Below are 57,671 nucleotides of genomic sequence, written 5' to 3'. Positions count from 1 at the left end.
GCGGCCGCCGCGGCCGTCCTGTTGGTTACTGCGCTGGTCATCGCGCTGGTGATCGCCAACGGCACGGCCCGCAAGCAAACCGCGGTCTCGCCCCTGCCCGAGATGCCGACTTCACAAAACCCGACAGTGACGGCCTCGACTTCGCCGTCGACGGGGCCCTCGTCGTCCGCCACGACGTCGGCGCCGTCGAGCACCGAATCCAGTCCGCCGACCAACGCGGGCGCGATGCAGACCGTGGTTTACAACGTCACCGGCGAAGGCCGTGCGATCAGCATCACCTACGTGGACAACGACGGGATGATGCAGACCGAATTCAACGTCGCACTGCCCTGGAACAAGCAAGTCAGCCTGCCCAAGTCCGGCAAGCAGAAGGCGAACGTCACGATCGTCAATATCGGCCACGACGTCACCTGCTCGGTAACCGTGGACGGCGTCCAGATCACCCAGCGCAGCGGCGCGGGCCTGACCGTCTGTAGCGGGGCGAGCTGACCACCGCTCAACGCACTTCCGTGGCGAGGCGTCGCTGCGGGGCGCGCACCAGCAGCATGCCCAGCAGCCCTGCACCCATGACCAAACACAGGCCGCCCATGCCTGCGCGATCGGCGTGGAACACATCGATGAAAACCGAAAACAGCCACGGCGCCAAGAAGGACACGGCCCGTCCCGTCATCGTGTAGAGGCCGAAGGCCATACCTTCCTTGCCGTGTCTCGACATTCTCAGCAGCAGGGTCCGCGCCGACGCTTGGGCCGGCCCGACGAACAAGCACAACAGCAGCCCGCAAATCCAGAACGCGCGCGGCCCGGACAACGCCATCAGCGTGAGCCCCAGCGTGATGATCGCCGTCAGTGATCCGACGATGACCGGTTTTGATCCGACACGGTCGTCGAACAGTCCGCCGACCACAGCTCCCAAGGCTGCCACCACGCTCGCGGCCACCCCGAATATCAGCACGTTTCCGCGAGGGATTCCGTACACCCTTACGCCGAGCACCGCGCCGAAGGTGAACACGCCCGCCAGCCCATCCCGAAACACCGCGCTGGCCAACAGGAAATACACCAAGTTACGATCCCGGCGCCATTCAGCGGCCAGATCCGACCACAGCTTGCGGTAACCGCCCAGCAATGCCCTGGGCTGCGCGGCCACCTCGGTGACGACCGGCAGCCGGTGCGCGGTGAGCAACAGCGGCAGTGCGAACATCGCGAACCACGCGGCTGCCAGCAGCATCGCCGCCCGGACGTTGAGTCCGTCGTCGGTGGGCAGGTGCAGCAATCCGCGAGTTCCGCCCGTACCAGAAAAGAAACCGAAATAGACCACGAGAAGCAGCAGAACGCTACCGACGTATCCCGATGCCCACCCGAACCCGGAGATCCGGCCAGAATTCTGCGGCGTCGAAAGCTGGCGCAGCATCGCGTTGTACGGAACGCTGGCCAGATCCGCGCACGCGGCTTCCGCGGCAAGCAACGCCAACCCCGGCCACAGATACTCCGGGCGGTCGCGGATCAGGCTCATCGCGCTCGTCAGCGCCACCGCGAGGCCGGTAAGGATGGTCAGTGCCATCCGTCGCCGGCGCGGATCCTCCACCCATACCCCGATCACCGGCGCCAGCAGGGCGATGATCAATCCGGCGACCCCCACTGCACGGCCCAGCCAGCTTGCCGGCGAGGCGCCTCCGGGCGTGCCCTCGCCGACGGTGCCGGTCAGATAGACCGAGAACACGAACGTCACCACGATCGCGGCCAGACCGGTAACGCCGCAGTCCCACAGCGCCCAAGCGAGCACCCCGGATCGCTGGGATATCCGCCAACCCGGCCCCGGGCTGCTCATCCTGGGGACTCTATAGGCTTGCCGCATGCCCGTACCCGCTCCCAGCCCGGAAGCCCGCGCCGTCGTCACCGGGGCCTCACAAAACATCGGCGAGGCACTGGCCACCGAACTGGCCGCCCGCGGCCACAGCCTGATTGTCACGGCGCGACGCGAGGACGTGCTCAACGACCTAGCCGCACGCCTGGCCGACAAGTACCGCGTTGCCGTCGAAGTGCGCCCGGCCGATCTCGCCGACGTCGCCGACCGGGAGAAGCTCACCGGCGAACTGGCCACCCGCAACATCTCCATCTTGTGCGCCAACGCGGGCACCGCGACGTTCGGTCCGGTATCGGGACTCGACCCGGCGGCCGAGCGGGCCCAGGTACAGCTCAATGCCATTGCGGTACACGACCTTACGCTGGCGGTACTGCCGGGCATGGTCGCGCGCAAGGCGGGCGGCATTTTGATTTCCGGTTCGGCGGCAGGCAACTCGCCGATCCCCTACAACGCGACATATGCCGCCACCAAAGCGTTCGTGAACACGTTCAGCGAATCGCTGCGCGGCGAATTGCGCGGCTCCGGTGTGCACGTCACATTGCTGGCGCCCGGCCCGGTGCGCACGGAGCTGCCGGATCCGGCCGACGCATCGCTGGTCGAGAAACTGGTGCCCGATTTCCTGTGGATCTCCACCGAGCACACGGCACAGGTCTCACTGGATGCGTTGGCGCGCAACAAGATGCGCGTTGTGCCGGGGTTGACGTCGAAGGCGATGTCGGTGGCGAGCCAGTATGCTCCACGCGCTATCGTCGCGCCGATCGTCGGCAGCTTCTACAAAAAGCTCGGCGGCGAGTAAGGGCTAGCGCCGGCGGCGGCCGCTACCCAGCATGCTGCGGATGAGCTCTCTGCCAAGGGCGTTGAGAAATGTCTGGAAGCCCCGGCTGTTCACGAACCGCTTGAACCAGCCCGGCTTCTTCGCAGGTGCGGGCGCAGACTTGGACGACGCCGCCGGCTGTTCGGCCGGGGCTTGTGCTGCCTTGGCTTCCAGTTTCTCGGACGCGGATTCGCGGTCTACGGTCTTACCGTATTTGGCCTGCAGCGGGCTGGCCTGGGCCGCAGCACTTATCGCGTCGTTGCCGATCGCGGCCATCAGCGACCGGGGTGAGCGCAGCCGGGTCCACGCGACCGGGGTCGGGGCGCCACGCTCCGAGAGCACGGTGACCACGGCTTCACCGATACCCAACGAGGTCAGCGCCGAAGCCAGGTCGTAGACATCGGTTTTCGGGTAGGTGCGAACGGTTTTCGTCAGCGCCTTCTGGTCATCGGGAGTGAACGCGCGCAAGGCGTGCTGGATGCGCGCACCCAGTTGGGACAGCACGTCGTTGGGGATGTCGGTGGGCAGTTGGGTGCAGAAGAACACCCCGACACCCCTGGAGCGGATCAGCTTGACGGTCTGCTCGACCTGTTCCAGAAACGCCTTCGACGCATCGGTGAACAACAGATGGGCCTCGTCAAAGAAGAACACCAGCTTGGGTTTGTCCACGTCGCCGACCTCGGGCATGAACTTGAACAGATCGGACAGCACCCACATCAAGAACGTCGAGAACAACACCGGACGCGCGGCCTGGTCCCCGAGTTCCAGCAGCGAGATCACCCCGCGGCCTTTCTCGTCGACGCGAACCAGGTCATCGGGTTTCAATTCCGGCTCGCCGAAAAACGTATCGGCGCCTTCGGCCTCCAAATTGACCAGAGCCCGCAGAATGACGCCGGCAGTTGTCGCGGAAACACCGCCCAGCGACTTCAGCTCGGGCTTGCCCGCGTCGCTGGTCAGGTAGCTGATCACGGCCCGCAGGTCTTTCAGATTGAGCAGCTCGTAGTTCTGCTGCTCAGCCCAATGGAAGATCAGACCCAGGGTCGACTCCTGAGTAGCGTTGAGGCCCAACACCTTTGACAACAGGATGGGACCGAAGCTGGCGATGGTGGCCCGCACCGGAACACCGATGCCCTTGGTGCCCAGCGATAGGAACTCCACCGGAAACGCGCTCGCCTCCCAGTTGTCACCGGTTTCCTTGGCGCGCGCGGTCAGCTTGTCGCTGGCCTGGCCCGGCCGGGCCAAACCGGACAGATCGCCCTTGACGTCGGCCATCAGCACCGGAACGCCCGCCGCCGACAGCTGTTCGGCGATCAGCTGCAGCGTTTTCGTCTTGCCGGTGCCGGTGGCCCCGGCGACCAGGCCGTGGCGGTTGACCGTGGCCAGCGGGATACGAATTTGCGCGGCCGCGTCGGTCGCGTTGTCGACGACGACGGTACCCAGTTCCAGGGCCTGGCCCTGCACTTCATAGCCGGCCGCGATCTGCTTTGCGGGGGTAGCTCTTGACTCAGTGCTCATAAGGCGCGTGTCCTTTCCCCAACTAGTCCCGACTCGACGACACTACTGGTAGCTAGGCCCGCCGGGCAGGTCATGGCTTAACGTGTGCCTACTGTGAACTCTATGCGCGACGAACTGGTGTGGATCGATTGCGAGATGACCGGCCTTGACCTGCGCTCGGACAAGTTGATCGAGATCGCCGTGCTGGTCACCGACGCCGACCTGAACATTCTCGGCGACGGCATCGATGTGGTGATTCACGCCGACGACGCCGCGTTGTCATCGATGATCGACGTGGTCGCCGAGATGCACACCCGCTCAGGGCTGATCGACGAAGTCCGCGCGTCCACCGTGGATTTGGCGGCCGCGGAGACGATGGTGCTCGACTACATCCGCGAACACGTCAAACAGGCGAAAACGGCACCGCTGGCTGGCAACTCGATCGCCACCGACCGTGGCTTCATCGCACGCGATATGCCCGTCTTGGACTCTTTTCTGCACTACCGGATGATCGATGTGAGCTCGATCAAGGAACTGTGCCGGCGCTGGTATCCGCGCATCTACTACGGCCAGCCCACCAAGGGCCTCGCCCATCGAGCGCTGGCCGACATTCACGAGTCCATCCGCGAACTGCAGTTCTACCGGCGCACCGCATTTGTGCCGCCGCCAGGCCCCGCTACCGGCGACATTGCGGCGGTGGCCATCGAGCTTGGAGGTGAACCGCCCACGCCGGAGGAAATCGATTCGGCCGCCGAGCGCCCGAGCGGCTAGTATCGACGTCGCCGCCGCTGGGCTGGCGGCGATGGTGGCTGTAGTTCAGCTGGTAGAGCACCAGGTTGTGATCCTGGGTGTCGCGGGTTCGAGTCCCGTCAGCCACCCCGAAGCCGTAACGCTGCTACCTGGGTTGAGGCCGATCTGAGGCCGCGACTGTCGGGTTCACCCATTAGCTTTCGCATCGCCGAGCACGACGACGGTTCCCGACGGGTGCAGGTTGCTCGCGGCGCCGGGCAGTCCGTGGTACGGCGCGCCGTGGCGTTCGGCATGACGACGGATCTCGTCGTCGACCCAGCAGCCGAATGCCACCGCCAGGACCGCCAAGACGAGCAGGATGGCCATCACGTTCAGGCCGGGTGGTGTCGTGTGAGATTCTTTGGTGGAAGCCATTATTCGTTCGTCCTTTGCTTGGCGCTACCCGCCAGCCAGGTGGTAGCTGACGTCGGCGGTGAGCGCGACGACGCCGCGTCTGCACCGCGGCGTCGGCCGGGTTGGCGCTGCGCGTGTTCTTGGCGTAACCGCTATTGGTGATGAAGAGCATCTGATCCGGCCGATCCATGACACACCGAGAATGTTTCGAAATTCTGATACGTCCTTGTATCGGACACTAAACTATCCGAAACAGTCCGAAATGTCCAGAACGGCTCGCGTATCGGATACGCTTTAACACGTGACCCGCGCCACAGCCGACACCGCCCGGCCGCTGGTCGCTATAGTCGGCGCGAACGTGCGCCGCATCCGCTCAGAGGTCCTCGGGGTGACCCATGACCAGCTGGCGAGGGAAGTCACGGCGCTGGGCTTCCCGTGGAGTTACCTGCGCGCCGCAGCCTTCGAGCGAGGTGACGTAACCCCTTCTCTGGCGACATATCTCATCGTCTGCGCTGCACTCGACCGCCTTGCACAGCCCGACTTCCGCGTCAGGCTGGCCGATCTGGTCATCTCCGACACTCCGATCGAGCTCGCCGAGGGCATCGTGATCGACGGCGATGGCGTGCGTGACGCTTTGGCAGGCGCACCGCCCGCCAGCCTGTTCGCCGACGCGCCAGTCACTCCCCCCCGCTTCGCTCTCGCTGGACGCAGCGCTGCAGAAGTCGCCACAGCAGCGGGGTATGCCCGCGCCGACGTACAGACCGCAACCGCACTTGGGCTCGACCGCGAGTCGATGGTCAAAGCATGTGCGTCCCTCTGGGGCCGGTCACTGACCGCCGAACGCGATGCGCGTGCCGGAGCCGCGCCATCGCGGCGGCAGCTTGGCATCATCACGTCGGAGTTGCGTGAAGAGCTATCCGCATATCTCGACACCCGGGGCAAGCCGTCGGAGTTGCGACATGAGTGAGGTCAGCACGGTCATCATGCCTTGGCATTGCCGGCGTGCCACTGCTCCCACGGGATGTTCCAGTCGCCGAGTCCTTCGGTTCCCGACAATGTGGGGCCCACGGTGTTGATGACTTGGACGATGTCGCCGCGCTTGGTGTGCTCGTAGAACCATTGCGCATTGCTGGGGCTGACGTTGAGGCAGCCGTGGCTGGTGTTGGTGTGGCCTTGGGCGCCCACCGACCACGGCGCGGAGTGTACGAACACACCGCTGTAGGACATCTGCGTGGCGAAATCCACCTCGGTGCGATAGCCGTTGGGCGAGTTGACCGGTACGCCGTAGGTCGACGAATCCATGATCATGTGCGAGAACCGCTCACCGATGATGTAGATGCCACTGGCCGTCGGCGTGCTGTCCTTGCCCATCGACGTCGGCATGGTCTTGACGACCTCGCCGTTGATCCGCACGGTCAGCATCTTGGTGGTGTCGTCGGCCGTCGCGATGAGCTCGTCACCGATGGTGAAGTGTGTTTTCAAGTTGTCTTCACCGAAGAGCCCGTCGCCCAGATCGACGCCGTAGGTGTTGACCGCGACGTTGACGTTGGTGCCGGGCTTCCAGAAATGCTCAGGGCGCCAACGCACTTCACGGTTGTTCAGCCAGTAGAACGCGCCCACGACGGGCGGATCCGTGGTGATCGCGATGGCCTTCTCCGCCGCCGCCCGGTTGGCGATGTCTTCGTCGAACCGGATCGCCACCGGTTCCCCGACACCCACCACCTCACCGTCGTGCGGCATGACATAGGGCATCGTCAGGTTCTGCGGCGACTGCGTTTCGAACGTCATCTGGCGGGTGGCCACGCCACCGAGTCCCCGCGCTTTGGCGGTCAGCGTGTAAGTCCTGTTGTAGCCCAAGGGCTCGGTGGTCGACCAGCGCACGCCGTCGGGGCTGAGTTGGCCGCCGACGGATTTCCCGTTTTCGTTGACCGCGGTGACCGACGCCAGCACACCGGCGTCGGCGCTCACCGTCACCGGACGGTCCACCGCGACGCCGACCGCGCCGTCGGTGACCGAGGCCGTGATCTTGGGCACGAGCAGGTCGCCGAACGGTGTGCCCTTGTCCATGATCGTCTTCGCCGGCGGCGTCCCGCCGCCGCCGCTGCAGGCCCCCGCGCCGAAGACGGCAAGCGGGATCAGCAGCGCTGCTAGCCACAGTCGGCACACGCGGCGACCCGACTTCCAGCGACCTGCCACTTACGTTGTTCCCCTCGCGACCCACAACCCAGTTACTGAGGAGTAGTCTAAAGCGTCCGCGACTGACCGCAGCGCTAGGCGGTTGGGCGTCGCAGCCAGCGATTTTCGCCCGACGGCGCAATGCCTGTTATTGTCGCAAACGCAGTCCATATGGATCCAGGCGCCGTTAGCTCAGTTGGTAGAGCAGCTGACTCTTAATCAGCGGGTCCGGGGTTCGAAACCCTGACGGCGCACCAGGTCAAAGCGATTTCACAGCTCGCGTGCACCCTTGGGTGCACCCCATCGGTCGATGTTGCCGGCCCCATCTCGCAGGGCGCGGTTGCGACGGCGGGACGCATAACCGACACTGACCTACGGAGAGTGGGACCGGCGTACATGACCGAGCCGAATGCCAACGCGCCGACCGTGTTCGTGGCCACGCCGATGTACGGCGGCATGGCCACCGGGCCCTACGTCTGGTCGCTGGCGCAAACGCCCGTTGCGCTGATGAAAAACGGGATCGGGGTGCTCTACGCCTACACGATGAACGACAGCCTGGTGGCACACGCGCGGAACGGGCTGGTCCATCAATTCCTGGGCTCTTCGGCCACGCACCTGATGTTCATCGACGCGGATATCGGCTTCAGCCCCATGGACATCGTGAGCATGGTGCGAGCTGATAAAGACATCGTTTGCGGCATGTACCCCAAGAAGGAAATCAACTGGCAGCGTGTGAGCGAGGCGGCCAAACAGGGTGTTCCGCCCGAAGAGCTCCATAAGTACGTGGCCTCATTCGCCCTCGACCCACTAGACAGATCGGCGCCTGTTCACCCCGACCAGCTGCTGGAGGTAGCCGGCGCTGGCGCCGGGTTCATGTTGGTCAAGCGCGGGGTGTTCGAGAAGTTGTCCGAGCAGGTGCCGGCTTACACCGAGGACGAGAGGACAATCAGCGAGTTCTACGCCACCGGCATCGACCCCGAATCGGGCCGGCTGCTAGCGGAGGACTACCACTTTTGCCGACTCGCGCGCAGCCACGGATTCCGCGTTTATGCGGCACCCTGGGCGCGCTTGAGCCATACCGGGACATACATGTTCGGCGGCGCGATCAATTGACGTATGAACGGGCTTCGTCACCGATTGCGGATTCTGCGGACCGCCACCACGACGACAACGGCGCCGAGCCCGGCCAGCGAGATTGCCACCACGGGCTTCTTGACGAAGGTGATCACCCGGACCCTGAGGTCCTCGGCGATTCGGCGGGGATTGGCCCGCTCAGCCAGTGAATCGACCGTCGACGCGAGCTGGTCGCGGGCCTGGTCGATCTCCTGCTTGATGGTGTCAGGATCCCGCTCCGCCACTCTCGCCCTCCCTGGGTTGATGCCTGCCGCACTACCCTAGATCAGCCAACACCGGTCCCGACGCGCCGGTGAACAGAAAGGGGCCTTCTTTGACCGCTACCGCACGTCTTACGCCTGGCGACAAAGCGCCCGCGTTCAGCCTTCCCGACGCCGACGGCAACACGGTGAAGCTGTCCGATTTCAAGGGCCGCAAGGTGATCGTCTACTTCTACCCCGCTGCGATGACCCCGGGCTGCACCAAAGAGGCCTGCGACTTTCGAGACAACCTGGCTGAACTCAACGACGCCGGTCTCGACGTCGTGGCCATCTCCCCCGACAAGCCGGAGAAGCTGGCGAAGTTCCGCGACAAGGAGAGCCTCACGTTCCCGCTGCTGTCCGATCCCGACCGCAAAGTGTTGACCGCCTGGGGCGCCTACGGCGAAAAGCAGATGTACGGAAAAACCGTCACCGGCGTCATCCGCTCGACGTTCGTCGTCGATGAGAAGGGCAAGGTCGCCGTCGCGCAGTACAACGTCAAGGCCACCGGACACGTCGCCAAACTGCGCCGCGACCTGTCGGTCTAGGCAAGGTTGGCCAGCAGCAGCGCCTCGGTGATCGCCGCTCGTTCCAGCACGCCGAGATCCACGCTCTCGTTGACGCTATGCGCCTGTGTTGCCGGATCTTCGACGCCGGTGACCAGGATCGCGGCCTGCGGGAACGCTGCGGCGAACTCGGCGATGAAGGGGATCGAGCCGCCCATCCCCATCTCGACGGCCTCGGTCCCCCAGGCTTGCCGGAAGGCCGCGCGTGCGGCGTCGTAGGCCGGCCCGCAGGCATCTATTGCGTAGGGCTGGCCGAGGTCGCCGGGTATGACGGTCACCTGGGCGCCCCACGGCGCGTGCTGTTCCAAGTGGGTGCGCAGCGCGTCGAAGTGCGCGGCGGCGTCGCCGCCCGGGGCGATTCGCATGCTGACCTTGGCGCGGGCCCGCGGGACCAGTGTGTTCGACGCCGCCGCAATGGATGTGGTGTCGATGCCGATCACGGTGATCGCCGGCTTGGCCCACAGGCGTTGCGGCACAGAGCCGGAACCGATTTCGCTCACGCCGTCCAGCAGACCGGATTCCGCGCGCACCCGCTCGGCGGGGTAGTCCACGGCGGCGGCCGTGCTTTCGTGCAAGCCGGCCACTGCGACGTTGCCGTCATCGTCGTGCAGGCTGGCCAGCAGCCGCACCAATACGGACAGCGCGTCGGGGACCACGCCTCCCCACAGCCCGGAGTGCAAGCCGTGGTCAAGGGTGGCGACTTCGACCACGCAGTCGGCCAGCCCGCGCAGCGATACCGTCAGCGCGGGAACCTCGGTGCTCCAGTTATCCGAGTCGGCGATGACGATCACGTCGGCGGCCAACACTTCGCGGTGCCCGGCCAGCAGACGGCCGAGCGACGGCGACCCGGATTCCTCCTCGCCTTCGACGAACACGGTGACACCCACCGGCGGTTGGCCGGCGTGTGCCCTGAACGCCGCCAAATGCGTTGCGATACCGGCCTTGTCGTCTGCGCTGCCGCGTCCGTAGAGTCGGCCGTCGCGTTCGGTGGGCTCGAACGGCGGCGACGTCCACTGCGCTCGGTCGCCCTCGGGTTGCACATCGTGGTGGGCATACAGCAGGACCGTGGGGGCGCCGGGCGGTGCCGGATGCCGAGCGATGACGGCCGGTGCGCCGCCTTCGCTGACGATCTGGACATCGTGAAAACCCGCCTGCGACAACAGCTCCGCAGTTGCTTGTGCACTGCGATGTACTTGGTTGCGGCGGCTCGGATCGGCCCACACCGATTCGATGCGCACCAGGTTCTCCAGATCGCGACGCACCGCGGGCAGCACCTCGCGGACACGTTCCACCAGATCGCTCATCGTGTCGAGGTTAGCGGGTCGCCACCCCTGCGCGAGCGTGCGCTAGGGGGTTTCCAGGATGGCCACTGCGGCCGCGGTGTTGCCCTCATGGGTCAACGACACATGGATCGTCACGTCGGCCAGATGCTTGGCGATGTCGCCGGTCAGCCGTACGCGGGGTCGTCCCCACATGTCGGTGACTACCTCTATATCGCGGTGAATACCCTCCGGCAGCACCGGCCGCTGGGCGAAACGTGACCCGGACCAGGCCTTGATAACCGCCTCCTTGGCCGCCCAGCGCGCAGCCAGGTGGCGGGCCGCCGATGAGCTCTTGTCCGACGCGTCGCGCCGCTCACCGGGAGTGAAGGTCTCGGCGAAGACCGTTCCGGGCTGATCCACCTGCTCGGCGAAATCAGGAATGAAGACCACGTCGATGCCCACCCCGACGATGCCCATGGCGCCGCTCCTCCTCATCGCTCCGCTCTGCATCGTCGCCGACGCGGCCCATGAGCCGTAACGCTATCGAACGCTCACCGGAGGTACACGCCGCCGTCGCCCAGCCGGGCCTCGGTGTCGAGCAGCATCGCCGCTTCCTGCCGCTTCTCGGACACCTCGTGGTCGAAACGACGGTCCGCGGGCCGCTCGTACATCGGCCGCCCGCCGGCGATGGCCGAGGCCAGCCGGCGCTGACCGGCCAGCAGGCGAGCGTCGGCGCGCCGCCGGTAGTCCGCCCGCTGTTCGGCATTCAGCGCGGCCAGGAACGCCTGCGGGTGCACCAGCGCGATCAATCCCGACACGTGGCCGAAGCCGAGGCTGGTCACCAGCCCCGCCTTGAGCGGGAACTTCCCGCGGAGCCGCAGGGTTTCGCGGACCCACACGAAGTGCGCGGAAGAAGCCAGTTCCTCGTCGACGCAGTCCAGGCTGCGGTTGGGCGGAATGACCCCGTCCCGCAGGATCTGGCACAGACCCATCATCTGGAAGACCGCCGCGCCGCCCTTGGCGTGCCCGGTGAGGCTCTTCTGCGACACGATGAACAGCGGCGCACCGGGCGAGCGGCCGAGCGAATCGGCCAGCCGCTCATGCAGTTCGGTCTCGTTGGGGTCGTTCGCGAGCGTCGAGGTGTCGTGCTTGGAGATCACCGCGATGTCGTCGGCGCCGACGCCGAGCTTGGCCAGCGAGCGCGCCAGCGGGGAGTCCTTGCCGCCGCGGCCGGCGCCCAGCGCGCCGAGCCCGGGTGCCGGGATCGAGGTGTGCACGCCGTCGCCGAACGACTGCGCGTAGGCCACCACGGCCAGCACCGGCAGACCCATCTTGACGGCGAGATCCCCACGCGCCAGCAGGATGGTGCCGCCGCCCTGGGCTTCCACGAAGCCCAGTCGACGACGGTCGTTGGGCCGGGAAAACTTCGAGTCGCTGATGCCGCGGCCGCGCATCATCTCGGTGTCGGCGGTGGCCGCCATGTCACCGAAGCCGATGATGCCTTCCAGGGTCAGGTCGTCGATGCCGCCGGCGACCACCAGCTCGGCCTTGCCCAGCCGGATCTTGTCGACGCCCTCCTCGACCGACACCGCCGCCGTCGCGCACGCGGCGACAGGGTGGATCATGGCGCCGTAGCTTCCTATGTAGGACTGAACCACATGGGCGGCAACGATATTGGGCAGCACCTCCTGGAAGATGTCGTTGGGCTTGTTGCGGCCCAGCAGGTTGCCGTGATACATGGTCTGCATCGACGTGCCACCGCCCATGCCGGTGCCCATGGTGTTGGCCACCAAGGTCGGGTGCACGTAGCGCATCACCTCGGCCGGGCTGAACCCGGCGGACAAGAATGCGTCGACGGTCGCGACGATGTTCCACACCGCCAGCCGGTCGATGGAGGTCGCCATGTCGGCGCTGATCCCCCACACCGTCGGGTCGAAGCCGGTCGGGATCTGTCCACCGACCGTGCGTGACAGCTTGCTCTTGCGCGGCACCCGAATCTCGGTGCCCGCCTTGCGGATGACTTCCCAGTCGGTCGAGTCGGGCACCGGCCGGATGACCGTGTGCTCGGGGTCGAACTGGACGAACGCGCGCGCATCGGCCTCGCTGGACACGGCGAAGCTGAAGTCCTTGTCCAGGAACACGCTCACCAGTAGCGGTGAGGCGTGATCGGGGTCGATCGAGCCGTCGTCGACCCACTCGCGGATGCCCACGCGTTCCACGACGGCGTCGTGGTAGCGCTCGACCAGCTCGGACTCGTCGACGAGTTCACCGGATTCGGTGTCGTACCAACCCGGTTGGGGATCGTCTTCCCAGCGGATCAGCCCGGTGGTCCAGGCCAGCTCCAGCACGCCGGCAGCCGACAGTTCGTTTTCGACCTCCATCTCGAAGCGGGTGCGCGACGAGCCGTACGGGCCGAGCTCCGCGCCGCCGACGATGACCACCAGATCGGCGGGGTCGACGTCGAGGTCGTCCCATTCCGGCGGCGGCGCCGGGGTGTAGCCGCGCGGCGGGGACGGCAGCGCGGCGATCGTGCCCTCCGGTGCCTGGTCAGGAGCTGCCTCACCCGTCGCCTGCTCGCGCGCCTTGGCGGCCAGCTCGGTCATGTCCAGGTCGGCATCACCGAGCCCGCCGGTGAGGTCCACCTTGATCGGCGAGTGCGCGGCGGCCACCTTGGACTCCACATCGCAGAGGTCCAGCAGCATCGCGGCCATCTCGTCGGTGGAATACGTTGTCACACCGGCCTCTTCGACGGCGCTGACGATGGTGTCGTTGTGGCCCATCAACCCGGTGCCGCGGGTCCAGCCGATCAGCGCGTGCGCCAGGCTGACCCGCTGCGCCCACGACGACTCGGCGTGCCAGCGGGTCACGACGGCGTCGAGCGCCGACTTGGCTTCGCCGTAGGCGCCGTCGCCGCCGAACATACCGCGGTTGGGTGAGCCGGGCAGCACCACATGCAGCCGCGACGCGATGTCGCGTTCGGCGCCGATCCGCGACAGTCCGCCGATCAGCCTCTGCACCGCCCACAGCAGCACCTTCATCTCCATCTCCGCGCGTGAACCGGCCTCGGACAGGTCTCCGGCCACCCGTGGCGCTGCGAAGGGGAACAGCAGCGTCGGGGTCTGCGCGTCTTTGATGTGAATGGATTGCGGCCCAAGGCTTTCGGTCTGCTCGTTGCCGACCCATTCGACGAGGGCATCGATGTCGGAGTAGGACGCCATATTCGCGGCGACCACCCACAGGGCCGCGCCGTAGCGGGCGTGCTCGCGGTACAGGGCGCGGTAGAAGGCCAGCCGCTCGTCGTCGAGCTTGGAGGTGGTGGCGATGACGGTGGCTCCGCCGTCGAGCAGTCGCCCGAGCACCGATGCCGCGATCGAACCCTTAGATGCACCGGTCACCACGGCGACCTCGTCGCTGTAACGGCCCTTGTCGGGGTTTTCCGCGCCCGCGGCGATCCGGCCGTACAGTGAGGCGTGGATCTGCCGCCCGGCCGCCAGCGCCTGACCTTGCCACCAGGTGGCCTGGGTGGCCACGACATGGCCGGCGCCCTCGAACCGCTCGGAGAGCCGCATCCAGTCGGCGTTGACCTCGTCGTCGTCGGCCAGCCACAGCTTGACCAGGTCTTCGCGGGCGCTGGCCCAGCGGTCGTCGAACACCACGGCCTTCTTGGCGTCGAATACCGGCGCCACCAATCGCGGCCAGTCCGAACCCAATTCGGCCGTGACCAGATCGATCAGTTCGGCGTCGCTGGCGGTCGGCGGCGCCGTCACCGGGTCGTCCAACCCGAGCTGGCCCAGCACCAGCCTGGCCGCTGAGGCCAGCACACCCTCGCGGCCGGTGATCTGCTCGGTGAACTCGGAGAGCGCGGCCACGTCGACAGTTGCGCCCCCACCGCCCGTCGACGGCAGCGCAACGGCAACACCGCGGCGCGCGGCCACCGCCGCAACCGCGGCGTCGATCACCTTGTCGACGGCCGCGGCGTCGGGCAGCGCGCCCTCGTGCAGATGACCGAGCGCGCCACCGCGCACGCTGGTGCCCTCGCGCGTTCCAAGCGCGATCTCGACGGTGACGTGCTTGACCCAACCGTCGCCGAGCTCCCAGGTCTTCTTGACCCGCTCGGCAATCGCACCCGGCCGCTTGCCGGACGGGCCAAGGGCGGTACGCAGATGGTCGTTGATCGCGTCGGAAAGCACTGGGCCGTAAGGCTTGTACGTGCGCGCCAGCTTGGTGACCTGGGAGCGCAGCCCGGCCAGGTCTGCCTCGGCGGCACCGTCGATGGCACCCAGGTTCAGCTCTGAACCCAAGTCGACCAGCAATTGGTTACGACGCGACGACGCACCGTCGGTGATCGATTCGATGGAGTCCAGCTCCTCGATCTGGTCGATGCGCATCTTGGCCGCCAGCGCGATCAGCGCGCACGTGGCGTCGGCGGCGTCGAACGGAATGTCATCGGGGCGTGGACCGGTGGACACTGGCGCCGCAGCGGGGGCCGCGTCAGCTTGCGGCGCAGCGGATTCGGCAATCGGCGCTTCCTCGCCGACGGGCTCGGCCTCGAGATCGGATTCCGGTTCGGGGTCGGTGTCGGTGGCGAACAGCACCGCCGCGTCGCGCTCGGCGTTGAGCACTTCCACTGTGCTGTGGGCATATTCGGGCAGCTTGAGGGTGTTGGTGGCCAGTCCCGCGACGGTAGGTGACGACTTCACTCCGATCTCGACGAAGCGCTCCACCCCCAGGCCGCCGGCCGCCTCCTCGGTGAACAGCAGATCCTGGGTCTCGATCCAGCGCACCGGGCTGGCGAACTGCCAGGCCAACAGCTCGATGAAAACCGTGCGCGCCATCTCGCGGGGGCGTTCGCGGCGCCAGGTGTCGTAGTCGGCGAGGATCGGGTCGAGCGGCTCGGCCGGCACCAGGTCGCGGATCTCCTGGATGAAGTCGCGGTCGAGGGTGAACGGCCGCGGCACAAGGTTGGGGATGTAGCGCCCGACGATCAGGTCGGGATCCTTGTCACGCGGCATGACCCGGTCCAACGAGCGACGGAATTCGGCCACGCCCACTCGCAGCACACGCGAGTGGAACGGCACGTCGATGCCGGGCACCAAGATGAATGAGCGTTTGCCACCGGTGATTTCGCGGCGCCGCTCGACCTCGGCCTCCAGCTCCTCCAGACCGCGCACGGTGCCGGCGATCGCGTACTGCGAGCCGCGCAGGTTGAAGTTGACGATCTCCAGGAATTCACCGGTGCGTTCGGAGATCTCGGCGACGAACGCGGGCACGTCGGCGTCGTCGAGATCGATCTGGGACGGGCGGATCGCCGCCAGCCGGTAGTTCGAGCGCCCCAGCTCGTCGCGCGGCACGATGTCGTGCATCTTTGAGCCGCGGTGGAAGACCATCTCCAGCAAGGCTTCCAGCTCGTAGATGCTGGTTACGCAGGCCAGCGCCGTGTACTCGCCGACGGAGTGGCCGCAGGCGATCGCACCTTCGACGAACGCGCCCTGCTCACGCATCTCGGCGACCTGAGCAGCGGCCACCGTCGCCATGGCGACCTGAGTGAACTGGGTCAGGTAGAGCACCCCGTCGGGGTGGTGGTAGTGCACGCCGCTGGCGATGATGCTGGTCGGGTTGTCGCGCACCACGTGCAGCACCGAGAAGCCCAGCGTGTCACGGGTGAACTTGTCTGCGGTGTCCCACACCTTGCGGGCCGCCTTGGACCGGGCCCGTACCTCCATGCCCATGCCCTTGTGCTGAATGCCCTGGCCCGGGAAGGCGTAGACGGTCTTCGGCGCCGCCAAGCGCGCGGTCGCCGACATCACCAGATCCGAGCCGACCCGCGCGGCAATCTCCAAAACCTCTGCACCCTGGTCGATTCCGACCCGGTCGACCCGGAAATCAACCTCGTCGCCGGGGCGGACCATGCCCAGGAAGCGCGCCGTCCAGCCGACCAGCCGAGCAGGCGGACGCGCCTGGCCGTCGGTGGCGGTGACCACGTGCTGTGCCGCTGCCGACAACCACATGCCGTGCACGATGGGTGCGTCCAGGCCGGCCAGCAGCGCCGCGGCCCGGTCGGTGTGAATCGGGTTGTAATCGCCGGAGACCGCCGCGAACGGGCGCATGTCCACCGGCGCACTCAGTGTGACGTCACGCCGGCGCCGCCGCGGGGTGTCGGTGGCGTTCTCGGATACCGCGCCGCCGGCTCGCACCGGGTCGGTGAGTTCGGCGGCGCCGGTGCGGCCGCGGATTGCGAATCGTTCCTCGAGCGTGGCCAGCACCGCGCCGTCGGCGCCGGCAACGGTCACCGACACCGGAACGACGCGGCCGACCTCCGTGTCGGTGGCGGTGGAAGCCGTTGCGGTGACGGTCAATTCAGCTGGCACGGTCGGCAGCGAACCGACCAGGTGAGCAGCGTGGTCCAGGTGCACCAGGCTGAGCAAGCCTTCCACGACCGGCACGCCGGAGCCGGTGACCGCGGAGCCGATCGCCGCGAACACGGCGGGCCAGCACCGACCGACCAGCGCGTCGGGCACGGTGGTGAGACCGGGCGCCAACGGCTCACCGAAGATCGCGGTGACCCCGGTGTGGTCGGCCACCCGCTCCGGATCCCACGGCATGCTCACTGTCGCCGTATGGTTGTGCACCCGGGGCAGAGCATCCGGACCCTCGACACCGGCGGCGATCGCGAGCACCGAGCGCATGGCCTCGATGGCGTCTTTGGTGCGGATAACGGGCATCCCGCCGTCGAGCGTGCAGACGGGCAGCGTGAACCGGATGTCGATCCAGGTGCCCGACACCGGCACACTCAGGACGACGTCATCACCGTCGGTCCGAAGCCGCGCACCGGTGGATGAGTGGGTGGCTCGGGGCTCTTCAGGGCCGTCGTGCACCTGCCACTCGGTCGGATCGGCGATGCGATGCACCGGGTTGGTGGCGGCGCGACCGGCCCACAGCACGTCCGGGGCGTCGAGCACGATGGCCAGCGGCCCGTGCACGTCGGTGCGGCCCTGCCGGCGTGCGGTCACCGGCTGCGGCCGCGTGCCGGATCTCAGCACCTCGTCGATCGCGGCTTGCTCGAAGCGGTCCAGCAGCTCGCCGACTGGTTCGTTCATCCGGGTGATCCCGGCGACCGAGGCGGTGCCGGGGATGATGCACACCTGGTCGGCGTCGTAGCGCGCGTCGTGCGCCTGCCACAGCGAGTCGCTGCGCCACCAGCGCCGGACGTCCTTGTCGATGACCGGGACGAAGTTGACCGGCTTGCCCAACGTCTTGCACAGCGTGACGAAGAACGGCACGTCGGCCGGGTGCAGTTGAACGGTCTTGGCGTCGGGGTAGTGCGTCAGCAACGTGGCGATGGCCTCGTGCGGGTTCTCCAACAACGCAGCGTCGGCGAACAGGGTGTCGATCGGGCCGAAATCCTTTGGGTGCAAACGCGCTTCGGCGCGTTTCAGCATCTCCTCAAAGCGGTCGCGCCAGGTGTCTGCCAGCCACGGGCTGCCCGGCGCGGCGGTGTCGGCGGTGCTGTTGCCGTCGCCGATGGTCAGCTCGACGTAGCGCTGCAGCCACTGCAGATATGTCATGTCGCCGACGTCACCGAAGTACGGCTTGGCGGTCTGGTTCAGCGCCGCGATGATCTCGTCGCGGCGCGCCGCCACCGCCTCGGCGTCGCCGGCGACCTCGTCGAGCAGCCGCCCGCAGCGCGAGGCGGTGTTGTCGATCTCATGGATGTCGGCACCGAGCTGGCTGCGGCTGGATGCCATGCCGCCCTGGGCTTTTCCGGCGCTGATCCACCGGTCGGTGCCCTGCGTTTCGACCAGCATTCGCTTGACCGAGGGCGAAGTGGTGGACTCCTTGGTTGCCATCGCCGCGGTGCCCACCAGGATGCCGTCGACCGGCATCAACGGGAAGCCGTAAGACTCGGCCCAGCGCCCGGACAGGTATTCGGCCGCCCGCTCCGGTGTGCCGATGCCGCCGCCGACGCAGACGGTGATGTTGGGTCGCGATCGCAATTCCGAGTAGGTGGCCAACAGCAGATCGTCGAGGTCTTCCCAGGAGTGGTGCCCCCCGGCGCGTCCACCCTCGATGTGCATGATGACGGGCTTTGTCGGCACCTCGGTGGCGATGCGGATGACCGAGCGGATCTGCTCGACAGTGCCCGGTTTGAACACCACGTGGCTGATGCCGATGTCGTTGAGCTCGTCGATCAGCTCGACAGCCTCTTCCAGCTCGGGAATGCCCGCGCTGACGACCAGACCGTCGATCGGCGCGCCGGACTGACGGGCCTTCTGCACCAACCGCTTTCCGCCGACCTGCAGCTTCCACAGGTACGGGTCGAGGAACAGCGCGTTGAACTGGTACGTGCGACCAGGCTCGAGCAACCCGGAGAGTTCCTCGATGCGGTCGTTGAAAATCGGTTCGGTGACCTGCCCGCCGCCGGCCAGCTCGGCCCAGTGTCCAGCGTTGGCCGCGGCAGCGACGATCTTGGCGTCGACGGTGGTGGGCGTCATACCGGCCAGCAGGATCGGTGACCGGCCGGTCAGCCGGGTGAATTTCGTCGCGAGTTTGACTCTGCCGTCGGGCAGCGTGACAACCGAGGGCGCGTAACTCGACCAGGCCCGGGCCACCTCGGGCACCGCGCCGATGGTGAACAGGTTGCGCTGACCGCCGCGGGTGGCCGCCGGCACGATCCCGATGCCGAGTCCACGGATCACCGGGGCGGTCAGCCGGGTCAGGATGTCGCCGGGCCCCAGGTCCAGAATCCAGCGGGCGCCTGCCTCGTGGACCCCGATGATCTCGTCCACCCAGTCGACCTGTTGTACCAGGATCGCGTCGGTCATCTTCCGGGCGAATCCGACGTCCAGGCCAACCTTTTCGGCCCAGCCGCCGACTATGTCGATACCGTCGGCAAGCCTCGGCGTGTGGAAGCCCACCTCGACCTGTACGGGTTCGAAGACCGGCGCGAAGACGTCCCCGCCGCGGATCTTGTTCTTGCGGTCGGCTTCTTCCTTCTCCGAGATCTGCTTGCAGTACAGCTCGAAGCGCGACAGCTGCTCGGGCGTTCCGGTGATGACGACCGAACGTCGGCCGTTGCGGATCGACAGCACCGGCGGCAGCACGGTTCGCACGTCTTGAGAGAAATCGTCGAGCAGCCGATAGATGCGCTCGGGGTCGGCATTGCTGACCGACACCATCGGCGAGCGATCGCCCAGCACTGAGATTCCACGCCGGCGCGCCACCAGCGTGCCGGCCGCACCGATCAGCTGGGCCAGGGCGAGCAACTCAATGTCGCGGGCACCCCCGGCCTTCAGTGCTTCGACGCCCAGCACGCCTTGCGAGTGTCCGACCACAGCGACCGGCGGGGTCGCCGTCAGGTCCATACCTTGCCGCGCCAGGGCACGCACAGCGGCGATTTGGGTCAGCAGCACGCCGGGCACCGACACCGCGGCAGAGGTCAGCTGCTTGGCCGACGGAACCGGGTCCTCCGCGGCCAGGGCGCGCACCCACCGCAGTGGCTCAAAGCCGATGGGACGGACCACCACCAGCTCCTTGGCCACCGGCTCGAGCAGCAGGTTCACCTCGCCGACCAGCGTGGTCAATTCGGACTCGATGCCGGCCGCCGACACCAACTCCTCGAGCGTCTCCAGCCATGCACTGCCCTGTCCGCCGAACGCAACGGCGTACAGCTCGCCGGCAGTGAGACGATCGACGAGAGCATGGGTGCCCTGCGTGGCCTCTGGAGCATCTGGGGTCATCCCGTCGTCGGACACCCGGTCGTGCTCGTAGATCGTCACGTTGTCGTATCTCCCTGAATGCTCGTATCGCTCGCGTGTCAGAGCCGCGCTGCCCTGGTGTCGACAAATTTCCGACCGATTCCCGACCGTCCCGGGTCTTGCGGCGGGTGGGCCCGAGGAGTGGAGCGTCGGGTCATCGGCTGCAATAAGAGTGTCATAAGAGGCTTGGTGTTTTCTTGGCGAGATCGGTTACTGGCGAGTTCTACGCATCGGTAATGGTCACGTGGGTAACACGCCGTTCGGCTGCGCTCGGAGGCGCGCGAACCAAACCTGCTGCGTGCAGGTGGTTACGGTCGAGTAGGCACAACAGCCCTGATCAAGGCAGTATTGTTATCAAATCGTTATGTAAAAATTTTGGCGTCCCACGCGCGTGACGGCGCGCGCCGGCCGTCGCGTCCGGCCGGCGATCATCAAATTCAGACCGCCAGCAAACGAATTGAAAAGTTTGCTGGAAACTTACCCGCGAGTCAGCTCACCGCGCCGCGGAGCGGCAGTCGGCTCAGTCCCACTGCCCGAATTGCGGCTTGATGATGTGGTTGACGTCAACCCCGACGCCTCCGACGCTGCGCTTGTCGATCTCGACCTGGTGCAAGTTGGCGGCGGGATGGGTGAATCCCTGCGGTGAGCCCCAGTTGTGCTGCCAGAAGTAGGAGCCCAGGCCGTCCTGCACCGCCCAGTCGATCGTTTTCGAATTGGCGTAGACCCCGACCCGCTGATGGCCGAGCACCGACTCCCAGCCCCGCAGATACGGAGCCACCTGCTGCTTGTACTGCTCATAGGACGGGTCGTCGTCGATGGACGCATAGATGGGCGCACCGGTTGGGCCGCCGGCGGCGGTGTGCAACTGCCAGCCCCGCTTGGCATGCGCGACGCCCGCGCTTTGACCGCCCAGCCAGTCGGCGGAGCTCTGCTTGCCGTACTGGTAGCACGAAACGATTTTCAGCCCATTGCTGTACAGGTCACGCGCCTCGCCGAGTTGGATCGGCTTGCCGAGCATCCAGGCGCCGCCCGGCCGGCGATCCGACACGTACCGGATGGCGCCCGCGGCGCCGGCCGCCTTGATATCGCTCGCGGGAATCACGCCGGCCGCGTAATCCAGCAACACCCCCAGAGGAGCAGCGGAGACCGGCGCTGCGCATAGCGACTCCGTCGCGACACCAAGGCCGATCAGGGCGGGCGTCGCGGCGGCGAATTTGAGCACGTCGCGCCGGGACAGCAACACATGTCACAGAGTACGACAAATACACCAATTACCACATGGACGCCACTGGCAACATCCCTCTCAAATGTGTGGGGGCGGTTAGGCGGGACCTGCGCCGTCAGCGCTGGTAGCGGTCACGCAAGCGGCTCAGCGTGGCTTCGATGCCGTCGGCATTGCGCCGGACGAACCCCATCCGCTGGTAGTAGTGCAGCCGATTCTTCAGGCGTCCGGCGTCACGAAAGTCGAAGGTCTCGGTGACCCGCGTGACGGTTGGCGTCACAGCGGCGAACTCCCAGCGCCACCGGTGGCCCACCGGATGCCGCCATTCGATAAGCCGTCGGGCTCCAGCGCGGTCACGGTGCTGGTGATGCGATAGGGCACCCCGAACATCCTCATCTTGGTGCAGAACCGCGCACCCGCCGTCAGCTGTGCGGGCGCGCGGATATTGTCGCGGACGGTGCCCGAGCCGTCGAGCTCGTGGTGGCGGCGCGGGTCGGCAACGATCGCGAACAGCTCGGCCGCCGGAGCATGCACTTCAACTGACCGGCTCACCTGGTTGGGTCCGCCGTCGACGTTGGTGACTGTCATGGTTCTGCCCTCCGGGTGCTACCGCTTATACGAACGTTCGGGCCGGGCGGTTCACGACGAGCAGATACACCGCCGCGGCCAGTACGCGCGGCCCGCCAGCACCGCAACCGTGGCGTCGCGGGCTGGTCTGTACGATCCTCCCCATGCCGCTGGTCAGTGGTGCGACGGCCGCCGGGTTCAGCATCGTTCGCCTGCTCGGCAGTGGGCAAATCGGTGAGCTCTATCTGGCCGAGCACCCGAGGTTGCCCCGCCGTCACGCGCTCGAGATCCTGCCGACCGATGTGTCGGCCGACCCGGAGTATCGCGAACGGTTCAATCGGGAGTCCGACCTGGCAGCGGCGCTGTGGCACCCGCACATCGTGGGCCTGTATGACCGGGGTGAGTTCGAGGGCCGGCTGTGGCTCTCGATGGACTACGTCGACGGAACCGACGCGGCCCAGCTGCTAAGCGATAACTATCCCGACGGCATGCCGGCCGACGAGGTGGTCGAGATCGTCTCCGCAATCGCCGACGCCCTCGACTACGCGCACGATCACGGGCTGCTGCACCGCTACGTGAAGCCGAGCAACATTCTGATCAGTCAACCCGAGTCCGACCAACGACGAATTTTGTTGACCGGCTTAGGTATCGCCCGGCGCCTCGACGACATCAACGGTTTGACACCGACGAACTTGACTGTTGGCACCGTGAGCTATGCCGCGCCCGAACAACTGTTGGGCGATTCGATCGACGGCCGAACTGACCAATATGCCTTGGCAGGCACAGCTTTTCACCTCTTAACCGGGTCGCCGCCGTTTGTGCACAGCAACCCCGCCGTCGTGATCAGCAAGCACCTCAACGAACCACCGCCACGACCGGGTCAGGTCAGACCGGAACTGGCCGACTTCGACAAGCCCGTTGTCCGCGCACTCGCCAAATCGCCCGGCGACAGGTTCCCGCGATGTCAAGACTTCGCCAAAGCGCTTGAGGCGAATTACCGTCTGTCCAACCTCAGGGATGCTGAAACCACCGCCGTGGTCATCGCGCCAGCAGTGGCAATCCCGCGAGACGCTGAGACCGACGTCGAGTCGCCGACCGAACCGGCCGCCGCGACGCCGTTCGAGGCCGAACCCGTCGGTGCCGTCGACCCGCCAGATGTCCTGCCAGACATGGGAATTGACGACGACCTCGTGTTCGGCGAAGCTGCTGTATCCGGCGCCACGGCTGACGACACACCGGTAACCTCGCGTCGTCGCCGGCTGCTGCAAACGGCAGGATTCGCCCTCACCATCATCACGGTGGTGCTGGTCGGGCTCGTAATTGTCCTGGCTCTGCGCTCAGCCTCCGGATTCCGTGATACGCCAACTAGTGACGAAACCCCCTCCTCATTGAGCACCATCCAGCCCACACCGCCGGCACCGGCGACGGCCATACCGCCGCCCCCTGTCATTGCTCCAGCACCCGAAGAAACCACGCGGCCAACCAGCACACCGCCGTCGGCAGCGACGACGACCATCTCACCAACGCACACGCCGTCGCCACCGGAGGCGGTCACGCCATCGATAACCAAACCACCCTCGCCGCCGCCGACGACCTCAGTTGCCGTAGACAACCGGCCCGCAGTCGGTATGCCCTGCGGCCCCCAACAAGCGGGCACGACGACCGTCTCAAACGTGGGAGCACCCGTCAGCTGCGTGAGCACGCCCGGCGGATTCGCGTGGGAACCACCTGGTGGCTGATTGACGGCACTCCGCCCGGCAGCGGCGCTTGCTTGTGAATATTAAGATTATAAAGTTAGCGTCGGGGTGACATACTGACGGCGGAGGGCTGATGGACCGCGATCAACTCATCGACTTGACCCGGCGCGCCGTGAAGCTGGCGCGCGACAAGACGACCGACCTCGCGCCTGCCGAGCAGCGGGTGCACGCCCGCGAGTACACATCAATCGAGCGACACGAGCGTGACGTCGCGATGCTGACGGCCAGCCCGCAACTCGTCGGATACGTATCCGAGTTGCCCGCACCGGGGACCTACTGCACCAAGACAGTGATGGGGCGATCCGTACTGCTGACCAGAACGTCCACCGGCGCGGTCAAGGCGTTCAACAACATCTGCTTGCATCGGCAGTCACAAGTGGTGACCGGATGCGGCAGCGCGAAACGGTTCACCTGCCCCTACCACGCCTGGACTTACGACAACACCGGGCGGCTGATCGGGGTGCCCGGCCGGGAGGGCTTCCCCGACGTCGACGTGAAGTCCGACGGCCTGACCGAGCTGCCGGCCACCGAGTTCGCCGGATTTCTTTGGGTGGCACTCGATCCCAGTGCCACGCTGGATATCTCCACACACCTGGGACCGCTGGCCGAGGAGCTCGACTCCTGGGGCATCGGGCGGTGGTCTCCGCTTGGTGAGAAGGTTCTCGATGCGCCGATCAACTGGAAATTAGCGGTCGACACCTTTTCGGAGAACTACCACTTCGCCACCGTGCACCGGCAGACGTTCGCAAAGATCGCGCGCAGCAACTGCACGGTGTTCGATTCTTTCGGAGCACACCACCGGTTGATCTTTCCGCTCAACTCGATCATGGAGCTGGAGGACGTTCCCGAAGACCAGTGGGACCCGTTCCAGAACATGGTGGTGATCTACGCGCTATTTCCCAACATCGTTTTGTCGGTGACCATCGCCAACGGTGAGCTGTTCCGGATCTACCCGGGTGCAGTGCCGGGCAGATCCATCACTGTGCACCAGAATTCGACGCCGCTGGATCTGTCCGACGAATCCGTGGCCGCCGGCGCTCAAGCGGTCTTCGACTATGCCCACGCCACAGTCCGCGACGAGGATTACAGACTCGTCGAGGGGTTACAGGCCAACCTCGAGTCGGGGGCCCGCGATTATCTGTTGTTCGGCCGCAACGAGCCCGGACTCCAGCATCGCCACGCCTCATGGGCCAACGCACTCCAAGGTGCGGAACAGCCGCGCCGAAATTGACGTTTTGCAGGGAAAGTGCGAGAGGCGGCCTGCAAAACGTCCGTTTCGGCGCACATGCACACACACCGTCAACCCTGGACCGATAGCGCCTCGGTCAGGGCGTCGACAATTTCCCGGCAATGCTCTACTGCCGTGTTCGTCAACAGTTCCCGCGCTTTTTCGCGCCGACCGGAGACCACCAACGCGCGGAGGCGGTCGACGAGGCCGACCAATTGCGCCTCGGCCGGTTGCAGGTTCTCGACGGCGGTAGCCAACACGTCGATGAGTTCCCAATCCCGGTAGAGCGCCAGCGAGCGTTCGTAGAACCCGAAGCCGCTCACCGGCTTTCCTCGCAGCGTCCCGTGATAGCGATACGGCCCTTCCATGTATTCGATCGGCAGGGTGTGCGCGGGGGCGGCCACCATAGGCTCTCCGATGAGATTCAATTGCAGCGTGGCACAGGTGAGCCGGTGCCGGTCGGGCATGAACCGGGCCTGCGCCAGTGGCGGCAGCAGGGGCCGCACCGAATCCGGCCATCGGACATAGCTGCTGATTGTGACTTCGACGTCCTCGGCGCACTCCGGCGCAACCGCGGGGTCGGGATAGCTGACCGTAACGCCCGAGAACGGTTGCAACGCATTATCTTCGGTGCGGTCGAACTGTCGCCAGATGCTCAAATCGACACCATTGTCCAAGTTGATGGTGCGCCATTCGTGCGACCGGGCGCGCGGGTCTCCGCCGCTTCCCCCGCCTCCGGCGTATTTGGGAAACCACTGCCGATCGACGTGGCCCGCGCTGCCGCTGACCTGTTCGCGCACTTCGCCCCAGCGCAGCGTCCCGGTCATCGCCAGCCCGGTCTGAAAATACGAATAGGTGTCGTGCTGGCCGAAACAGATGATCTTGCCGTTGTGCGTCGACGCGCCCACCGGCACAGGCGCGCGGGTTGGCGTGACGGCCAAGTCCAACTGCATCGTCTGGCCGGCCGCGTCGATGCCGACCAGGTTGACGCGGTAGGTGTAGGGCTGCAGCTCTCCGTCGGCGTCGCGGCATGTCGTCCACAAAACCGGGCCGGCGCTGCTGTCGTATCGGATGTCGAGGTGTCCGGCGGCCGTAGACAGCTTCGGCCTGGCCTCGGGCCGCATACTCGCCGGCGGCATGTCATAGTCGGTGAAGGTGCCGTATGCACCGCTATCGCAATCGAATAGCGACATGGTGTAGAAGTCTGCGACCACCGTGCCACCCGGCCGGTTCTTGTTGAAGATGGTCAGGAACGCGAAGGATCGGCCTGTCGCACCGGTCAGCTCACCGGCGATGAACCAGGTATCCGACTCCTGGTCGGCGTGCTCTCCTTCGGCGGCGGGGAATTCGAGTCTGCTGTCTTCGGGAACCAGTCGAAACGGGTAGCGCCGCCACTCGGTGTTCACATCGGCCTTCACTTGTCGACCCTTGGGTCCCCGGCTTTTTTGCTATGTTAGCATCAATAGCGAAGTTACCGTCGCCCTCATGAGGTGGTGCCCCGATGGCGGAACACCGTGACCACCGTTGCTACGACGAGCTTTTCATCGGAGGACACTGGCGTAAGCCGTCCAGCGGGCAGCGACTAACGGTCATCTCGCCGCACTCCGAAGAGCCGATCGGCGACGTCTGCGCAGCTGCCCCGCAGGACGTCGATACCGCGGTCGCCGCGGCCCGACACGCTTTCGACCACGGCCCGTGGCCACGGCTGGACCCCCGTGAGCGCATGCGCAAGGTCGAAGAACTCGCCGCGATCTACGCCGGCCACGTCGACGAGATGGCCGATTTGATCACCGACGAGATGGGTTCTCCGCGGAGTTTCAGCCGACTGGGCCAAGCGACCGCTGCGGCGTCGTTGATGCATCTCGCACTGGCCGTCGCACGCGACTTCCCCTGGGAAGAACGCCGCCACGGCGTGCTCGGCGAAGTGCACCTGCGACGGGCTCCCGTCGGCGTTGTCGGGGCCATTGTGCCGTGGAACGTGCCGCAGTTCTTGATCATGCCGAAGTTGATTCCGGCCCTGATCGCGGGTTGCACGGTCATTGTCAAGCCCGCACCCGAAACACCGCTCGACGCTTTGTGGTTGGCGGAAATGATCGAGCAGCTGCACCTGCCCGACGGGGTGGTGTCCGTGCTCCCCGGGGGCGCCGACGTCGGTGAGGCGCTGGTGCGCCATCCGGGCGTCGACAAGATCGCGTTCACCGGGTCGAGCGCCGTCGGACGCCGGATCGCCGCGCTGTGCGGAGAACAGCTCAAGCGGGTGAGCCTGGAACTCGGCGGCAAATCCGCGGCGATCATTCTCGACGACGCCGACATCGACAAGACGGTCAAGGGACTGAAGACCGCCAGCCTGATGAACAACGGGCAGGCCTGTGTGGCGCAGACGCGGATTCTCGTCAGTGAACGGCGCCGCGACGAGGTTGTCGACGCGCTGGCCGACATGATGGCGGGTCTGCAGGTCGGCGACCCAACCGACGAGGCCACCGACGTCGGACCGCTGGTGGCCCAACGGCAGCAGCATCGGGTGCAGGACTACATCCGGTCCGGGCTGAAAGAGGGTGCCCGCCTTGTGCTTGGCGGCGAGGATCGCCCGATCGAGCGCGGCTGGTATGTGCGGCCAACCCTGTTCGCCGACGCTTCCAACGACATGCGCATAGCGCGGGAGGAGATATTCGGCCCCGTGTTGAGCGTGCTGACCTACCGTGACGAAGATGACGCGATCCGCATGGCCAACGACAGCGACTACGGTCTGGCCGGATCGGTGTGGACCGCCGACGTCGCGCATGGCCTCGAGATCGCCGCGGGTGTTCGCGCCGGCACCTACGGCATCAACATGTACACCCTCGACATCGGAAGCCCGTTCGGCGGTTTCAAGCAATCGGGCATAGGTCGCGAGTTCGGCCCGGAGGGTCTCAGCGAGTACGTCGAGCTGCAGTCGGTGGTGAGCAAAGGCGCGATGCCACCGCTGCCCGGATCCTAGGCCGGCTTCCAGGAAGGATTACGACCCAGCTGCGCAAGCAGTATCGACTGTATGTCGCTGCGGTCATCAACAGCAACGGGCGCCTCGAACATCCCCGTTGCGGCCAAGGCGCCGGGGTCCGCCGGCAGGTCGGCGTAATAGCGTTCGCACCACCGGGGGTCGAGGCGGTCGTCGGCTCCCACCGCCCGGGCGAGGTCCCAGGTGTGCACCAACACATCGCGGGTCAGGCTAGGCACCAGCGCGCGTGCATCCGCGACCCCGTCAAGGCCGGCGTCAAACGCCTTCGCCAGCTGATCGTAGGTCAGCTGCCACCGAAGCTGCGGATCATCGCGTGGTCGTTCGGGTTTCAAACCGAGCGGTCGCAGAAGCAGCACGTCGTGAAAACCGATGACGTGCTCGAGCACACCTCGGGCATCCCATGCATCGCAGGGCGATCGGCGATCCCACCTTCCGTCCGCCGCGCGAACCGCGTCGCCGAACCTTCGGCAGACCGCCAGATGCAGTTGGCCAATGCTCTCGATCATCATGTCGGCTCAGGTAGCTGCACGGTGAGCTCGACCGGGCAACACAGCTCACCGCGCTGATTGCTCACCCCGATCTGCAGATCGACCAGATAACGCGGAGGGTCGACCGTGGTGTCGCAGCGCTTGGCGACCACGCGTCCTCGGCCCACCATGGTGTCACCGGCGTATATCGAGCCGGCAAGCGCCATTTTCCGGCGCACCACCCGGCTTTGCGGCCCTGCCCAGTCGGTTGCGATACGATCGGCGAAGCCGGCAAGGTGCATGGTGTTGACGAAAATCGTCGGGTGCCCTTGGCTTTTGGCGTACTCGGGATCGAAATGGCCGGGAAAGTAGTCCCAGGTTGCGCCGGAGTTCATCACCACGCGTTGGTAGTCGATCTCGTCGGTTACCTCCGGCAGCTCGACGGGAACGCTGAGCCGCTCCCAATCCACAGTCATGACGCCCTGTCGGGGGTGAAGCGGAACAACGTGTTTCGATTCGTGGCGACCACGGCGTCGTCTTGGCGGCGGTAGGTGTCTAGCGTTTCGACGAAGTGACCGACACCGAGCCTGGTCCGCTTTTCCGGTGACACCGACACGACTTCCTGCACGACGGTGAGCCGGTCCCCCTCGACGATGGGCAACGGGTATTCGGCCTCGTTGGACGCGTTGATGAACGTGGTGCCGGGCAACGGCACCCGGATGGCGATGGACGAGACGGGCGGGCGGCCGGTCGGCTCCCACGGCGGAGGTGTCAGCCACCCCATCAGCAGCGCCGGCGGTGCCAGCAGACCGCCCCAGGTGCGTGCGGCGAACTCGGCGTCCCAATAGGACGGATTACCGTCGCGCACCATTGCGGCGAACATTTGGATTCGAGCCGCACTGACCACGGTTCCCGCGGTTCTCGGCTCGGTGGCCAGACCGACCATCTGCAGCGCGTCTTGGTAAGTCCCGAAGGCCAGCCGATAACTGATATCCATCGCCTACGGTCTCATGCTCGTCACATCGTGAGCGGATGTCCGTTGGACACCGAATCCCATTGGAGTTCACGGGAAGCGAAGTACCACCCGCCACGCTCGTAGACGAGTTGATCGTGGTACGTCCCGGTGGTGTGCAACGTGACCGGGCCTCCCCCGGCAACGTCGAAAAGCAATGCGACACAGCGCTGGGTGGCGTTGACCCCGTCGACGGTGATCTCGTGATCGACGGTGACCAGCCGTTTGCCGCCGCCGTCGAAAGCGGCCCGCAGATCGGAGAACACCTCGCCACCACGGGTGAAGCTGGCCCCGGAATGACGGAACGTGGCGATCCACCCATCGCGGTCGCCGTCGGAATAGCAGCGGTTATGGCGCGCAGTCAGATTCAGGATGGCACCGCGTCCCGCCGCGCCGTCGAGTACATACTGCTGCTGGTAGGTCATGGTCATCTGCGCTTTTCTCCCATATCACCGACTGACGATGTATCCGTGGCTTTCTCGGTCCCAGGCGCCGGGCCCGAGACCTCGGGCCCGCAGAATATCCTTACGCACCCGGCCGATAATGGTTTTAGGAATTTCGTTCACGATCTCGACATAACGCGGTACGCAAAAGTACGGCATGCGTGCACCGCAGAAGTCCAGCAAGTCGGTGTAATCCAACGCGGCGCCCGGACGTAGCGTCACGACAAGCAGAATGTCGTCCTCACCCAGTTCGCTCGGCACACCGACCGCCGCGGCTTCGAGCACCGCCGGATGACGCATCACGACGGTCTCCACTTCGACCGACGAGATATTCTCGCCGCGGCGGCGCAACGAATCTTTGACCCGGTCCACGTAGGTCAGGTTCTGGTCGCCGTCGAGGACACCGAGGTCCCCGGTGCGGAACCACGTCGGGTGTGGCTGCACCCGCAGGCCCGATCCGTCAGTGACATAGCCTTCGCTCATCACGTGCGGATGTCTGGGCCGGCACGCGATCTCCCCGACCGTTCCAGCGGGCACCGGGTTGCCGTCGTCGTCAACGATGCGCACGTCGAAGTTGGGGTTGGGCCGGCCCGATGTCCCCGGGACCCCTTCGTCGGCAACGGCTTTGACGGCGATCGGAAAGGCCTCGGTCATCCCGTACATGGTGACGAGGCGGCAGCCGTAACGCTTTTCGATGTCGCGATATGCCCCCGCATCGATGGGCGCTGCGGAGATGAACCGTAGCGGCAACTGCGAATCGCGCGGATCGGGTGGCTGGTTCAGAAGCATCGACACCATGGCGCCGGCTCCGGCGAAGCCGGCAGCACCGCACGCGCGCACCTCGTCCCAGACGGACGCGGGATGAAACGCCGGCGCCAGCACGGTCGTCCCGCCGACGAGCATCGGCGCCAGCACCGAAGGCGCCGCGCTGAGATGAAACAACGGCATCGCGGTCCACAGCACTTCGCCCGCATCGAACTGCCAGGCCGATGCGACAGTCGCAGCGGTGGTGAACAGGTAATGCCATGTGGTGGCAACTGCTTTCGATGCGCCGGTCGTGCCCGAGGTGAAGAACAGGGCCCCGATCTCGCCGGCGTCAACCGCGTCATCCGGCGTCACACCAGCCTCGTCGAGCGAATCTCCTTGCACCAGCACGCTGCTCAGCATCGGCAACTGGTCGGCCACCTCATCGACGCGCTGGAGGCGTTCCGTGTCGGTGAGGACGGCCTTCGCGCGGGCTAGCCGCAGCGCGTGCAGCAGGAATTCGCCTTTGTTCGCAGCATTCACGGCTGCAGTCACCGCGCTGATGCGCGCCGCGCCCAGCCAGAAGTAGATCCACTCCGGACAGGTCGAGGTGAACAGCGCGACGCAATCGCCGCGGCCAATACCTTTATCCCGCAATACCTTCGCAGCCGCGCAGGATTTCTGCCGCATCTGCTCGAAGGTCACCGGGGTGCCGGCAATCGACATCATCACCCGGTCACCGAACTGCTCGGCGCGACGATCTAGCACTGCCGGGACGCTGAATTCCTCTACGCCGAAATCAGCGGGCCCGATGGGCATCAGGCCGCTCAAGCCTCTGCGGCCGCCGGATCCGGCTGGCCGTCGGGGGTGTATCCGAAGTCCTCGGGGGTGGGCTGCTCGCCCGGGTAGAACCGATGTGCCCAGCGGCGCAGCGCCGCGTAGTCGTGCGCCTCTTCCGGTGCAAGGTTCGGCTTCTCCAGGTACTTCATGTTCTCCCAGGTGAAAAAGTCCTGCTTCACCACTTCCTGTTGCAGCGCAAGGAATCGGGCGGCCCGGCCGGTGGGAACATCACCGCTGTCGCCGGGCTCGCGGACAGAGGCCTGCGTATAGAAGTAGTCCGTGTAGTCCTCGTCGACGGGGGTCTGGCCGGTGACCTGGATGGTGGCGACCAGCTCACTCGGGAAACGAACAATCCCCAACCCGAGCGAGTAGTTGTCGTAGATGATCTTGGCATCGACCGGCCCGTTCGGGGTGAGCCAAGTCTGCGCCCGGCCGCCGCCGAAATGGGCATTGACCGTGGCGTGCAGGTGATAACCGGACACCTCGAAGGATGCGGTGGTCGCGGGGTTGGCCGCCTTGTGCACGTATTGCACGTGATACGGGTCGGCCGCGTTTTCGATGATCATCTGCGCGTGCACCTTGACGCGGTTGACCATCCGGGTGTGCGGATGCAGCGGGTAATACTCGTCGGTCTCCAATTCGGCCAGCACCGGCGGTTGCCAGTACGGCAGGCGGCCATGGCGCTCATGCCAGACCAGGATGAAGCCGTACCACTCCGCGCTTGGATAGGTGCGGATGCGCACGTTCTGCTTGCACCCGATCTTGCTGTACGGGATCAGCGCATTGGTTCCGTCGCCACGCCAACGCCAACCATGCCAGGGGCAAACGATGTTCTCCCCCTCCACCGTCCCGCCGACACCCATGTTCGCGCCCAGGTGCTGGCAGTAGGCGTCCAGCACGTTCAGCTGGCCGGAGTCGGTGCGAAACAGCACCAACTCCTGCCCGAAGTAGTGCACTCGCTTGACCTCGCCGCGCGCCAGGTCCGAGGCGAAGCCGACGACGAACCACCCCGTCGGGAACCGGTACGGCGATAGTCCGATGCCGCTGGGCCCGAACTCGCGTTCCGAGGGGTCTATGGTCATCGAATTCTCCGTTTCACGCGCCGAGCGTCGGCTTGTTGGGGCTGAAGCGCCACGAATCGCCCAACCACTCGACGTTGGCCTGTGCACCTATTGTTACTATTTTAGTGATTGCACGTCAACCATTCGCCGGAGAACGAGGTTGCGCATGACCGCTGCGGCAGTCGACCTGTCTGATTTCGGCTTGTGGCGCAACGGTTTTCCCGACGATCTGTTCACCGAGCTGCGGCGCACCAGACCACTGTTTCGCCACCGGCTGACGCCGGGTGTTGCCAAGACCGTGCAGCGGGATTTCTGGATGACGACCAAACACCGGCATGCCGTGCGCCTGCACCGGGACGTCGACTCGTTCACCGCCGTCGACGGCCCATTGATCCAGCCAGTCGACATGTTCTCGTCGTATCCGACCATCATCAACATGGACCCGCCGGGGCTCAACAAACGGCGCAAGCTCATCTCCAGCGCGTTCACGCCACGGGCAATCGCCAAACTCGAGGACGGTATCCGGGCACGGGCGGCGCGCATGATCGACCATCTCCTCGCCGAGGGCGGCGGTGACTGGATCGAGGACGTGGCCGACGCGCTGCCGATGACGGTCATCGGCGACATCATCGGCATCCCGGACGAGGACCGGCCCCGGATCTTCGACATCCTCGACCGCATCCTCAAGGCCCGCTCCCCCGAGGCGCGGCTTAGCCGGCAGCAGGAAATCGACCTCTACGCCGCGATCTTCGGATACGCGATGGAGCTTACCGCCGAAAAGCGGCGCAATCCGGCCGACGACATCTGGAGCACTCTCGCGTCCGCGGTCATCACCGGCGATGACGACGAGGAGTTCCGGCTGCCCACCAACGAATTGGAGTTCTTCTTTTTCGTTCTGGCGTTCGCCGGCAGCGACACCACCAAAAACGCGTTGGCCATGGGGCTGCAGGCGTTCGTGGCGAACCACGAGCAGATCGAGCGTTATCGCGAAGATGAAGCGCTGCGGCCCGGCGCCGTGGAGGAGGTGTTGCGCTGGGCGTCGCCAGTGGCGTACTGGACGCGCACCGCCAAGGTCGACGTCGAAATGGACGGCCTGCACATCCCTCGAGGTGACCGCGTGGTGTCGATGCTGCGCTCGGCCAACCGCGACGAGGAGGTCTTCTCCTCGCCGTTCACCTTCGACATCGCTCGCCAACCCAACCCGCATGTGGCATTCGGCGGCGGCGGGCCGCACCACTGCCTGGGCGCCATGCTGGCGCGCGCCGAGATCCGCGCCGTGTTCGACGAACTGCTGCTGCGTTGTGATGGCATCAGCCTCGGTCCGGCCCAGGTGGCCTACCCGAATCTGACTACCAACATGTCGATCTATGACGCGATGCCGATTTCGTTGGCTGGTCGCTGAAGGCGATCATTCGAAGATTCGCAGCGCGGCCTTGGGGCATTGGTCCACCGCGGCCCGCGCATCAATCTCCAAATCCTCGGGCACCGGGCCGTCGGCGATCTGCACCACGTCGGAATCCCCCAATTCGAAGATCCTCGGGGCCAGCGATTCGCAGAACCCATTGGCCTCACACAAGTCCGGGTCGACGATCACTCGCATCGGATGCTCCTTCTCTGTCAGGTGACGCAACGACGACGGTACGCGCGCATTTTTGATGAGTCGACGGACATGATCGCCCAAGTTGTCGAGAGAAATCAGAACGATGTGCCCGGCGCCCGATGCGTGGGCTCAACGAGCGCCCGCTCATTTGGCAGCCCGACGCAACAACTGCCGACCCAGCCAATTGAAGACGCGACTGATTTACTGGCCGCTACGGGCCCGGCGGGCCACCACGATCGCCGGTCTGTATACGCCGCCGCGCAGCTCCAGCGTGATCGCCGGATCGGCATGGCGGGCCAATGCCCGCAGCGCCGACCGGCTGTAGGCGCGCAGCGAGCTGATCACCGTGTCATGGGCGACCGGGGTCACCGGTAAGAGCGGCAGGTTCGACGCCACCAGCAGGATGTGCGGTAATGACGGCGGGCGCGGTACGTCGATGATCAGCAGTTTGTCCGCGGCCCGGGTGCCTTCGGCGAACACCCGGGCGGCCAGCGCCGGCGGCAGGTGGTGGAAGGACATCGCGAAGACGGCGAGGTCGTAGTTCCCATCGGGCGCGTCGATCCGGGTGGCGTCCATCTCGCGGACCACCGCTCGCGGATGGCTGCCCAGGTCACCGGCGGCGATGGCGGCCACCGACATGGGCTCGATGTCCGTTACCGTGACGTGGGCGGTGGGGTGCATCTTCAGCAGCGCGCGCGACAGCCCACCGTGGCCGGAGCCGAGTTCGAGGACCTTGGGATCGGGCACGTCAGTGACCTCATTGAGCGCGATGCGCGCGAACTTCTTGTGCGTCCCGAAAATTCTTCCGCCGCGGTCAAGAGCACGGACCACGCTGCGTTTCAGATCGTCGACGTCGTCGCGGTCGAGGTATTCGAGCCGATCTGTCTTCAACCGCCGGTCCAGCCAGGATGCGTCCGGTCCGCCGCGCGGCATGGTTTCGATGTCGAGGATATCGGGGACCATGTGTCCATCATGGACGATTGCATGCACGGAAGGAGAGCAGTTGGGCGAGTTCGTCGCCGCCATTGAACAGGGTGGCCGCCACCAGGTTGAGCACGAGCACATCCTGCCGCGAGCGGCATGGATCGCGCACAACTCGGTCGAGATCTGGGAGCGCACCACAACCGTGCTGATAGCGGTGCTCAACGCTACTCAGCTGTCACCGAATATATTGGTGCGCTGGGGATTACAAACCAACATGAGAGACGCTGGTATGGAACCGGCACACGGCGCGGCCAACACCAGCTCAGCCCATGCGGCACCGGATCCGCCCACGCACGCATCCCCGCGGCCGCCACATCCAAAGCCGTCGCCAGGCAACCAGACTCGGAGCCAGAACCGACCTCAGGCACCGGCCCTAAATCGACCTCCTGCTCCTCCAATAATGGATCATCGGAACTGGTTGGGGCGCAATGCTCGTCGCTGTCAACGTCGGCGCCGGCGGGTTCGACGGCAGTGCGGACACTGCCCTCCTACACCCCGGTGGCGGCGGCGACGGCTCGATGGGACACTCCGCCCCCGCTGGGGGCGGACGGCCGCGACGGTGTCGAACAATGGCTTGTCAAAAATCATTCCGGATACATCCGGAACGAGTACGGTAAAAGCTATCGTGGGTGCTTGCCAATCAATCTGGAGACCGCAGTGGACGTAGGCCATGTTGGCAGCCTGTTTACCCACGCGGTGGAGCCGATCCTCGGTGGCGATGACATCGCATTCTTTCTGAAATTCCGCGACAATTACGATCCGGATCGTTTGTGGGAGTCCTACGAGTCTCTAGTGCGCCAAAACCCGGCCTTACAGGTAACCCTCAGACCTGTTAATAAATCTTTTTCATGGGTACCGATCAATTCTGAGGAGCTGAACGCCGCCCTCGACAGCCAGCGTCAGCGCTTTTCCCAATTATTCTCTCTTGAGGAGCTACTTTCGCCCGCTCATGCGCTTACACCCCCGCTTCCCGTCCGGATTTCGCAGATGGAGGACAGGAAAGTCTGCTTCCAGATGAGGCACGCTTTCTCCAGCGGTCTCGGCGCCCTGCAATGGATAGAATACTGGCTCGCTGCCTTCGACGGTGAATCCGTCCCGGTTGCCCCGGCTGCGGGCCGTTTCGATTCCACCGCCCCTTTAATTGGACTGGCACTCTTGCCGTTCTATCTCCTCGGCTATCTCGCACATGCAGGACTGAAACAAGCCCGCAATACAGTCGACCTCACCCATGGCAAGACGCCGAGGCCCCATAATAACGGCTACGCGTCCCGCACGTATCAGTTCTCCGAGCCGGAGACCGATCGGATCCTCGCCGAAGCTCACAAGCTCAATCTCTCGCTTACCCAGTACATGTGTCTCGCGGTCGCCAAAGCAATGCTCTCCGCCCAACCAGAAAAATCGCGCGTCTGTATGGCGATCCCCACTGATCTCGCCCGTTACTCACCCAATTTTCCTCGCACTGTGCCCGGCAACTACACCGGCAGCCTGACTGTGCAATTGCGGCGCGGAGCGCCACTGCAGTCGCAGATTGCCCGTCAATTTAGCTGGCTTCGCCGTGGCATCGATTACTGGCTCAATCGCGTCGTCGGTGCCCTTTCCCGCAGAGAGCAGAGGCTCGTAAACAGATTGGCCCGCGGCGCGTTGCTTCCCGTCCACCGGCGCGGCCCGTTTCAGAACGTTTCCTGCGCGGTGACGAACGTCGGTGCTGTAAAGTCTCCCGCATTCTGCGCCCGAATCGAATCCGGTACCGGCAGCACCAAAACCCAAACCATTCTCTTCACCATCTTCAGACTTCACGGTCGCCTTAGCGCCAACGTCACGTTCGACCGCGACCTCTACGACTCTGAAGAAGTGTTCCGTGTGGCCGATGCTGCCCTAGCGAACCTTGCTCGCTAGCCGCTTGGCGATCGACCTGTGTCACTTTATTCGTGATGGGCTGATTTGTGGCGAATCACCAAACCGCGCACCGCACGTGCAGGTGGATGCAGTGGTCTTGCGCGGTTGGACCGTGCCTGGAAATCTGTTGCCAGGCAGCGGATTCAACCTTTCAGCTCGTCGGTGAAGGCGGCTGCGGTGGCGGCGTTGGCGCGTTCATAGCCTTCGCGCGGTCTGCGGGGCGCTCTGTTGCCCACTGACAGCTTCTGGTTAATGACATTGCGACTGCGGCGAAGTCCGCACAATGCATTCGCGATCGACATTGCATTGTCGATGTGCGCCGAGTGCGGGTTGGGGTTCCCCAAGGGGCTAGAGCAGTCCGAGCAGTTGCAAGTCGGTGGCGTATTTGACGATGACCTGCGCCGAGATGTGCGGAATGTCGTTATCGGGGCCAATTTTCGCTTCCTGCACCGCGGCACGGAATCGGTCAGCCGGCGCGATGGACCGTCGCGTTGGCTCTGGGGGCTGTAAATCATTGGAATTGCGCGACAGTAACATCTGCAGCAGCGAATGCTCGCGCTGCTGTTCCGGCAGCTCACGCAAGCTCGCCTCGAATCGCTGCAACCACTCCCCAAAGTCACCGATGCGCTGGATCGGATAACCGGCGTCGATCAGCCAGTCCACGTACTCGTCGAGCCCGATCCCGTCGTCGTGCGGATTCATCACGTGGTAGGTCTGGAATCCTTCGACCGACCGGACACCCAGCGTGGCGATCGCTTCTGCGATGAATTCGACGGGCAGCGCGTCGAAGTGCGAGCGCTGCCGGTTGCCGTCGGCGTCGACCTGGTAAAAAGAGGCCGGCGCGATGCCGGTGGCGATCAGGCTCAGCATCAATTTGGTGAACACGTCCGACACGTTGAGCTGGCCCGTGAATGTGGTGTCGGCCAGGATCATGTCGCAGCGAAACACCGCGACCGGCAGACCGCACAGGTCGTTGGCGTAGCGCAGCAACACCTCACCTGCCCACTTGCTGCTCCCGTAGCCATGGGCGGACTCGTCGATCGCACGAGTGGGGCTGATGACGCGGATGTCGGCATCCTCGGTGAACGCCGACGGCTCGATCTGGTCGCCCACGTTGGCAGTGGAGACGTAAGTGTAGGGCTTGAGCTTCGTGGTGAGAGCGATCCGGATTAGCTCGGCGGTGCCCACGACGTTGGGCCCGAATAGCTCGTTATAGGGCAGTACGCCGCTGACCAGGGCTGCGGGATCGACGATCAGATCGATGGTGTCGGCTAGCCGCTGCCAGGTCTGGTCGTCCAGGCCGAGATTGGGCTCGCCCTTGTCGCCGGCGATGACCTGTAGATGATCGGTGGCCAGCTCCCGGTAGTGGGCCAGCAATTGAGGGTCGCCGCTGTCGAAGGTCTTGTCGAGCCGGCGCCGCGCATCCGCGTCGGACTTGGCGCGCACCAGGCAGATCAGCGTGCCGTTGACAAGGTCCATCCGCTCGAGCCATTCCAGGGCCAGGTAACGCCCGAGGAAGCCAGTCGCCCCGGTCAGCAGGACCGTCCGCACCTCAGGACTCGGGCCTGGCAGCGACGGGGCGGCGTTCAGCGTCGCGGCGTCGATGAACTTGTCCAGCGTCAGGTCGCTGGCGTGCACCTCTGTGGCATCGCCGCCGTGCACGGACGCAAAGCTGGGCCCTGTGGCCACCTGCTCGCCCACCAACTGCTGACTCAAGCTTTTAACGGACGGCGCGTTGAACAGGGTGCGCACCGCAAGGTGGGCATCCAGGCGGGTGTTGATCGCGGCGATCAGGCGCATCGCGGCAAGCGAATCCCCGCCGAGGTCGAAGAACGACTCATCCACCCCGACACGCTCAATCCCCAGGACCTGGGCGTAGATGCCGGCCAGAATCTCCTCGATGGGGCTGTCCGGGGCACGGTAACGATGGGCATCCTGATACTCGGGTGCCGGCAGGGCACGGGTGTCCAGTTTGCCGTTGGGTGTCAGCGGCAGCGCCGACACCACCACCACCGCGGCCGGGATCATGTACGGCGGTAGCTGCTCGGCCAGCGCGGTACGCGCCTTGGCCGGGTCGGCTGTCCCGGTGACATAGCCCACTAGGCGCTTGTCGCCGGGGCGGTCCTCGCGGGTGATCACCACGGCCTGCTCGACGCCGTCCACCCCGGCCAGCGCCGCCTGGACTTCACCACACTCGATCCGATACCCGCGGATCTTGACCTGCTCATCGACGCGTCCCAGATAGTCCAGCTGCCCATCGGCGCGCCAACGCACCAGGTCTCCGGTGCGATACATCCGTTGTCCCGGCGCTCCCGCGCCGCCGAACGGGCAGGCCACAAACCGCGAGGCCGTCAGCGCGCCCTGCCGCCAATACCCGCAACCCACTCCGCGACCCGCCAGGTACAACTCACCGGCCACACCCGCCGGAACCGGCCGCAACCACCCATCCAGCACAAACAATGCGGCCCCCGACACTGGCGAGCCGATCGGCGGTGCCCCCGAATCTGCCACCAACTGCGCACTCCCCGCGACACATACCGTGGTTTCGGTCGGGCCGTACTCGTTGACCATCACCCGCCCAGGCGCCCAACGGTCAACCAGTTCGGCTGGGCAGGGCTCACCGGCCACCACTAACGCCACCGAATCCAACCCTTCAGGTGACAACACCGCTAGCGCAGACGGGGTTTGACCTAACACGTTGACGTGTTCAGCAACTAGCACATCCTGAAAATCGGTTGGCGAACGTGTCACCGAGTCGGGTATCACCACCAGCCGCCCACCATGTAGCAGCGCGCTCCAGATTTCCCGCACCGAGAAATCGAAGGCATAGGAGTGGCACTGGCTCCAGACCTGACCCGACCCAGGCGTGAGGCCGGCATCAAAGGATGCAAACAGTTGGGCGACATTGTCGTGGGTGACCGCCACACCTTTGGGGACCCCGGTGGTGCCCGAGGTGTAAATGATGTAAGCGATATTGTCCGGCGCCGGCGCAGGAAGTGCTGTGCTGGGTTGGGTTTCCAGAGCGGGGTTGTTGACATCGATGACCACCACGTCGTGTCCGTCTATCCGCCCGGCCAGATCAGCTGTGGTGATCACGGCCACTGGGGCGGCATCGGCGAACATGAACCCGATCCGCGCCGCGGGCAGTGCCGGGTCGATCGGCAGATACGCCGCACCGGTTTTCAATACCGCGACAATCGCCGCGACCGCCTCGACGGACCGCTCCATCAGCAGCGCCACACATCCACCCGGGCCCGCGCGGTGAGCGGCCAACTGGTGCGCCAACCGGTTGGCGGCCTCATCAAGTTCCCGATAGGTCCACGAGATCTCACCGCATGTCAGCGCCACCGCATCCGGGGTGCGGGCCACCTGCGCGGCGAACAACGCCGGAATCGACGTCGCCGTGGGTGCGGGCTGGGTCAACACCGCTCGATTGCTCCACCGGTCCAGGTGGGCATGCTCGCCGGCATCGAGCAGATCCACCGACGACAGCCGCCGAGTCGGCTCGGCGATGACCGCCACCAACACCCGCTCCCACCGCCCGATCAACGCCTCGATGCTTTCCGAATCGAACACGTCGGTGCGAAATTCCACCGTCCCGCCGATCCCGGCGGGCTCACCGGCCTCGGTCCAGCGTTCCCCGAGGGAGAATGAAAGGTCCATGCGGGCCGTCTGGGTGTCCACCGGCAGCGGTGTGACCTGCAGATCACCCAAGGCCAACCCGGCGGCGGCGCCATTGTTGTGCCAGGGGACGTTCTGCCACGCCAACATCACCTGGATCAGCGGGTGATGGGTCAGGCTTCGGACGGGGTTGAGCCGCTCCACCAGCACCTCAAAGGGCACATCTTGGTGCTCGTAGGCGGCCAGGCTGCGCCGTCGTACCTGAGCCAGCAACTCGGCGACGGTGGGATCACCGGCCAGATCGACCCGCAGCACCAAGGTGTTGACGAAAAACCCCACCAGCTCATCCAGCGCGGGGTCGCGCCGCCCGGCGATCGGAAAACCGACCGACACGTCGCTGCTGGCGCTGATCTTGGCCAGCAGCACCGCCAGGGCGGCCTGGATCACCATGAAGCTGGTCGCGTTGTGCTCACGGGCCACCCGAGCAACCTGTTGCTGCAGCTCGGCCGACCAGTCCACCGACACCGTGGCGCCGCGCTGATCGGCCAACGGCGGGTAGGGCCGATCGGTGGGCAGATCCAAATGCTCGGGCATCCCAGCCAGCACATCCTGCCAATAGGCCAGCTGCGCACCGATAGCACTGTGCGGGTCCGCCAGTTCACCAAGATGCTGGCGCTGCCACAGCGTGTAATCGGCATACTGCACCGCCAATGGCGCCCAGCCGGGAGCTTGCCCCGCGCACCGGCTGGCATAGGCCACCCCCAGATCACGCGCCAGCGGGCTAAGCGACCAGCCATCGGCGGCGATGTGGTGCACGACGATTACCAGCACGTGCTCGTCCTCGCTGACGCGGAAAAGCCGTGCCCGCAAAGGGATCTCAGTGGCTAGATCGAAGGTGGTACGCGCCGCCTCCCTGACAGCCTCACCCAGCCGGCCGGTCGACCAGCCGTTCGCATCGACAACGTGCCAGCCGAAATCGGCACCCGCAGCGGGGATAATCACCTGATGAGGTGTCCCCTCGACCGTGGGGAATACCGTGCGCAGGCTTTCATGGCGATCCACCACATCGGCCAGCGCCGCACTCAACGCCTCGGCATCAAGCCGCCCGCGCAACCGCAACGCCGCCGCCATGTTGTAAACCGGTGAAGGCCCCTGCAACTGGTCGATAAACCACAACCGGCTCTGAGCAAACGACAACGGAACCACCGCCGGCCGCTCAACCGCTACTAACCGCGGAAGCCCACGCGCCTTCTCCCCAATACGCGGCGCTAATCGGGCAACGGTGGACGCCTCGAACACGGTGCGCACCGAAAGGCCGGCATCCATGCCGGTATTGACCGCCGCGACAAGGCGCATCGCCGACAGTGAATCCCCGCCCAGATCGAAGAATGAGTCATCGACGCCGACCCGCTCAAGCCCCAGTATCTGGGCGTAGATACCGGCCAGGATCTCCTCGACGAGCGTGCTCGGGGGCCGATACCCGACAGCGGTGTATTCGGGCGCCGGCAGCGCGCGGATGTCGAGTTTGCCGTTGGGGGCCAGCGGCAGCGCCTCTACGACCACCACCGCCGCCGGCACCATGTAGGCCGGGAGCCGCTCGCCCAGCACGGCGCGCGCCTCAGCCGGGTCGGCGGTGCCGGTGACATAACCCACCAGGCGCTTGTCGCCGGGGCGGTCCTCGCGGGCGATCACTACCGCCTGCTCCACCCCATCCAACCGAGTCAGGGCCGCGCGCACCTCACCGAGTTCGATGCGATACCCGCGGATCTTGACCTGCTCATCGGCCCGCCCCACATACACCAACTGGCCATCGGCACCCCAACGCACCAGATCCCCGGTGCGATACATCCGTTGTCCGGGTTGTCCCGCACTGCCTGCGCCGCCGAACGGACACGCCACAAAGCGCGACCCGGTCAAAGCAGGCCGCCGCCAATACCCACACCCGACCCCCCGGCCGGCCACATACAACTCCCCGACCACGCCGGCTGGCACCGGACGCAACCACCCATCCAGCACAAACAACGCCGCCCCACCCACTGGCGAACCGATCGGCACGACCCCTGAACCGGGCGTCAACGGCGCACTCGACGACGCATACCAGGTTTCGGTCTCGCCGTAGGCGTTGATCATCACCCGCCCGGGCGCCCATCGATCTAGCACCTCGGCCGGGCAGGGTTCACCGGCCACCACCAACGCCACCGACTCCAACCCCTCAGGCGACAACATCCGCACGGCAGAAGGGGTTTGGCTTAAGACACCGACTTTTTCACCCACCAGCAATGCGTGGAAGTCCTCCGGTGAGCGGGCCACCGCCTCGGATATCACCACCAGCCGCCCGCCGTGCAGGAGCGCGCTGCAGATCTCCCATACCGAGACGTCGAAACCGTAGGAATGACACTGCGACCACACACCCACTGCCGGCAGGTCGGCATTCAACGACTCCAACAGCTGAGTCACGTTCTGGTGGGTGATGGCCACCCCCTTAGGGATACCGGTGGTGCCTGAGGTGTAGAGGATGTAGGCGATATCGTCCGGACCCGGCGCCGGCGGTGCCGTGCTGGATTGGCTGTCAACAGCGGAGTCTTCGGCATCGATGATCAGCAGGTCATGCCCGTCCAGCCGCGAGCGCAGCCCAGTGGTGGTGACGGCGGCCGCCGGCGCGGCATCAGCAAGCATGAACCCGATCCGCGTCGCCGGCAGCGCCGGGTCGATCGGCAGATAGGCCGCCCCGGTTTTCAGTACCGCCAAAATCGCCACGATCGCCTCAGCCGAACGCGAAAACAGCAGCGCCACACAGTCGCCCGGGCCCAACCCGTGAGCGGCCAAAAGATGCGCCAATCGGTTGGCGGCCCCCTCGAGATCCCGGTACGTCATTGAGCGGCCCTCGAAGGTCACCGCCACCGCATCGGGCGTGCGCGCCACCTGTGCGGCGAACAGCACCGGAATCGACACCGCCGTGGTCGCCGGCTCGCCTAACACCGCCCGGTTACCCCAACCCTCCAAGCGGGCGCGCTCGCCGGCATCGAGCAGATCCACCGACGACAGCCGCCGACTGGGATCGGCGGTCATCGCCACCAACACCCGCTCCAACCGCCCAATCAACGCCTCGATGCTGTCCGCGTCGAACACATCGGTGCGGAATTCCACGCTCCCGGCGATTCCGGCGGGCTCACCGGCCTCGCTCCAGCGTTCGGCCAGGGATACCACCAAATCCATGCGGGCAGTCTGGGTGTCCACCGCGATTGGTGTGACCTGAAGATCACTCAACGCCAACCCGGCGGAGGGATCTGTGCCCTGCCCGGGAAGGTTCTGCCAGGCCAACATCACCTGGATCAGGGGGTGATGGGTCAGGCTTCGGGCGGGGTTGAGCCGCTCCACCAACACCTCAAAGGGCACGTCTTGGTGCTCGTAGGCGGCCAGGCTGCGCCGTCGTACCTGAGCCAGCAACTCGGCGACGGTGGGATCACCGGCCAGATCGACCCGCAGCACCAAGGTGTTGACAAAAAACCCGACCAGCTCATCCAGCGCGGGGTCGCGTCGCCCGGCGATCGGGAAACCGACCGCCACGTCGCTGCTGGCGCTGAGCTTGGAAAGCATCACCGCCAGAGCGGCCTGGATCACCATGAAGCTGGTCGCGTTGTGCTCACGGGCCACGCGAGCAATCTGCTGCTGCAGCTCGGGCGGCCACTGCACGGCCGCCATGGCGCCGCGGTGGTCGGCAACCGGTGGATAAGGCCGATCGGTCGGCAGCTCCAGATGCTCGGGCATCCCGGCGAGCACATCCTGCCAGTAGGCCAGCTGCGCGGCGATTGGGCTGTCGCTATCGTCGAAATCGCCAAACTGCGCGCGCTGCCACAGCGTGTAATCGGCATACTGCACCGCCAATGGCGCCCAGCCGGGAGCTTGCCCCGCGCACCGGCTGGCATAAGCCACACCCAGATCAGCAGCCAGTGGCCTCAGCGACCAGCCATCCGCGGCGATATGGTGCGCCACGATCACCAGCACGTGTTCGTTCTCGGCGACTCGGAAAAGCCGTGCCCGCAACGGGATCTCGGCGCCCAGGTCAAACGGGTGACGGACCACCTCATCGATGGCTTCACCCAGCCGGGCCGACGGCCAGCCCGCGGCATCAACAACCTCCCACCCGAAATCGGCGTCTTCCCTAGGGATAACCACCTGTTGGGGTGTGCCCTCGGGCGCCGCAAACATCGTGCGCAGGCTTTCATGGCGGCCCACCACATCGGCCAGCGCCGTAGCCAATGCCTCAACGTCAAGCCCGCCAGTTAACCGCAAGGCCGCCGTTGTGTTGTAGACCGCCGAGGGCCCCTGCAACTGGTCGATAAACCACAACCGGCTCTGGGCGAAGGACAACGGAATCATCGCCGGCCGCTCACCGGCCACCAGCCGCGGCAGCCGACCCGCACCCACACCGATACGGGGCGCCAGCTGGGCCACCGTGGGCGCCTCAAACACCGTGCGCACCGAAAGATCGGCGTCCAGGCCGGTATTAACCGCCGCGGTCAGACGCATTGCCGAAATGCTGTCCCCGCCAAGATCGAAGAAGGACTCATCGACGCCGACGCGTTCGAGTCCGAGTACTTGGGCGTAGATGCCGGCCAGGATCTCCTCGACCGCATCGGCTGGGGCGCGATGCTCACCGGCGCTGTATGCGGGTGACGGTAGGGCGCGGGTGTCGAGTTTGCCGTTAGGTGTCAACGGCAGCGCCTCGAGCACCACCACCGCGGCCGGCACGATATACGGCGGGAGCAGATCGGCCAGCTCCTCGCGCACCTGGGCCGGGTCTGCTGTGCCGGTGACATAGCCGACCAGGCGCTTGTCGCCGGGGCGGTCCTCGCGGGCGATCACCACCGCCTGCTCCACCCCGTCCAGCCGGGTCAGGACGGCCTGAACCTCACCGAGCTCGACGCGATAGCCGCGGATTTTGACCTGCTCATCGGTGCGACCCACATAATCCAGCTGGCCATCGGCCCGCCAACGCACCAGATCCCCGGTGCGATACATCCGTTGTCCCGGCGCTGCCGCGCCGCCGAACGGGCAAGCCACAAACCGCGACGCGGTCAACCCCGCCCGGCGCACATACCCACAGCCCACCCCAGAACCGGCCACATACAATTCCCCGACCACACCCGCCGACACCGGGCGCAACCACCCATCCAGCACAAACAACGCCGCCCCCGACACCGGCGAGCCGATCGGCGGCGCCCCTATTCCCGGTGTCAACGGCGCACTGATCGCCACACACATCGTGGTCTCGGTCGGCCCATAGGCGTTGACCATCAGGCGCCCCGGCGCCCAGCGATCCACCACCTCAGCCGGACACGGCTCACCGACCATCCACAATGCCGCCGACTCCAACCCCTCAGCTGGCAACACCGCCACCGCAGACGGGGTCTTGGTCAACACACTGACCCGTTCGCTGACCAGCATGTCGTGCAAGTCCTCCGGGGAGCGCGCCACCACGTCGGGCACCACCACCAGCCGCCCACCTCGCAGCAGCGCACCGAAGATCTCCCACACCGACACATCGAAGGCCAAGGAGTGACTCTGCGCCCACACTCCGGCCGCCGGCAGCCCGGCATCCAAAGACTCCAACAGCTGGGTGACGTTGCGGTGGGTGATCGCCACCCCCTTGGGCATCCCGGTGGTGCCCGAGGTGTAAATCAAGTAGGCGATATCGTCCGGGTCCGGCGCCGCCAACGCCGTACTTGGCTGGGCATTAATAGCGGGATCGTCGACATCGATCATCAGCAGCTGCTGCCTGTCGAGCCGGTCGGCCAGCCCAGCGGTGGTGATCACGGCGATCGGCGCGGCATCGTCAAGCATGAACCCCATCCGCGCCGCCGGCAGCGCCGCATCGATCGGCAGATAGGCCGCCCCGCTCTTCAACACCGCCAGGATCGCGATCACCGCATGAGCCGAGCGTTCGACCAGCAGCCCCACCACACAACCCGGGCCCACCCCATGCTCGGCGAGCAGGTGCGCGAACCGGTTCGCGGCCTCATCCAGCTCGCGATAGGTCCAGGAACGCTCCGCGCACACCAGGGCCACCGTCTGCGGGGCACGTTTTACTTGCGCGGCGAACAACCCCGGAACCGACACTGGCGCGGGTGCTGGCCTGCTCAACACCACGCGGTTCCCCCACGCCTCGAGCTGGGCGTGCTCAGCCTCGTTGAGCAGATCCACCGACACGAGCGGCTGCCCCGGATCGCCCGTCATCGCCACCAAAACCCGCTGTAACCGTTCGGTCAGCGCGTCGATGCTGTCCTCGTCGATGACGTCGGTGTCGTATTCCACCCGGAAGCCCAATTCGCGGCCCGGCAGGGCTTGCATCGCCAGTGGGTAGTGGGTGCATTCGTGGCTGCTGATATCGGTAACGGCTAGAGCCTGGTCGTCCGCCAACGCGGCAGTGTCCAGGGGATAGTTTTCGTATCCGAAGAGGGTGTCGAACAGTTTTTCGTGACCGGTGATCCGCTGGATCTCATTTAGCGCCAGGTGCTGGTGCTCAAGTGTGTCATTGTGGGTGTTTTGCAGGCAGTCCAGCAGTTGCGCGGTGGTGGTTGTCGCTGTGATGCGCGCCCGCACCGGGACTGTATTCATGAGTAGGCCCACCATCGATTCCGCCCCGACCACCTCGGCCGGCCTACCCGAAACCGTGGTGCCGAATGCGACATCGTGCTGACCGGTCAGCCAGCACAGCAGCTGCGCGAAGGCGGCCTCCAGCACGGTATTGACGGTGGTGTGACACGAGCGGGCCAGCTCGCTAACCGCCCGGGTGGTCTGGGCGGACACCCGGAACGATTTCACGCCTCGGGGGCCGAGCCTCAACATTTGCGGCGGTCCGACCAGTGTTGGGGTGTCAAAACCGGCGAGCACCTCGCGCCAGGCCGCGCGGGCGGCATCGAGGTCACGATCGGCCAGCCAGGTAACAAAGCTCCGATAGGACGGGGCCGCCGCCAGCCGCTGCCCGCTAAACCTAGCGAATATTTCCCGCAGCAGGACCGACATCGACCAGCCATCGAGGACGATGTGGTGATTAGTCAGCACAAACCGGTGGAGATCTGGTGTGATGCGGATCAAAGCCGCTCGAAAGGTCGGCTCGTGGACGATATCGCCGACAGCGGCGCGCTCAGCAGCGCATATCTGCTGAATTAGGTTATCCGCGTCGACGTCGATGCCACCGACGTCGGCTCCGAGATCTACATACCGCCACGCCAGCACGGGATCATTCGGAACGATCTGCACCGGTCGGTCAACTTGTGGGCAGAATCGGGCCACCAGATGCGGATGCCGGTTGACCACCGCGTGCACGGCATCGCGTAGACGGTGCTCATCGAGTCGACCACTCAAGGTGATATCCAGCTGCACTGCATAAAGATCGTGCTCGCTGTCCTGCGCGGTGCTGGCGTGGAACAGCAGTCCCTGCTGCAAGGGGGTCAACGGCAAAATATCGGCGATCTCATACTGCTGCTGAAGCTCATCGATCTGCTGTTGGCTAAGTTGCGCGGGCGCAACGTCAGACGGGGTGAACCCGCCCCCGCCGCGTCGGACATGCGCGCAGATACCGCCGAGGGCGTCAAACCACAGCTGGCTAAGCTGGCCGATCGCGGTGCGATCGAGTTTGGATGGCGCCCACGTCCAATTGGCATGCAGGTGCGGGCCGGTATCGGTGTCGACGGTGACGGCGTTGACGTCCACGGTGTGCATCAGCGGCATGCGCACCGCGCTGGCGCCAGTGAGCGACAAGCCGTCCCGGCAGATCCGCCAACCATCACCGGACGCCTCGGCGTTCGCGACGCTTAAACGCCCCAGATAGTTAAACCCGATCGGCGGGTCTGACCCATCCAGGTCAACGTCGCTGTTGAGATAGCGCAGCACACCGTAGGTCAGCGGATCGGGCAGGGCCCGAAGCTGCTCCTTGGCGTCTTTGATCACCGCCCCCAGCGCCGCCTCGCCGGCCAGCACCTGCGCCCACGACAGCCCACCCACCGTCAGCGACACCGGGTATTTAGCGGTAAACCACCCCACGGTGCGCGACAGATCAACGTCGAAGGCTAGCTCCTCATGACGGCCGTGGCCCTCCACGTCGATGCCCAGCGGCGCGCTGCCGTTGCCCAAGAAATGCGCCCAGGCCAAGGCGAACGCGATCAGCAGGATGTCCTGCACCCCGGCATGGAAGGCCGCCGGCACCTCACCAAGCAGCATGCCGGTGGCCTCGGCATCCAGCGACACCGACAGGTATCCGGCAGTGGCATACGTATCCACCGCCGGCTCGACCGCGGGCAGCGGGGCAGGGATCGCCGCCACCTGCCGCCAGGCACCCGCCTGGTCCACGACTTCGGGCCGGCGCGCGTGTTCCGCCAGCAGCGACGCCCAGCCGGCAAACGACGTCCCGCCCGCCGGCAACACCACCGGCTGTCCCCCCCGATGCTGGGCCCAGGCGATATTAAGGTCCTCCAACAAGATCCGCCAGGACACGCCGTCGACGGCCAGATGGTGAATGGTCAGCACCAGCTGGCCGGTGGAGGCAACCCACAACGCGCTGATCATCGCCCCGGCCGCCGGGTTCAGCCGAGACCGCGCCCCCACCAGCGCCTCATCGGATAGCACGTCCACCACTTGTAGGCACCCGCCGGCCTCGACCGACCCCACCTCGGGCGCCGTCAACGACCACCCGCCCGCGCCGTCGTCATCGACGTGCAGCCGCAACATGGCGTGTCGATCCAGCAAGGCCTGCAGCATCACGACCACGTCAGCCTCGGTCACCCCCGCCGGGGCCTGCACCACCATGGTCTGGTTGAACTGCTCGATCGGGCCGTCCACGCCCTGCAGCCACCGCATGATCGGTGTCGCGACCACCGGTCCAACACCCTCATCGACCACGGTGCGCTCACCGGTGGTCACCGTGGCTACCCGGGCCAGCCGGGCTACGGTTTGCTCGACGAAGATGTCGCGCGGCCGGCACAGCACGCCCGCCGCGCGGGCCCGCGCCACCACCTGCATCGCCGAAATGCTGTCCCCACCCAAATCAAAGAATGAGTCGTCGACCCCGACCCGCTCGAGTCCCAGCACCTGGGCGTAGATGTCGGCTAGGACCTCCTCGACCGCGTCGGCCGGGGCCCGGTACTCACCAGCGGCGTATTCGGGTGCCGGTAGGGCGCGGGTGTCCAGTTTGCCGTTGACCGTCAACGGCAGCTCGTCGAGCACCACCACCGCCGCCGGCACCATATACGCCGGCAACCGCTCGCCCAACTGCGCGCGGATCGCGGCCGGGTCGGCGGTCCCGGTGACATAGCCCACCAGGCGCTTGTCGCCCGGGCGGTCCTCACGGACCATCACCGCCGCCTGCTGAACCCCCTCGAACGCGGTCAGGACCGAGCGGATTTCGCCGAGCTCGATGCGATACCCGCGGATCTTGACCTGCTCATCGGCGCGCCCCAGATACACCAACTGCCCATCGGCACCCCAGCGCACCAAATCCCCGGTGCGATACATCCGCGACCCCGCGCGCCCAAACGGGCACGCCACAAACCGCGACCCGGTCAACCCGGCCCGACGCCAATACCCCACACCCACGCCGGCGCCGGCCACATACAACTCCCCAACCACACCCGCCGGCACCGGACGCAACCACCCATCCAGCACAAACAAACCCGCCCCCGACACCGGCGCACCGATCGGCACCACGCCCGAGCCCGGGATTAGCGGCGCACTGACCGCCGCATAGATTGTGGCCTCGGTGGGACCGTAGGCGTTGAGCATCACCCGCCCCGGCGCCCACCGATCAACCACGTCAGCTGGACAGGCCTCACCGGCCACCACCAACGCCATTGAATCCAGCCCCTCGGGCGAGAGCATGGCCACCGCCGACGGGGTTTGACTCAACACGCTGACCTGTTCGGCTACCAGCAGTGCATAAAAATCTTCGGGGGAACGCACCACCGAATCAGGGATTACCACGAGCCGCCCACCATGCAGCAGCGCGCCGAAGATCTCCGACACCGAGACGTCGAAACCATAGGAATGCCACTGCGACCACACCTGCCCCGATCGCTGTGGCAGCCAGCTATCCAATGACGCCAACAGCTGGGTGACGTTCTGGTGGGTAACCGCAACCCCCTTGGGAACCCCGGTGGTGCCCGAGGTGTAAATCAGGTAAGCCAGATCATCGGGGTCCGGCGCGGGCAGTGCGGTGCGGGGTTGGGCGTCAACGACAGGATCGTTGACGTCGATGACGACCACGTCGTGGCCGTCGAGCCGCGACCGCAGTCCGGTGGTGGTGATCGCGGCGATCGGTGCGGCGTCATCGAGCATGAACCCGATCCGCGCCGCCGGCAGTGCCGGGTCGATCGGCAGATACGCCGCCCCGGTCTTGAGCACCGCCAGCATCGCCACGATCGCCTCGGCCGCTCGAGTAAACAGCAGCGCCACACGCTCGCCAGGGCCTGCGCCACGGGCGGCGAGCAGGTGCGCCAACCGGTTCGCGGCCTCATCCAGCTCCCGGTAGGTCCACGAGACCTCACCGCACGTCAGCGCCACCGCATCCGGGGTGCGGGCCACCTGCGCGGCGAACACCACCGGAACCGCGGTCGGCGTGCTCACTGGCATGGTCAGCACCGCCCGATTGCCCCAGCCCTCTAACCGGGCATGCTCGCCGGGATCGAGCAAATCCACCGACGACAATCGCCGAGTCGGGTCGGCGGTGATCGCCACCAACACCCGCTCTAACCGGCGGATCAACGCCTCGATGCTGTGCGCGTCGAACACGTCGGTGCGAAATTCCACCGTCCCGCCAATCCCTGCGGGCGCACCGGCCTCGCTCCAGCGTTCGGCCAGGGAAAATGTGAGGTCCATCCGGGCGGCCTGGGTATCTACCGGCATCGGGGTGACGTGCAGATCACCCAGGGCCAACCCGACGGCGGGGTCAGTGTCTTGCCCGGGAAGGTTTTGCCAGGCCAACATCACCTGCACCAGCGGGTGATGGGTCAGGCTTCGGGTGGGGTTGAGCCGCTCCACCAGCACCTCAAAGGGCACATCTTGATGCTCGAACGCCTCCAAGCTGAGCGAGCGGACCTGGGCCAACAGTTCGGCAAAGTCGGGATCACCGGCCAGATCGACCCGCAGCACCAGGGTGTTGACGAAAAACCCCACCAACTCATCCAGCGCTGGGTCACGCCGTCCGGCGATCGGGAACCCGACTGCCACATCAGGGCTGGCGCTGATCTTCGAGAGCAGCACTGCCAGGGCGGCCTGGATCACCATGAAACTGGTCGCATTATGCTCGCGGGCCACCGCAGCAACCCGCTGCTGCAGCTCGGCCGTCCAGTCGACTGCCAGGGTGGCGCCCCGCTGATCGGCAAACGGCGGATACGGCCGATCGGTGGGTAAGTCCAGGCGTTCGGGCAGTCCGGCCAGCGCCTGCTGCCAGTAGGCCAGCTGCGCGGCAATCGGGCTGTCGCTGTTTTCCAGATCGCCTAGCTGCGCGCGCTGCCACAGCGTGAAATCGATGTATTGCACCGCCAACGGGTCCCAGCCGGGGGCCTGCGCAGCGCAGCGGCTGGCATACGCGACGCCTAAATCACGCATCAGCGGGGTGATCGACCAGCCGTCGGCGGCGATGTGGTGCACCACGGCCACCAGCACGTGCTCATCCTCGGCAACGCGGAAAAGCCGTGCCCGCAACGGGATCTGGTTGGCCAGATCAAACGTGTAACGCGCCACGGTCTCGGTAGCCTCGCGCAGGTGACCGGCCGACAATTCCGTCGCGTCAACGACATCCCAGCCGAAATCGGCTTGCTCAGTAGGGATAACGAGCTGTTGGGGTGTGCCCTCAGGCGCCGGGAACAGCGTGCGCAGGCTTTCGTGGCGGCCCACCACATCGGCCAGCGCGGCACCCAGCGCCTCGACGTCCAGCCGCCCGCGCAGCCGCAACCCTATCGCGATGTTGTACACGGGCGAGGGCCCCTGCAACTGATCCAGGATCCACAAGCGGTTTTGGGCAAACGACAACGGAACAATCGCCGGCCGCTCACCCGCCACCAACGGCTCCAGCCGACCTGCTCCCTCACCGACACGGGGCGCCAACTGGGCCACCGTGGGCGCCTCGAACAAGGTGCGCACCGCAAGGTCGGCATCCAGGCTGGTGTTGATCGCCCCGATCAGGCGCATCGCCGAGAGCGAATCCCCACCCAAATCGAAGAACGAGTCGTCGACCCCGACGCGTTCGAGTCCGAGGATCTGGGCGTAGATGCCGGCCAGGATCTCTTCGACGAGGGTGCTCGGGGGCCGATACCCGCCAGCGGTGTACTCCGGTGCCGGCAGGGCGCGGGTGTCCAGTTTGCCGTTGACCGTCAACGGCAGCGCCTCTAACACCACCACCGCCGCCGGCACCATATAGGCCGGCAACCGCTCAGCCAGCTTCTCGCGTATCTCGGCCGGGTCGGCGGTCCCGGTGACATAGCCCACCAGGCGCTTATCGCCCGGGCGGTCCTCGCGGGCCATCACTGCCGCCTGCTCAACCCCATCCAACGCGGTTAGAGCCGACCGGATTTCGCCGAGTTCGATGCGATACCCGCGGATCTTGACCTGCTCGTCGGCGCGCCCCAGATACTGCAGCTGTCCATCGGCGTCCCACCGCACCAGATCCCCGGTGCGATACATCCGCGCCCCCGACCCGCCGAACGGACACGCCACAAACCGCGACCCGGTCAACCCGGCCCGGCGCACATATCCACACGCCACCCCGGAACCGGCCACATACAACTCCCCGACCACCCCGGTGGGCACCGGACGCAACCAGCCATCCAGCACAAACAACGCCGCCCCCGGCACCGGCGCACCGATCGGCGGCGGCCCCGACCCGGATGCCAGCGGCGCGCTGATCGCGGCATACACCGTGGTCTCGGTGGGGCCGTAGCCGTTGATCATCACCCGCCCCGGCGCCCAGCGATCCACCACCTCGGGCGGGCAGGGCTCAGCGGCGATCATCAACGCCGCTGACTCCAACCCCTCCGGTGATAGCACCCCCACCGCCGACGGGGTTTGACTTAACACGCTGACCCGTTCGGCAATCAGCAAGGCATGCAGGTCTTCCGGTGAGCGGGCCACCTCCTCGGGCACCACAACCAACCGCCCGCCGTGCAGCAGCGCACCCCAGATCTCCCACACCGAGTAGTCAAAGGCAAATGAGTGACACTGCGCCCACACCTGCCCCGGCGCCAGCTCCACGCCGACATCCAGTGAGTCGAACAACCGGGTGACATTGTGGTGGGTGACCGCCACCCCTTTCGGGATCCCGGTGGTGCCCGAGGTGTAGATCAGGTAGGCGATATCGTCGGGGTCCGGCGGCGGTGGTGCGGTGCCCGGATAGGTCGCGATTCGGGGATCATCGATATCGATGAGCAGCAGATCATGCCCGTGCAGCCGCCCGGCTAGCTCGGTGGTGGTGATCGCCGCGGTGGGCGCGGCGTCGGCGAGCAGCAGCCCGATCCGGGTCGCCGGCAGTGCTGGGTCGATCGGCAGATAGGCCGCCCCGGTCTTGAGCACCGCCAACATCGCCGCGACCGCCTCGGCCGAGCGCTGCACCAGCAGCGCCACACACTGTCCCGGGCCCACCCCATGCTCGGCGAGCAGGTGCGCCAACCGGTTGGCCGCCTCATCGAGCTGCCGGTAGGTCCACGAAAGCTCACCGCACACCAGCGCCACCGCCTCCGGCGTGCGGGCGACCTGCGCGGCGAACACCACCGGAACCGACACCGCAGGTGCGGGCTGGGTCAACACCGCCCGATTACCAACCTCATCCAGCCGGGCATGCTCACCGGCATCAAGCAAATCCACCGACGACAACCGCCCGAAGGGGTCGGCGGTCATCGCCACCAACACCCGCTGCCAGCGCCCGATCAACGCCTCGATGCTGGCCGCGTCGAACACATCGGTGTCGTATTCCACCCGAAAGCCCAATTCGTGGCCCGGCAGCGCCTGCACCGTCAGCGGGTAGTGGGTGCATTCATGGCTGGTGATCTCGCTGACGGCCAGTTCCTGATCACCCGCCAACGCGCCAACATCCAGGGGATAGTTTTCATGGGCGAAAACGGTGTCAAACAGCGTGTCCTGACCGCTGATCCGCTGAATCTCGGCTAGCCCCAGATGCTGATGCTCCAGAGTGTCGTTGTACGCAGTTTGCAGCTGGTCGAGCAGCTCGGTGGTGGTGGTTGTCGCGGTCAGGCGCGCCCGCACCGGCACCGTGTTGATCAACAGCCCCACCATCGATTCCGCCCCGGCCACCTCGGCCGGCCGCCCCGAAACCGTGGTGCCAAAGACCACATCATGCTGACCGGCCAGCCAGCACAACAGCTGCGCGAAGGCGCCCTGCAGCACCGTGTTAACGGTGGTATGACACGAGCGGGCCAGCTCGCTAACCGCCCGGGTGATATCGGCGGACACCCGAAACGATTTCACCCCTCGGGGCCCAAACCCCAACCTTTGCGGCGGCCCTACCAAGGTGGGGGTATCCAAGCCGGCCAGCACCTCGCGCCAAGCCGCGCGGGCGCCATCAAGGTCACGCCCGGCCAGCCAGCTCAGCAACACCCGATACGGCACCGTCGCAGGCAGCCGCCGCCCGTAATAGCCGGCGAATATTTCGCGCAGCAGAATCGGCATCGACCAACCATCGAGCACAACGTGATGATGGGTCAGCACAAACCGGTGCCGATCTGCTGCGACGCGGATCAACGCCACCCGAAAGGCCGCCCGATCGGCGATATCGCCGACCGCGGCGCGCTCAGCAGCACATATCCGCCGGATCTGCTCATCGCCATCGACGTCGTCACCGTCGAGCTCGACATAGCGCCACGCCAGCACGGGATCGGCCGGCACGATCTGCACCGGCTCGTCGAACCGGTCGCAGAAACGGGCCACCAGATGCGGATGCCGATCGACCACCGCTTGCACCGCATCGCGCAGACGGTGCTCATCGAGTCGACCACTCAACGTGATATCCAGCTGCACCGCATACAAGTCGTCCTCGCCATCCCGCGCGGTGCTGGCATGAAACAGCAGCCCCTGCTGCAACGGGGTCAACGGCAAAATATCGGCGATCTCATACTGCCGCTGCAGCTCATCGATCTGCTGCTGGCTAAGACGCGCGGGCACAACATCCGACGGGCTCAACCCGCCCCCACCGCATCGGACATGCGCGCAGATACCGGCCAGGGCATCAAACCACAACCGGCTCAACCGAGTGATTTGCCCGTGATCCAAAACCGACCGCGCCCACGTCCAATTGGCATGCAGGTGCGGGCCGGTGTCGGTATCGATGGTGACGGCGTTGACGTCCACGGTGTGCATCAGCGGCATCGGCACCGCGCTGGCGCCAGTGAGCGACAAGCCGTCCCGGCAGATCCGCCAACCATCACCAGACGCCTCGGCCACGCCCAGCCGCCCCAGATAGTTAAACCCGATCGGCGGGTCTGACCCATCCAGGTCAACGTCGCTGTTGAGATAGCGCAGCACACCATAGGTCAGCGGATCGGGCAGGGCGCGAAGCTGCTCCTTGGCGTCTTTGATCACCGCCCCCAGCGCCGCCTCGCCGGCCAGCACCTGCGCCCACGACAGCCCCCCCACCGTCAACGACACCGGGTATTTAGTGGTAAACCACCCTACGGTGCGCGACAAATCCACATCGGCGGCCAGCTCCTCATGACGGCCGTGGCCCTCCACGTCGATGCCCACCGGCGCGCCGCCCTTGCCCACAAACTCCGCCACCGCCACCGCGAACGCGATCAACAAGATGTCCTGCACCCCGGCATGAAACGCTGCCGGCACCTCACCAAGCAGCATGCCGGTGGTCTCGGCATCCAGCGACACCGACAGATGCCCGGCGCTTTCATAGGTATCCACCGCCGGCTGCACCGCGGGCAGCGCGGCAGGAATCGCCGCCACCTGCCGCCAGGCGTCGGCCTGCTCCACCACCTGCGGGCGATGCGCATGCTCGGCCAGCAGCGACGCCCACCGGGCAAACGACGTCCCGCCCCCCGGCAACACCACCGGCTGTCCGCCCCGAAGCTGGGCCCAGCCGATATTGAGGTCCTCCAACAAAATCCGCCACGACACCCCGTCGACGGCCAGATGGTGAATGATCAACACCAGCTGACCGGTGGAGGCCACCCACACCGCGCTCAGCATCGCCCCGGCCGCCGGGTTCAGCCGAGACCGCGCCCCCACCACCGCCTCATCGGACAACACCTCCACCGATTGCAAGCACCCATCAGCAGCCACCGAGCCGGCCTCGGGCACCGTCAACAACCAGCCCCCCGCCCCGTCGTCATCGACGCGCAGCCGCAACATGGCATGCCGATCCAACAACGCCTGCACCGCCACCACCACGTCAGGCTCCGTGACCCCAGCCGGGGCCTGCACCACCATGGTCTGGTTGAACTGCTCGATCGGGCCGTCCACGCTGTGCAACCACCGCATGATCGGAGTCGCGGCAACCGCCCCAACGCCTTCATCAACCACGGTGCGCTCACCGGTGGCCACCGCGGCCACCCGGGCCAGCCGGGCCACGGTCTGCTCGACGAACACATCCCGAGGGCGACACACCAACCCGGCCGCCCGCGCCCGCGCCACCACCTGCATCGACAAAATGCTGTCCCCACCCAGCTCGAAGAACGAGTCATCGACCCCGACCCGTTCGAGCCCGAGGACCTGGGCGTAGATGCCGGCCAGGATCTCCTCGACCGCGCCGACCGGGGCCCGGTAATCACCCGCGGCGTA

At 65.9% G+C, this 57,671-nt stretch carries 30 protein-coding genes, 2 tRNA genes and 2 pseudogenes (1 of these 34 running past the window's edge); 14 read left to right on the top strand and 20 right to left on the bottom strand.

Annotation, left to right across the window (positions count from 1 at the left end; all coding sequences use genetic code 11):
- Positions 1-489 carry the 3' portion of an MmpS family transport accessory protein gene (locus AWC06_RS18720; RefSeq protein WP_085200037.1) on the top strand. Its footprint begins 249 nt before the window's first position, so only the last 489 of its 738 coding nucleotides appear in the window; its start codon lies beyond the left edge, outside the window; it ends in the stop codon at positions 487-489.
- A 7-nt stretch (positions 490-496) separates the two neighbouring features.
- On the opposite strand, the gene AWC06_RS18715 is transcribed toward AWC06_RS18720, so the two are convergent.
- The gene (locus AWC06_RS18715; protein ID WP_139820122.1) at positions 497-1,825 is read right to left on the bottom strand and encodes an MFS transporter; all 1,329 of its coding nucleotides are present in this window, start codon (positions 1,823-1,825) and stop codon (positions 497-499) included.
- 25 nt (positions 1,826-1,850) lie between these two features.
- On the opposite strand from AWC06_RS18715, the gene cmrA reads away from it, so the two are divergent.
- Complete coding sequence (gene cmrA / locus AWC06_RS18710; protein ID WP_085199512.1) at positions 1,851-2,657, top strand: mycolate reductase; 807 nt, start codon at positions 1,851-1,853, stop codon at positions 2,655-2,657.
- Between the two features lie 3 nt (positions 2,658-2,660).
- On the opposite strand, the gene AWC06_RS18705 is transcribed toward cmrA, so the two are convergent.
- Entirely contained in the window at positions 2,661-4,190 is a 1,530-nt protein-coding gene (locus AWC06_RS18705) for a helicase HerA-like domain-containing protein (protein ID WP_085199511.1), read from the bottom strand.
- Between the two features lie 102 nt (positions 4,191-4,292).
- Between AWC06_RS18705 and orn the strand changes: the two genes are divergently transcribed.
- On the top strand, positions 4,293-4,940 hold the full coding sequence (orn, locus tag AWC06_RS18700; protein WP_085199510.1) for an oligoribonuclease: 648 nt from the start codon (positions 4,293-4,295) through the stop codon (positions 4,938-4,940).
- A 34-nt stretch (positions 4,941-4,974) separates the two neighbouring features.
- A tRNA-His gene (locus tag AWC06_RS18695) sits at positions 4,975-5,047 on the top strand.
- Between the two features lie 58 nt (positions 5,048-5,105).
- Here AWC06_RS18695 and AWC06_RS18690 read toward each other — a convergent pair.
- Positions 5,106-5,333 carry a hypothetical protein gene (locus AWC06_RS18690; RefSeq protein WP_085199509.1) on the bottom strand — a complete coding sequence of 76 codons (228 nt, stop codon included), beginning with the start codon at positions 5,331-5,333 and terminating at the stop codon, positions 5,106-5,108.
- Between the two features lie 280 nt (positions 5,334-5,613).
- Here AWC06_RS18690 and AWC06_RS18685 point away from each other — a divergent pair, with 280 nt between their 5' ends.
- Positions 5,614-6,279 (top strand): helix-turn-helix domain-containing protein, encoded by a 666-nt coding sequence (locus AWC06_RS18685; protein ID WP_085199508.1) that lies wholly within the window; start codon positions 5,614-5,616, stop codon positions 6,277-6,279.
- A gap of 14 nt (positions 6,280-6,293) precedes the next feature.
- Here the strand turns inward: AWC06_RS18685 and AWC06_RS18680 are convergent, their stop codons facing one another.
- Positions 6,294-7,508 (bottom strand): L,D-transpeptidase, encoded by a 1,215-nt coding sequence (locus AWC06_RS18680; RefSeq protein WP_085199507.1) that lies wholly within the window; start codon positions 7,506-7,508, stop codon positions 6,294-6,296.
- A gap of 160 nt (positions 7,509-7,668) precedes the next feature.
- Here AWC06_RS18680 and AWC06_RS18675 point away from each other — a divergent pair.
- A tRNA-Lys gene (locus AWC06_RS18675) sits at positions 7,669-7,744 on the top strand.
- 139 nt (positions 7,745-7,883) lie between these two features.
- Positions 7,884-8,600, top strand: coding sequence for a hypothetical protein (locus AWC06_RS18670; protein ID WP_085199506.1), 717 nt, complete (start codon positions 7,884-7,886; stop codon positions 8,598-8,600).
- A 17-nt stretch (positions 8,601-8,617) separates the two neighbouring features.
- On the opposite strand, the gene AWC06_RS18665 is transcribed toward AWC06_RS18670, so the two are convergent.
- Entirely contained in the window at positions 8,618-8,845 is a 228-nt protein-coding gene (locus AWC06_RS18665; protein ID WP_085199505.1) for a DUF3618 domain-containing protein, read from the bottom strand.
- A gap of 89 nt (positions 8,846-8,934) precedes the next feature.
- On the opposite strand from AWC06_RS18665, the gene bcp reads away from it, so the two are divergent.
- A complete protein-coding gene (gene bcp, locus AWC06_RS18660) occupies positions 8,935-9,408 on the top strand; it encodes a thioredoxin-dependent thiol peroxidase (protein WP_085199504.1) in 474 nt (157 codons plus the stop codon).
- On the opposite strand, the gene AWC06_RS18655 is transcribed toward bcp, so the two are convergent.
- The 5 genes and pseudogenes from AWC06_RS18655 to AWC06_RS18630 all read right to left on the bottom strand — a co-directional run bounded on the left by AWC06_RS18655 (position 9,405) and on the right by AWC06_RS18630 (position 22,253).
- Positions 9,405-10,730 (bottom strand): dipeptidase, encoded by a 1,326-nt coding sequence (locus AWC06_RS18655; RefSeq protein WP_085199503.1) that lies wholly within the window; start codon positions 10,728-10,730, stop codon positions 9,405-9,407. The two genes, bcp and AWC06_RS18655, sit on opposite strands and share 4 nt — an antisense overlap.
- Positions 10,731-10,772: 42 nt before the next feature.
- Positions 10,773-11,165 carry a holo-ACP synthase AcpS gene (gene acpS, locus AWC06_RS18650; protein ID WP_085199502.1) on the bottom strand — a complete coding sequence of 131 codons (393 nt, stop codon included), beginning with the start codon at positions 11,163-11,165 and terminating at the stop codon, positions 10,773-10,775.
- A gap of 74 nt (positions 11,166-11,239) precedes the next feature.
- On the bottom strand, positions 11,240-20,464 hold the full coding sequence (locus tag AWC06_RS18645; protein ID WP_085199501.1) for a type I polyketide synthase: 9,225 nt from the start codon (positions 20,462-20,464) through the stop codon (positions 11,240-11,242).
- 499 nt (positions 20,465-20,963) lie between these two features.
- Entirely contained in the window at positions 20,964-21,686 is a 723-nt protein-coding gene (locus AWC06_RS18635; protein ID WP_085199500.1) for a DUF1906 domain-containing protein, read from the bottom strand.
- Positions 21,687-21,783: 97 nt separating this feature from the next.
- A pseudogene (locus AWC06_RS18630) lies at positions 21,784-22,253 on the bottom strand (SRPBCC family protein).
- 143 nt (positions 22,254-22,396) lie between these two features.
- On the opposite strand from AWC06_RS18630, the gene AWC06_RS23705 reads away from it, so the two are divergent.
- On the top strand, positions 22,397-23,971 hold the full coding sequence (locus AWC06_RS23705; RefSeq protein WP_085199499.1) for a serine/threonine-protein kinase: 1,575 nt from the start codon (positions 22,397-22,399) through the stop codon (positions 23,969-23,971).
- Positions 23,972-24,062: 91 nt separating this feature from the next.
- On the top strand, positions 24,063-25,220 hold the full coding sequence (locus AWC06_RS18620) for an aromatic ring-hydroxylating oxygenase subunit alpha (RefSeq protein WP_085199498.1): 1,158 nt from the start codon (positions 24,063-24,065) through the stop codon (positions 25,218-25,220).
- A gap of 68 nt (positions 25,221-25,288) precedes the next feature.
- On the opposite strand, the gene AWC06_RS18615 is transcribed toward AWC06_RS18620, so the two are convergent.
- On the bottom strand, positions 25,289-26,623 hold the full coding sequence (locus AWC06_RS18615; protein ID WP_085200036.1) for a lipocalin-like domain-containing protein: 1,335 nt from the start codon (positions 26,621-26,623) through the stop codon (positions 25,289-25,291).
- A gap of 95 nt (positions 26,624-26,718) precedes the next feature.
- Here AWC06_RS18615 and AWC06_RS18610 point away from each other — a divergent pair, with 95 nt between their 5' ends.
- Complete coding sequence (locus AWC06_RS18610; RefSeq protein ID WP_085199497.1) at positions 26,719-28,194, top strand: aldehyde dehydrogenase; 1,476 nt, start codon at positions 26,719-26,721, stop codon at positions 28,192-28,194.
- On the opposite strand, the gene AWC06_RS18605 is transcribed toward AWC06_RS18610, so the two are convergent.
- The 6 genes from AWC06_RS18605 to AWC06_RS18580 are packed head-to-tail and all read right to left on the bottom strand — an operon-like array spanning position 28,191 to position 32,800.
- A complete protein-coding gene (locus AWC06_RS18605; RefSeq protein ID WP_227370932.1) occupies positions 28,191-28,718 on the bottom strand; it encodes a maleylpyruvate isomerase family mycothiol-dependent enzyme in 528 nt (175 codons plus the stop codon). The two genes, AWC06_RS18610 and AWC06_RS18605, sit on opposite strands and share 4 nt — an antisense overlap.
- Positions 28,718-29,155, bottom strand: a complete 438-nt coding sequence (locus AWC06_RS18600; protein ID WP_085199496.1) for a MaoC family dehydratase — start codon at positions 29,153-29,155, stop codon at positions 28,718-28,720. Before AWC06_RS18600 ends, AWC06_RS18605 begins: the two co-directional genes overlap by 1 nt.
- On the bottom strand, positions 29,152-29,676 hold the full coding sequence (locus AWC06_RS18595) for an FAS1-like dehydratase domain-containing protein (protein ID WP_085199495.1): 525 nt from the start codon (positions 29,674-29,676) through the stop codon (positions 29,152-29,154). Before AWC06_RS18595 ends, AWC06_RS18600 begins: the two co-directional genes overlap by 4 nt.
- A gap of 20 nt (positions 29,677-29,696) precedes the next feature.
- Positions 29,697-30,122: a nuclear transport factor 2 family protein gene (locus AWC06_RS18590; RefSeq protein ID WP_085199494.1), complete on the bottom strand. Its 426-nt coding sequence runs from the start codon at positions 30,120-30,122 to the stop codon at positions 29,697-29,699.
- Positions 30,123-30,140: 18 nt separating this feature from the next.
- Positions 30,141-31,697, bottom strand: a complete 1,557-nt coding sequence (locus AWC06_RS18585; protein WP_085199493.1) for an AMP-binding protein — start codon at positions 31,695-31,697, stop codon at positions 30,141-30,143.
- An 8-nt stretch (positions 31,698-31,705) separates the two neighbouring features.
- The gene (locus tag AWC06_RS18580; RefSeq protein ID WP_085199492.1) at positions 31,706-32,800 is read right to left on the bottom strand and encodes an aromatic ring-hydroxylating oxygenase subunit alpha; all 1,095 of its coding nucleotides are present in this window, start codon (positions 32,798-32,800) and stop codon (positions 31,706-31,708) included.
- Between the two features lie 145 nt (positions 32,801-32,945).
- Between AWC06_RS18580 and AWC06_RS18575 the strand changes: the two genes are divergently transcribed.
- Positions 32,946-34,181: a cytochrome P450 gene (locus AWC06_RS18575; protein ID WP_085199491.1), complete on the top strand. Its 1,236-nt coding sequence runs from the start codon at positions 32,946-32,948 to the stop codon at positions 34,179-34,181.
- A gap of 6 nt (positions 34,182-34,187) precedes the next feature.
- Here AWC06_RS18575 and AWC06_RS18570 read toward each other — a convergent pair whose 3' ends face one another.
- Together AWC06_RS18570 and AWC06_RS18565 are read right to left on the bottom strand one after the other, a co-directional pair.
- Positions 34,188-34,379, bottom strand: coding sequence for a ferredoxin (locus AWC06_RS18570; protein ID WP_085199490.1), 192 nt, complete (start codon positions 34,377-34,379; stop codon positions 34,188-34,190).
- A 201-nt stretch (positions 34,380-34,580) separates the two neighbouring features.
- A complete protein-coding gene (locus AWC06_RS18565; RefSeq protein ID WP_085199489.1) occupies positions 34,581-35,342 on the bottom strand; it encodes a class I SAM-dependent methyltransferase in 762 nt (253 codons plus the stop codon).
- Between AWC06_RS18565 and AWC06_RS18560 the strand changes: the two are divergent.
- Together AWC06_RS18560 and AWC06_RS18555 are read left to right on the top strand one after the other, a co-directional pair.
- Positions 35,341-35,617, top strand: a pseudogene (locus AWC06_RS18560) (FGGY family carbohydrate kinase); the annotation flags it as partial. The gene AWC06_RS18565 and the pseudogene AWC06_RS18560 overlap by 2 nt on opposite strands.
- 379 nt (positions 35,618-35,996) lie before the next feature.
- On the top strand, positions 35,997-37,259 hold the full coding sequence (locus AWC06_RS18555) for a hypothetical protein (RefSeq protein ID WP_139820121.1): 1,263 nt from the start codon (positions 35,997-35,999) through the stop codon (positions 37,257-37,259).
- A gap of 348 nt (positions 37,260-37,607) precedes the next feature.
- Here the strand turns inward: AWC06_RS18555 and AWC06_RS18550 are convergent.
- The coding region (locus AWC06_RS18550; protein ID WP_139820120.1) for a non-ribosomal peptide synthase/polyketide synthase at positions 37,608-57,671 on the bottom strand (20,064 nt) is incomplete at its 5' end.

Origin of the sequence: Mycobacterium fragae (genome assembly GCF_002102185.1) — a bacterium.
Classification (GTDB): domain Bacteria; phylum Actinomycetota; class Actinomycetes; order Mycobacteriales; family Mycobacteriaceae; genus Mycobacterium; species Mycobacterium fragae.
Note: the sequence above shows the minus strand (reverse complement) of the source record. Positions and strands in the feature narration are given on the sequence as shown.

What these genes read in the sequence shown, in the direction of transcription:
- AWC06_RS18715 (WP_139820122.1), bottom strand. Translation starts at nt 1,825, where the DNA reads ATGAGCAGCCCGGGGCCGGGTTGGCGGATATCCCAGCGATCCGGGGTG.
- cmrA (WP_085199512.1), top strand. Translation starts at nt 1,851, where the DNA reads ATGCCCGTACCCGCTCCCAGCCCGGAAGCCCGCGCCGTCGTCACCGGG.
- AWC06_RS18705 (WP_085199511.1), bottom strand. Translation starts at nt 4,190, where the DNA reads ATGAGCACTGAGTCAAGAGCTACCCCCGCAAAGCAGATCGCGGCCGGC.
- orn (WP_085199510.1), top strand. Translation starts at nt 4,293, where the DNA reads ATGCGCGACGAACTGGTGTGGATCGATTGCGAGATGACCGGCCTTGAC.
- AWC06_RS18690 (WP_085199509.1), bottom strand. Translation starts at nt 5,333, where the DNA reads ATGGCTTCCACCAAAGAATCTCACACGACACCACCCGGCCTGAACGTG.
- AWC06_RS18670 (WP_085199506.1), top strand. Translation starts at nt 7,884, where the DNA reads ATGACCGAGCCGAATGCCAACGCGCCGACCGTGTTCGTGGCCACGCCG.
- AWC06_RS18655 (WP_085199503.1), bottom strand. Translation starts at nt 10,730, where the DNA reads ATGAGCGATCTGGTGGAACGTGTCCGCGAGGTGCTGCCCGCGGTGCGT.
- acpS (WP_085199502.1), bottom strand. Translation starts at nt 11,165, where the DNA reads ATGGGCATCGTCGGGGTGGGCATCGACGTGGTCTTCATTCCTGATTTC.
- AWC06_RS23705 (WP_085199499.1), top strand. Translation starts at nt 22,397, where the DNA reads ATGCCGCTGGTCAGTGGTGCGACGGCCGCCGGGTTCAGCATCGTTCGC.
- AWC06_RS18620 (WP_085199498.1), top strand. Translation starts at nt 24,063, where the DNA reads ATGGACCGCGATCAACTCATCGACTTGACCCGGCGCGCCGTGAAGCTG.
- AWC06_RS18610 (WP_085199497.1), top strand. Translation starts at nt 26,719, where the DNA reads ATGGCGGAACACCGTGACCACCGTTGCTACGACGAGCTTTTCATCGGA.
- AWC06_RS18605 (WP_227370932.1), bottom strand. Translation starts at nt 28,718, where the DNA reads ATGATCGAGAGCATTGGCCAACTGCATCTGGCGGTCTGCCGAAGGTTC.
- AWC06_RS18600 (WP_085199496.1), bottom strand. Translation starts at nt 29,155, where the DNA reads ATGACTGTGGATTGGGAGCGGCTCAGCGTTCCCGTCGAGCTGCCGGAG.
- AWC06_RS18595 (WP_085199495.1), bottom strand. Translation starts at nt 29,676, where the DNA reads ATGGATATCAGTTATCGGCTGGCCTTCGGGACTTACCAAGACGCGCTG.
- AWC06_RS18590 (WP_085199494.1), bottom strand. Translation starts at nt 30,122, where the DNA reads ATGACCATGACCTACCAGCAGCAGTATGTACTCGACGGCGCGGCGGGA.
- AWC06_RS18585 (WP_085199493.1), bottom strand. Translation starts at nt 31,697, where the DNA reads ATGCCCATCGGGCCCGCTGATTTCGGCGTAGAGGAATTCAGCGTCCCG.
- AWC06_RS18580 (WP_085199492.1), bottom strand. Translation starts at nt 32,800, where the DNA reads ATGACCATAGACCCCTCGGAACGCGAGTTCGGGCCCAGCGGCATCGGA.
- AWC06_RS18575 (WP_085199491.1), top strand. Translation starts at nt 32,946, where the DNA reads ATGACCGCTGCGGCAGTCGACCTGTCTGATTTCGGCTTGTGGCGCAAC.
- AWC06_RS18570 (WP_085199490.1), bottom strand. Translation starts at nt 34,379, where the DNA reads ATGCGAGTGATCGTCGACCCGGACTTGTGTGAGGCCAATGGGTTCTGC.
- AWC06_RS18565 (WP_085199489.1), bottom strand. Translation starts at nt 35,342, where the DNA reads ATGGTCCCCGATATCCTCGACATCGAAACCATGCCGCGCGGCGGACCG.